The sequence below is a fragment of the Mesorhizobium sp. M6A.T.Ce.TU.002.03.1.1 genome, from assembly GCF_003997275.1.
GTDB classification, from domain to species: Bacteria; Pseudomonadota; Alphaproteobacteria; order Rhizobiales; family Rhizobiaceae; genus Mesorhizobium; species Mesorhizobium mediterraneum.
Genome location: NZ_RZTI01000045.1, coordinates 1 through 41,785, shown reverse-complemented (window position 1 = coordinate 41,785; position 41,785 = coordinate 1). Strand labels below are relative to the sequence as shown.

Below are 41,785 nucleotides of genomic sequence, written 5' to 3'. Positions count from 1 at the left end.
CATTACCGACCTGATCGGATTGCGGCTCGTTCTTTTCGAGAGCGCTCTGATATTTCCGCGTGAACTTCGTGATCGACTCCTCCCGGTCCTTGATGCGGCCGGTAGCGGCCGCCACCGCAAGATCGCCATGGGCGAGAAGTGAGCTGAGCAGGGTGAGGAAGGCGTCCTTCGCCTGCTCAAGGCGCTGTGCGTTGTCGTTGTAGTAGTTGCGGAATGCGGCCTTCTCGGCGTCAAAATCAAGTGACGGCATGCTGATTGTTCCCCCGGCTGCACTAAAGCCTGCCAGCAGCCGCCAGCAAAGCGATTTTTCGGAACCTTACCCCGGGATCGATTTAGCCGTTTGTCCGCTGCGGTGGGCTCGCGCTACGGCAGCTCTTGAGAAGGCGCTCCCAAAAGCCGCTGCTCCGCTTGCGTGAAAACGGGACGTCCGAGTAGTGGCTTGGCGATGCCCGTAGTTGGCACGACCTGTTCGTTCACGGCAGATGAGCCGAACGGCAACTTTCCACACCCCGAGCGGCTGTTGTTGTTGTTGTTGGGTATCAAGCGTCATGCGACTTGAGCCGCTTTAGCCGGATACGGACCGGCCTCCTCAGTCGTACCAAATACATGTGGCTACCCCGAGGCGATTCGCAGCGGCCTCGACGAGTTCGCGCGCTGACGGACGAACGTACCTAGGCGCAGCTCGAAATAGAAAGGCCGTTAGTGTCGTGCCGTTGGTTCCGTAAGATCGTTCGAACAGAGCACCAAGTAGCGACTTCCAGTCGTCAGCTCGCCCCCACGCCACAAATGCGCCGTCGGAGAAACGGAAGCCGTGAGGCTTTATGAAGCTCTCCGCGACGTCCTGGCGGTGTCGCTGTAGGATGCGCAATACCTGGCCTTCATGCAGGTTGAGCTTTTGGCGGCTGAAGCCTTTGAGGAGCGTGTCCTTGATATAGACCCTTACAGATCGAGCATCCATGTGGGCGGCGAGAGTTCGGCCGATATCGCTGTCGGTCCATTGCTGATAATGGCGCGCTTTCTCCGATTGGGTGAGAGAATCCCACTGGAGGCGGTCTGCCGTTTGCCAAAGGCGCTCCCTGATCGCGTCTCGGATCTCCCTCGGGACGGTCAATGCACGCCCCCTCGCGGAAGCGTGTTCGGATATTCGAAGCTGGGCAAATCTAACGTGGGATCCCCCTCTCGAAGCAAGAGTGACGCTTGGTCCTTGACCCATTCCATCAGGAAGGAGCCTGCGGACCGATCCGCGAATTCGATGAGATGGCCGCCCAATGGCAGCTTCTCGGTCGGCGCGTTTAGTCCCGCCATTCGTTCCAGTTCGGTGACTTCGGCAATGCGGCGCAGGTCTGTTACGAAATCAAGGATAACCACCTTGTCCTTGCCTGGCTTTATGCGAAGACCGCGGCCCAGTTGCTGCACGAAAATGCGACGGCTGTGGGTCGCGCGCATGAACGCGATCAGATCAACGTCGGGTACATCGACGCCCTCGTTGAATAGATCGACGGTACAGAGGACATCAATGGTACCCCTCTTAAATTGCGACATCAGCTTGTCTCGCTCGCGAGCTGGCGAGGCTCCGAACATCGCTTCAGCCCGGAAGCCGAACAGGCGGAGCATCGCAGTGAAGTGCTCCGCGTGATCGACGCTCGGCGAGAAGACTAGCGCGGACTTGCGGTTCTCCTGCTTGAAGACGTCGGCGAAGATGCGAGCCGCTTCTTCGTCGCGGGTGGGAATAATCAGCCGCCGGTTCAATTCAGTCAGCGTGTAGCCATAGGCCGAGGCGTTCTGAATAAATTCCCAGTCAATGTTATCAGCAAGCAGCCGATAATCGACCTCGCTCAAATAACCAAACTTCAAACCCTCAGCGATGCCAACGCGAGAGAGAGATTGGCCGACCACGCTATCAATGTCGAATTCGTCGCCGCGCCATGGGGTGGCAGTCACGCCAGCGAGCCGCTTAGGAGCGAGTTTATGCAACACCTCCTGATATGTCCGTGAACCGATGTGATGCGCCTCGTCCACGAAGACAGCGTCAAATTCCGGCAGCTTCTCAATCCGGCTGTGAACCGTCTGAACCGTCGCAAATGTGACTCCCTCCCAGTAGGCAGGTTCCTCTTCCGGCGCGAGAAGATGTGTGGCGACGTTCTTCGGCAGCTGCGCCCAGAACCCAATTTGGAGCTGGCGAACAAGTTCACGCTTGTCGGCGATAACTAGGATGCGTTTGTTTTCTAGGGTGCCGGCGTCAAAAAGGCGCGATGCGACCTCGGCCATCACGACCGTTTTTCCTAGCCCCGTCGCCAGGACAAGTTGGCCTCGACCTGTCTCCTCCAGCGCAGCAAAAAGACGATCACAAGCATAGTCCTGATAGGGTCGTAATTCCCTGCGAGTTGGCGGCAGATCGGGTACGCTCGCCATAATCTGCATAAGTTTGTTTGGGCTGAGCAGCTCGACCTTGAACCCAAGTTCCTTTACACGGGCCAACTCGTCGATAAGGGCTTTGCCTGGCGCGCGGCTGGTCGCCAGAGCCATGCGATGGGCCTCGTAAAATCGGCCAGCCGCGAGCACCTCCTCGACCGCCGCTTTCGGGGGTGATGAGGTGCTCGTGAACTTACACTGGACAACCCAAACTTGGCCGGCCTTCACGCCCACGACATCGGCGCCCATGTCGCCGGTGCCACCGACGATGCGGACATCGTCGAACCCCGCAAACATAAACGCTCTTGCGACGTCGCGCTCAAAAGCCTGCCATGGACCGTCAAGCAGGCGGCGCTCATCGAGGAACGGGTGGCTCACAGGATTTCCCGGTCAGGACGTAGGAGACTGACGGACATCAATCCTCGGACCAGTTCCTCCTTGCGAATGTCGCCTAGAATTGTGCTGTCAGCCTCCGCGAGCCAAGAGGCGTCCGAGACGAGCGACTTCGCTCGGTCGATGACTTGCTGTTTAGCGCGCTCGGTAAGCTGGGCGTCACCATAGTCAAGCGAGGAATAGGGTGTGTCCCAGAACGTTCCGTCGAAGACGAGCTTCGGGAACGCCTCGATAATCTGCCCGAGGATCGTCACAGGTGCGGCGGTGAGAAACGAGCCGTCCGCGATTGGAGCTGCGGGCGCGATACCTTTTCGAGCTAATGCTCGCATGACATCAGACCGTTGCTCAACAGTGAGGGCATCGAACAGCTTGCTGGTTTCAGTACCCGGCATGTTGTGGAGAATCGCTCTAGCCAATGTGGATAGCGCATCGCTCGCGTCCAACGCGATCATTCTAGCGTCCAAGCTTGCCGTCTGGGCGTAGTGCTCACGATAGTAACCTAGCAGCGCGGCATTGGAAGGCGCTACTTTCGCGGTCCGCAGATACTCGCCGGTGAGAAACGAGAGTTCGATGAGAAGCGCGTCTAGAGGTTCGAGCGTGATGGAACGAAACACATCGGCTCGCGGCTTGAACAAGAAATGATAGGTCCTGGTCACCACCTCGCCCATAACGAGACTCCAGGCGGCGTCAGTGCCGATGTCTGGATCATGCGCGACGCACTCAAACGCCCTAACGGTGAAGGTCTGACCAGCTGGGGCGTAGACGTAAGTTCTGGATAGGCTCGGAGCCTCGCGCCGTTGCGCGCGATAGTCTGGCGAGGGTGGTGGCGCGACCTGTGGCGCTTCCGCTTGTGGCTGCTCAGGCTCATCGAGCAAGCCTTCCGGCAGCTCATCGTCATCAATACTTTCGTCACCCGGGGTGCCGGATGTTGTAAGCAGCCGCCGCTCGGCCTCCTCGATGAGGCGCCACCAATGGGTATCCTCCTGATAATCGGGATGTCCGTCATAGAACTTTTGAGAGAGTTCCTTGGCGATCCCATTGTCGGGGACCGCCAGAAGGCGCCTCCAACCGCCAGCGACGCTGCTATGCGGCCTTATTCGGCGGAACGCTCGATAAAGCTTGAAGAGAGGACTGCTGTTGTTGGTGTGCCCGAGTTCTCGAGCCTTCTCTGGACGTAGCGGCCCTTCGCCCCGGATGAGCTTCACCATCTCATCCCAAGCCGGGTCAGTCCTGTCGAAGCGTTCCTTGGCGAAATTCACCCGGCAGTGATCAATGTGGATTTCGCCCACAAACCGACCGCGTCGGCTCGGGTCATCGATCGGGTATTCAGGCTCCTCACCGTTGTCGCCGCGCCAGATGAAGAGGTCTTTGCTGCTGAGTTCGATCTTCCGTCCGTTCCGGATGAAATCGAGGCCGAAGTCGACGGTATCCGCATAGCGTTGAAGGCCGATCCAACCATGTACACGCCGTGTTCGTCTCTGCAGAGTTCCCTCGCCTCCACACACTGGGCACACCTCGGGCGCGGTAGTCGGGATTGCGACCCAGTTCATGCAGGATATGCAATGGTGGCGGTCGCCGAGAGGATAGTTGAACGTTTGGACAGCGAGCACCTCGCCAAGGTCGGGCAACTCGGTTGATCGAGTTTCCCCCCAAAGACAAAACGGGCGGGATTGGACCACGCGGTTATTTAGATACAGCTTGAACTCAATTGGGTGGCCATTAGGTCGGAGCATCGCGGCATAAGCTTGCGACAGCCTCTTTCTGAGCTGTGATTGATTGCCGGACTTCGCAAGCCATTGGCGCTGCGTCGGCTTAAGCCGACGTATGATAATCTTCGTTCCGTGGACAGACGTGTCGGGCTTCGGCGTAGTCAGCAACGGGGTGCGAAAATTCCCCTGACGCTGCAGGCGATCGAAGTCGATCTCAAGACCATGCCACTCAGAATCGCCGGCCTGGGTCGTCCACACTTGAGTGGTTAGGCCTAAGCGCGCGGTTGCAATGTTGAACCCCATTCCGAAAAGACCGAGATTGTCGGTTGGATTGTTGCCCGACCAACCCGCCTTCACGGCTTTCTCGAGATTCTCGGTTGTCATTCCCGGGCCGTTGTCGACGATCTGAACGACGGCCTCCTCTCGGTCAGCTTCCGGAAGGGTGACCTGCACGACGGGATCACCTAAACCCTCGCCACGTCGCTTCGCGTGAAGAAAGCCGTCAATCGAATTATCCACCAACTCACCAATGCACCGCCACTGGTCGAGGTTGATCTCGCCGAGCATCGGGAGAACACGCGGCGAAGGGGCGAGATCAAACTCCCTCGTGCCGGCGGTCTGAGGTATTGCTTGCGTCATCGTCCCCCCCTCGATTCGATAGTGCGTGTCCACCGTAGATGATACAAGTTACCGGGGCGATGATGAAAGAGCGACAAACAGAAGATCTCGAGGCCTTCCTGGTGCGGATGCAGCCGACGCTAAGCGCGGCGTTGTCCAGACTGGCCGACACAAGCTTTCGATCCGATCCAATCGGAGGCACGAAGTATTCACGCGCGACCAGCATTATTAGTTCAGCCTATAAGCGACATGGCCAGATCCTGGGCCGCGCGCTGCTCGAGAGATTGAAGGATTGCGGACGTCTCCAAGTATGGACCGAGGACGAATTCAAACTCGGCCCAGCTTCCCGACTTGAACTGCAGAAAGCCAGACCGCCCGCCTCCTATAGGGAGATGTCGATGTCATATGGCGAGTACGATCAAACCATACCGGTTGATCTTCTCGTTTTCGACAACGCTAATGGCATCATCGGGTCGTACAATGTGAAACGTGGCAACGGCGCATATGATGCTGGGAAAAAGCGCCTGATCCTGAACGAGCTTCTGCGCACCCAGATGCATCTCAGAGATTATGCCCGTTCGATGGGGATCCCGGCGCGTGGTGCCGCCGCCTACATCGTGTTCTACTATGGGCTACGATCGATCCCCGAACCATTCTCGTTGGTAGGAGATGACCTCGATCAGCACTTCGATTTTCCTGTTCAGGCCGCGATTGAGGCGGTTAATGCTCGATTCCGCGATGAGCTCTACGCCTTGATCGAGCATGGAGCTGTCTGATCGAAGATGCAGCGCTTACAGGTCTGAGATTCCGGCCGACTCACGTGATATTTTCCCGGTCACGGAGGAATGGCTGAGAAACCCGGGCTCGTAATCCGTGCTTCGCTCCAGCACCTTGCGGCACCGCGGTATCCAGACAAGACGCGTGTCCTGAACCAGCGGCTTTCGCCAGATGATCCAGGCGTATCCGGTGGCGGTGGACGCCTTTGGGTCCAACCGCCCCTTTACCATCGGCACTCGCTCAGAGAATTGAGCGACCATTGTTGGAGAGAATTTGGAGAAGACCCGCTGGTGTCGACCAATGCTCTCGAGAAAGACGGTGCGCACGAGAAGGGCGACGCCGACGCGCGCGATTTGGTGAGCGTGCAGAAAGAAGTCCTCAGCTAAGCGAAAGGGCGGATTGGTGATTACCCAGTCGGTGATCGGGCGGCTTTCAATTGAAAGAAAATCGCGGCGATCGCCGTATCCGTAGCCGCCGATGTCGCTCACCTCCAGTGTACGAAAGTAGGGTCTCAGCGCTTCAGCCATGTGGCCGCGTCCGCACGCGGGTTCGAGACAACTCATCGACCCTACTTCATCAACTCCAAGCACATGCTCGATGAGCGCCCGAGTGGCCCACGGTGGGGTGGGAAAATCGTCTAGACTATCTGCGGCCTCGTACCTTTGGGCCATGACCGCATGGGATTTGTTTTGGGTAACGTTCATTAGATCGCTCTAGCGCCCGCCTGGTCCATGTTCACAAGTGATTCAGGCGAAATCGCAATACCGACCGGAGAACAACCCGGCGGCGACGCATTCCTGAAGATCATAGACGGGAGTGAATGGTAGTTAATGTAACTCATGCTCGGCCGGCATGGGCGTTCGCTCGATCCAAATGTTCGCGAACTGACGAAGCCACTACGTAGGCGAGGTCGACCGGAACAGCGTTGCCCAGTTGACGCATCGTCTCGCTCCAGGAGCCGTGAAACACGTAGTCGTCCGGGAATGTCTGCAGCCGCGCGCTCTCGCGCACCGTGAAATAGCGAACCGAGCCGTCGGGACGGCGCAGCATGTTCTCGCCGCCGGGTACCCCATGAACGCCTGCCTTCAAGGTCTTGGCGGGTTCGTCAAGCGGGCTTCCGGTATGCCCTTGGTACGAGCGGGCGCCGACTTGCAAGCGGTGGTCCTTGAACCCGTGCGCCGCCCGTGGCGACAGTTCGGGATCAGGCAGTCCGATCAGCGCGTCGCGGGTGGTTGTCCAGGGAAGCGTGGCGGGTCTAACGGCAATCGCCTCAGCAGCGCGTACTGCAGGCTCGTCGGCCAGGCGATGGCACTTAGCTATCTCATGCCGATCCCAATAGTCGCCGCCTCGATGCTGATCCCATAGAAGCGCGTCACGGGAATGCGTCTCGCGCGGGAACGACCATTCAACGCCCAGGTCCGAGCGAAACCCAACGAAGAAGACGCGCGCACGCTTTTGCGGCACACCGTAATTGGCCGCATTGAGCACTTTTGGCGGGAGCACTCGGTAGCTCAGCCCCGAGGACCGGCTCGAGGTGTGGTGCTGTTCTAATCGGGCGCGATGATCAAGCCATGTCTCATCGCCACGAAACACGATTTCGGGATACGTGAGTTGGAGGAAAATGTAGCTGAAATAAATCGCGAACGTCTCACGAGTGAGTCCCTTCACATTCTCAAAAATAAACGCTGACGGCTGGGTCTCGCGCACGACGCGCACCGCTTCTGGCCACATGTCGCGATGATCATGCTGCGCGCGATGCCTCCCTCCCAGTGAGAAGGGTTGGCAGGGCGGGCCACCCGTCACCAGATCGATGCCGGCGAGACCCTCGAACGAGAAACTGCGAACATCGCCCTCGCGCGGCTCCGGCCAGTGACGTACTCCATCGGAGCCCTGCGCGCGGTTCTCGCGAATGGTGTCGCAGCACCAGCGGTCCCATTCGACAACCTCGATCGGCTTGAACCCCGCGCGGCTAACGCCTAATCCAAGGCCTCCGGCGCCGGCGAAAAGCTCAATCGCCTTCATCAATCCCCTCGACAAACCAATAAAGTCGGTTTCCTAATTGTTCTCTATCCTTCATCCTGCATTCCCAGACAAGCAGGACATGCCACCCAAGCGTTTTAAGTTGCGAGATATTTTCTGCGTCGCGTGCGCGGTTACCCTCCAGCTTCGGCACCCAGAAGTCCAGCCGACTCTTCGGCAACCGCGCCAGCCGGCACGCTGGGTCGCTGTGGCGGTGCCAGAAACAGCCGTGTACGAATATCGCGCGTTTGCGACTTCGAAAGACAATGTCGGGATTGCCGGGTAGGTCACGTGCATGGAGGCGATATCTGTATCCCATGCGCCAGAGTAGCTGCCTGACAATCAGCTCGGGCTTAGTGTCCACGCCGGTGACTCTCGCCATGCGCTGACTTCGTTCGAGAACGGTAAGGGTGTCGGTCACTACACGAGCATAAAGAAAGTTGATCTCGCGTGTCTAGGGTTGGCTCGCCGCAGATGGCTGCAACTGTGAGCCGGAATCGATCAACGGGGCACCTGCAGAGCTTTGCGCTTAACAGGGATCGGCGGTTTTTGCGATTTCGTCGTTCTAAAGATGGGTGATAACCGGGGTCGTCCCAGTCGCAGGTATTGATGCCGGATCGATCGAGCCTTGCACCAAGTGGTTGAAGACGGTTGTGTCGAGCATCACTTTCAGGGGGGGCGGTTACCCTGGCGGTTACCCTAGAGCGTTTTCGGGGTTACACCTCCGAACCTGCTCTCCTTCTAACTACTTGTGACTGTTTGGTGGAGCCAATCGGAATCGAACCGACGACCTCTTGATTGCCATGCAACTGTACTGTTGACGATCCGTAGTTCCTGGCCCCGCGCCTTTTGCGAGGGCCCTTCCTGCACCGAGCAGGCTGGCTATTTGCTGGACCACGGCAATTGGGGCTTGCGCATGAAGTATTGCGATCTGGTCATGAAGGGCGGCATCACGAGTGGGCTCGTGTATCCAAACGCCGTTCTCGCCCTCACCCAGCAATTCCGCTTTAAGAATATTGGCGGCACTTCAGCTGGCGCCATCGCGGCGGCGATCACCGCTGCGGCTGCCTATGGCGATCGGCAAAAGCGGAGCTCAGAGTTGCCAGGAGTCGGCTCTCCCAAGATTGGCTTCGCCGGCCTTGAAGGCGTCGCCAAGAAGCTCACGGCGGAAGGGTTCATCTTTGGACTCTTCCAGCCAGCGGCCGGCGCACGCAACGCTTATCGCTTGCTTGTCACGCTGACCGGCGAAGGTTCGCAGCTGATGAAAGCCGCCACAATGCTTTTGGCGGTCTTGATAATAGCGCCAATTGAAGCCGTGCTCACACTCGCGATCTTTCTCGGCCTGGGCCTCTGGATCGACGGCCTCCCAGGGGTGTGGTCAGCGGCAGTGCCAGCGGCGCTCTGCGCTTACGCGGCTGCCGCGGCGTTTGCGGTTTTGCGCATTGCACGGGTCACGCGACGAAACCTTCTTGGCATATGCAACGGCATGCCCTCGAAACCGTGGCTCGGTAACTCGCATCCCGCGCTCACGGAGTGGTTGCACGAGGCCATTCAGGAGCTGTCCGGCAAACCCACGAATGAACCGCTGACCTTCGCCGAGCTTTGGGCCGCCCCCAGATATGACGACGAGCCGAAGTCGGAACAGGCGATCTCGCTACAGATGATATCGACCGACGTGTCGCACCATGAGCCCCGAAGCATCCCCTTCGAGAACGCCCGCTTCTGGTTCCGCCAAGACCAGTTTGAGATGCTGTTTCCAAAGTCGGTGATTGCAGCAATGATCCGCGGCAAAGCGCCGACGACCATTGGCGAAGACGAGTACTTTGAGCTGCCCCACGCAGGTGCTCTTCCAGTGGTCGTAGGCATGCGCATGAGTTTGAGCTTCCCGCTACTCATCAGCGCCGTCCCTCTTCACGAAGCGCAGTACCGACGGCATGAAAGTGCTGCCGACGACGTCGCGCCCAATCAGAATTCCCAAGACTCCGTTCTTTCGACTGCAGAGGCGCTCACAACGGGAGGGACGCCTGGAGGCGCAGGAGCCAGATCATTCCGTGTATGCTGGTTCTCCGACGGCGGCATCAGCAGCAACTTCCCCATACATCTGTTCGACGCAGCGCTGCCTCGCTGGCCGACCTTCGCTATTAACCTGGTCGGCACTAGGGAAAACGAGGGCCGCAGCAGTACTGAGGTCTTTCTGCCAAGCGAAAACAATCAGGGCTGGCAGCAAAGCTACAACTCGATAGCTGCTCCGTCTGCCGCGCGAGAGTTGTCGAACTTTCTCTTCGGCATCATCGCGACGATGCAAAACTGGCGCGACCTTCTTCAGTCCCGAGCTCCTGGTCACCGCGACCGGATCGCCCACGTGCCGCTGTCATCGGAAGAAGGGGGGCTGAACCTGAACATGCCACAGTCCGTGCTGGATTCGGTGGCCGCAAAGGGTACGGCTGCCGGCGGCGTCTTCTCACGCTTTTCGTTCGACAACCACTATTGGGTACGCTGGCGCAACGTAGCGGCAGCACTGCAGCGATACATCATACAAGTGGCAGAAAATGCCAAGTCTACGGTTCCCGACTATGCCGGCGCCCACTCGATGGCAGAGAGCGGCAACCCGGAGCCACCGTCCTACCAGTTTAGGTCGCAAGATCGTCAGGCGGCGGCCGAAGCTCTGTTGAAATCTCTGGAGGAAAATGGGGCTGAGTGGTCAGATCTTGGGCCAGACCTGACAATAGGAGCCCCTCGCCCGCTACCCCAGCTTCGGATCACCCCAACATACTGATGAATGGCGATCTACCGATGGGCCATCCCAATCTCCCAGTGGGCTTCAGGCTTGGGCCTGCAACTAGAGATCGACGGGAGAGCACAGCACATGGTGGATGAGTACCGCTTTTGGCGTCCCTGCGCTTTGACATGAAGGGCGGCAATGGTGCAGCCGAATGGCGGCTATCCGCTGGCAACGACCCAAGATCGGACCGTCTGGAATCGGCCCGATTGAGACGTTCACAAAGTCGTCCCAGAGCGTCCGCAGTTGGCGATTGTGCCGTTTCGGAACCGGGTGGACCTTGGGCAGGATCGCAATCAACCTAGGGTCAAAGTCGCATAAGATGCAGCTTGGAACTCAATTGTAGGACGGTGGCGATCAGTCAGCGCCAGAACCTTTTAGCTCGGACGACCGCCTGATACAAAAAGTCCGCTTCTACCAGCGATGCCCAACCTCTTCACAGAAGTCGTTGCCCCGATAAAGCCGACTTCATCGCGAGCGGCATTGTAGTCGTCATAGTGTTTGTTCGGTGGCAACATGTACATTGCGCGCCCAACAGGGTCGCTTGGGCACGGAACGAGGTCGCGGACCAGATTTCCGATACCCGACTACCCGTTCGAGGAACAAAGGGCATTCAATGAAACGCCGGACTGTCGTCGTCGAAGGCCCTCTTGCCTTCCGGATGCGCCGGATCGCGGCCGCGCGCCGCGGCGAAACCGGCGTGCAAATCCTCACTATGCCGCAACTGGCCGCCCGCTTGGCCGGCGGCTTTACGCAACCTGCCCGATCCGAAGACCTCGATCCAGCCATCCGGGCTGCACTCGAAGCCGGAGGGTTTGCCGAGTTAGAAAGTATCCGGCAGCTTCCAGGTATGATCCGTGCCGTCGCAAGGACGCTCGCCAAAACCTGGCAGGCCGACCTTTCGCTGCCGATAGGGGACGACCGCAGCGCCCGACTGGCGGATATTGCCGAGATCGAGCATCGCGTCCGCGCAAACCTACCCAGAGGCGTGCTGACGGCGCGTGACCTTCGCGACGCCGCGCTAAAGCGCCTCGGCCATGCGGCGGCCGTGCTAGGGTCAGTGGAGCTTGACCGCGTCGTCAGCGTCGCCCCGGTCTGGCACCCTCTGCTTCAGGCTCTAAATCAGACGGTGCCTCTCTCCTGGCGCAGCCCCGGCGCCACGGACATCAGCTGGTTCCCGGGCGAGATCACTTCTGACCGGCTCCCAACAACTGTCGCCATGGAGACGGTGTCCTGCGCCAATCCTGCTGCTGAAGTGGTGGAAGCGCTACGCTGGATGCGCGAGCTCATCGCATCCGGAAGAGCGAGACCCGAAGAAATTGCGATTTGCGCAACCTCGACCAGGGAATGGGACGAGCACTTTCTCATGCTGGCAGCGGACGCCGACCTGCCGCTGCATTTCTCGCACGGTGTGCTGGCACTCGCGTCGCGCGAAGGCCAGGCTTGTGGCGCACTTGCCGACGTTCTCTTGAATGGCCTCAGTCAGGATCGCCTGCGCCGGCTCTTTAGTCACGCCGCAGGCCGGAGCCGCGCCTTGCAAAACTTGCCGCTTAACTGGGCGCTTGGATTGCAACCTGGTGCCGCTCTCCTTGAACTCGATCAATGGCTTCGCGCGCTAGACGAAGCGCGCCGGCTTCGAACCGACGGCATCGATCCCAGGCCGATCCTGACGCCCGTCCTCGAAATGCTGGCCAACGGCCCGGCCGCGGCGGATCAGGCTGGCTTGATGCTGCTGGAAACCTCCGCTCGTGCGCTCTGGAGCGAAGCACTGCGGCGCGCGCCTGCCAAGGCGCTGGAGTTCTCGCTGCAGGAGCTTCGCTTGCCCGACGGCCGCGACCCGGGCGCCTGTGCCGTGTGGTGTCCGGCGAGTCATCTCGCCGCGGCACCTCGCCGGTGGGTACGGCTGCTCGGCATGACCACACGCTCATGGCCGCGCCGCGCTGCGGAAGATCCGCTGATCCCAAGCCATGTTTTGTCCCATGGTATACTTGATCCCGATCCTGTCACTGCGCAGGACCGACGTGCGTTCCAAGTAATCACTGCCCAAGCGTCTGGTGGCTGCATCCTATCGAGAAGCCGCCGGAATGCCCAAGGCGGCCTCCTCGCGGCCAGTCCGCTCGCACCGCAAGGGGCCGGTGTTCAAGGGCTCAAGCGGGCGCGAATCCCGACGCACGCGTTCAGCGAGGCCGATCGTCTGCTCGCCCGGCCGGACGAGGCCGTGGGCTCGCCGGCGCTGGCGGCGGCTAATGCGTGCTGGCGCGACTGGCGAAGTCCCGCGATCACCGCGCATGATGGTCGGACGAGGGCCGATCATCCAGTCATCGCACGCGCCATCGATGAGGTTCAGTCCGCGACGTCGCTGCGGCTGATGCTCCGCGACCCGCTCGCATTCCTGTGGCGCTATGCATTGGGCTGGCGGTCGGTCCTCGAAGACGATCAGCCGCTGACACTCGATGCGCGTGCCTATGGCGATCTCGTGCATGAGCTCCTCAAGCGGACCGTCGATACGCTCGAGCCCAGTCCAGGCTATTCCCGCGCCGCGCGGCACGAGATCGAGACCGCCTTGGCAGAGGCGGCGACGACGGTCAGTGCGGAGTGGCCGCTAAAGCGATCCGTGCCGCCGTTGCTGCTGTGGCGGCACACCCTCGACGCTGCTGCCCAACTGGCGCTCAAAGCCTTGACGCTTGACGAGACGTTCCAGCCGGGCACGCGCAGCTGGACCGAACTAGCGTTCGGCTATGCCGACGGGGCAGTTGCTGCGGCGAGCGATCTTCCTTGGGATCCGACCGCGCCGGTTGAAATCACCGGAACCACAGTTCGGGTCAAGGGCAGCATCGACCGGCTCGACATCACCGCCACAGGAAACGCCGTTCGCGTTTCGGATTACAAGACGGGTGCAGAGCCAAAGAAGGCCGACCAGATCGTGCTTGGGGGCGGCGCCGAGCTCCAGCGCGTCATCTATGCGCTGGCGGCGCGGCAACTCGTGCCGGACAACCCGCGCGTCGTCGCCCGCCTCATCTACCTCGGCGGCGGCGAGCCGCGGGTCTACAAACTGCCCGATATCGATCGCGCCATCGCCGAGATCGCAGACCATGTGAGGGCGGCCGGTGTCCTTTTGCGGCAGGGGTGGGCCTTGCCCGGTCCGGACGCGCGCGAGAACTGGAACGACTTCCGGCTGGCGCTTCCAGCATCGCCGACAACGTACTTTCAGACCAAACAGTCGGCGCTGAGCCGCGCGTTCGACGATTTTGCGCGCGTCTGGAGCTGCCGATGATCCAACTGGCGGACAGTTTCTCGCGCCGGCGGGCTCTGACTGAACTTGACTCGACTTTGCTGGTCGAGGCGGCAGCTGGCACCGGCAAGACCGCCCTGATGGCGGGGCGCGTGACGATGCTGCTTGCGCGCGGCGCCCAACCCAGTGAGATCGCGGCCATCACTTTTACTGAGCTGGCGGCCAGCAAGCTGTCGGTGCGCGTCCATCGCTACGTCAACGAACTTCTGGCCGAACGAGTGCCCGCTCCATTGCGGGAAGCTCTGCCCAATGGCCTCGACGCGGCTCAGCGGGATGCAATGTCCGCCGCCGCCGCCAACCTTGACGAACTTACGACCGCAACAATCCACGCCTTCTGTCAGACCATCATCTCAAGCTACGCGGTCGAGGCTGATATTGATCCAGGCGCGCAGATGCTCGATGCCGTCCAGGCCGCCGCTGCGTTTGACTCCGTATTCGAGCAATGGCTCAAACGGCGGCTCAACAGTCCGGAGCGGCCAAGCGATCCGATCGCAGTCTTGTCGCGCCAAGACCCCCGCCGCGTTGTCTCCACCCTTCAGGAACTGGCGCGCTTTCGTCTCAAGCATCGTGATGCGCGGGCGCTGCCGGCCGACCTCACCGGCCGCCCGGACATCGACCTGGCCGAAGCGGTCGCGGATTTCCGGCGCTGGATAGCCACTCAACCCGTCGAGCCCAAAACGCTCGAGCTGGTGGGCGAGCTCGAGACGCTGGCAAACTTTTACGCCGGCAGCTTTGAGACACCGCCCGATTTTCCCCGGCTCTGGGGGCTCGCCCATCCGATTCGACTTTCCTGCATGCGGAAGAACACGTTCGATCTAATCAGGCCAAGACGGAAATCGGCCTGGGAAAAGGTCGCCGGGAAGGATCTGGGTAGCCAGCTCAGTGGGGAGGCCGGCCAATACTTCGACCGGGTCGACTATTGCTACCGGGTGGTGCTCGGCCGGGTTGCAACTGCGCTTGTCGCTGGCTTATCCGATGAACTCGATGAGGTGCTTGACGACTACGCCGCCTTCAAACGCGCCGCGGCCGTCCTTGATTTCGACGATCTTCTGGAGCGGACTCGGGCCCTGGTCCGCGACTACGATGCCGTGCGCAGCGCTCTCGGGGCCCGCTACCGGCACATCTTCGTGGACGAGTTCCAAGACACCGACCCCATTCAGTCCGAAATCCTGTTTCTGATCACCGCTGAAGACCGCGCGCCGCGCTGGCAGGAGAACGTCTTGAGGCCTGGGGCGCTCTTCATGGTCGGCGACCCGAAACAGGCCATTTACCGGTTCCGCGGCGCCGATGTCGGATCTTATGCGCAGGCGCGTGCCGCAATCGAACGGCGCTGGTCGGACAACATCATCCAGATCACCGCTAACTTCCGCTCTCGGCCGGACATTCTTACTTATGTCAACCGCTGCTTCGAGACGCCACTTTCTGGTGTCGGGCAACCTGGCTATGTGGCGCTCACGGCGACCATCGATCCTCCCACCCACGACCTTCCGTGTGCAGCCAGGATCACCGTCGACGTCCCGCCCAATTCGCGGTCAGAGCACATCCGCGATGCCGAGGCAGAAGTCGTCGCTGAACTCTGCATGCGGCTCATCGGCAATCTGCACGTTCGCGACGACGACGGCTTGATGGTTCCGCTCACCGCCGGCGGAATAGCCCTGCTTGCGCCGACAGGCACTGAACTGTGGCGCTATGAACGCGCGCTGGAACAACGAGGCCTGCCGATCGCGTCCCAAGCGGGCAAGGGCCTGTTCCGACGTCAGGAGGTGCAGGATATGCTCGCCCTAGCTCGCGTGCTCGCCGACGCCGGCGACAGCCTGGCCTTCGGCGCGCTGATGCGAGGCCCCCTTGTCGGACTGACCGAGGAAGAGCTTCTCGATATCACCGCGGCTTTGCCCCAAAACCCCGATCGCCCGCGCGCGGTTCCGCGATTCTCGTTGTTGACCGACCTGAGCGACGTCACGCATCCGATTGCGCGTCGGACACTTTCGATCCTGCAAGACCTGAGATGGAAATCGAGAGCGACGACACCAGCGCTGCTGCTTGCCGCAGCAGCGGAGTGGCTGGCCGTTCGACCTATTCTTGCCGCGCGCGAAGGTGATCGCAGCGCCCGCGCGGCTGCGAACGTAGAAGCCTTTCTCGAACGTGCGCGGCCTTACGGAGTCACCGGTCTGAAGCGGTTCGTCCGTGACATCACCAGGGATTGGAGTCAGGGAGTTCCGTCCAACGAGGGCCGGGTTGATGCCGAAGGCGACGCCATCGAGATCATCACCATCCACAGCGCGAAGGGGCTGGAATGGCCGGTGGTGATTCCGGTCAACACAGCCACCTTGCTCCGCTCGCGCGAGCCGTTCGTGCATCGCGCGTCCGATAACACGCTGCACTGGCTCATAGGCGACGTCGTCCCGCCCGATCTTCTGCTGGCACTCGCGTCAGATGATGAATGCCTTGCCCGTGAACGCGAGCGCCTTTGGTATGTCGCATGCACTCGCGCTCGCGAGCTCCTCCTCGTCCCAGAGCTGCCGCAGGCGGAGCAAAGATCCTGGGCGCGGATCGTCGACTTGGCGCAACACGACCTCCCGCTGCTGGATCTCTCGCGTTTCGAACCGGCACCGCGCCCTGCCGCGGCCGATCTGCCAAACGGACAGACGCCGGACATCTTCGCGACAGAGCGTGCCGCCATTGCCGCTGCCGCCGTCCCGCTCACGTGGCTTCAGCCGAGCAACCAGGATCCCGATCGCGTTCCTATGACCGAAGCCATCTCGATCGGCTCCGGCGACACTCCGGAGACGGAGCTGCCGATTGGAGCAGGACGTGTCCGAGGCCTCGTCCTGCATAAGGTGATGGAGGAGGTCCTGACTGGCGAACTTGGTGAAGGCCTCGTCGGGTTCGCCGATCGCGCCCGGGAGCTTATCGCAGAGCTGGTGGTCGATCGCGAAGACGAGGCCGATCTTCCCGAAGCCGAGGAAATCGCCTCGACCGCCTGGAGAACCCTGCATCTCCCGGAGATCGCCGCCCTGCGGCCGGGCCTCGTTCCAGAGTGGCCGATCTACGCCTTGCTCGCCGATGCGAGCGAGCCCACAGCGCTTGCCGGCCGGATTGACGCCGTCGCATTGGACGAGGGTCGCGCCTCGGTCGTTCTCGATTGGAAAAGTGACATCGCGCCGACGGAAGAAGACATGCGAATTCACGCGGGCCAACTCGAGGACTACTTGCGAACAACCGGGGCTCGCCGCGGCGCGTTGGTCTATATGACCCCTGGCACTGTGCGGTGGGTGGAGCCAGGTGTCCGCGCTGATTGAACCCGTGACGTGTCAAATTCACGCCCTTCATCAAAGGCGACCTTTGTCTCCTGCACGGTGAATGGCCGCTTCGCGCCTAAAGTCGGCCATTGAGGTCAGCTTTGCCGTCGCCTGAAAGCAGACATCGCCTGCGACACGTGCCGGGGGTGGTGACTGCGCCGGTTGGCCCCTGCGAAGTCGAAAGGCGTCGGCAAAAACTTCTCCTAAGAAGGCGGCAAAACGGAAGTCCCAAAGCTGAGAGCTTGCGCATATCGGCTGGATAGCCCGCTTGTTGCTCGACCAGCGCTCGGCCGCCGGCCCGTGTGGGACTAGCGTTCAAGGTAACGACGGAGGCCGCAGATCTATCTGCCAAGCCGCGGCTTGGTCGGCCGTGACGCCGTTCCGTTCGAGCGCATCGAGCAGATCATCCGCCCGGGGCAGTCCCATGGCGAGGCGGTAGGTGCCCAACCTAGCGCGCAGGCGAGGCCACCCTTCCTCTTCGCGGCTGAAATTCAGAAACGGAATAATCCGCCTGACCCTGGTCGGACTGGGCCCCTTTTCGAACAACCAGCATGGTGACAGCTCGTTATCCTCGTCAAGCGTTGCTGCGATCTCGAACAGCGTGCGCCAAGGGTCGGAAACTGGGGAGGCCCCCCCTTCGGCCAAGCCAGAAAGCTTGATCGCGCCAGCGACGTTCAACCGGACGGCGTGGCCCTTATAGCGATGAACGCGTCCCTCGCGCTGCTCGAGTTCAACAGGTGTTCGGGGGAGATTCCAGTGCACGACGGCGTGGCACCAAGGATGAAAGTCCAGGCCCTCCTGTCCAACCGCGGTCGAGGCGAGGACGAATGGCCTGAACGGAGAATTGAATGCGGCGCGCACCGCATCGAGGCGGCTGACCGTGCCGTCAGCCTCTTTCACCTCCGCAAATCGCGCGCCATGCCGACAGCGCAAGCGCACGGCGTCCACCGGCGCATCGGTCGTCGGGTTGCGGCGTCGCTCGAGACCGCTCACGTCGATAGAGGCACGGCGAAGCGTCAGCGCAGCGTGAACCGCTATCGCGGCCATCTCTAGTTTCTTCGCGTCCGTGCCATCGAACATGGCAAGGCCGTCAGCCTCGAAGTGCAGATGCTCGTCGAGCAGGGACTGGAGATTGCCATCGATGCAATAGTCGAGTGCCTGATCCCAGAACACGCGCCTTCGTCCGGGATGCTCGAGTTGAATGGCCGCAGCCGCCTCGCTTTGGTTGAACAGGCTTTGGAAGCCACGTGCGATATGGAAAGCGCCGCGTCTAAGCTGCGAGGTTGGAACTTGCGCGAATGGGGTTCGCGAAAGCCCGCGATATGCGCAGTTGCCTGGACCAGCCACTGCGAGTTTCGCAAGTACCTGGACGAGATTTCGGGGGCGTCTTCCGAGTCGGTCAGGGTGGGCGAGAATGGCGTAGATCGCACCTTTCACCCGTTCGAGGTCGACTTGAATAGCCTCTTTGGAGGCGAGGAAAGGGTCATCCATGCGCCGCCAATCCCTGTTTGCTGCATCCCCTTCCAGGAGGAGTGGGGCGGCCCAGTACCAACGATCATCGACACGTCCCGCCTGACCGCCCGAAGGAAGCGATTTAAGCGCCGTCCTGATCCTGGCTTCAGCGAGCTTGAGAACGTCCTGCCGATCAATTGGTGCACCTGCTGCGACGGCAGCAGGCAAGGGATCGCCCCACTTTGCCATACACGGCCCGGACAACAGAAGCGCAAGAGGGACCATAGCCAGGGTTGGATCACCTGCGGCCTGATTGGCACGGCCAAGACGAAGCATGTTCCCCAACTCGCCGAAGCGCTTGTGGCGCTGACCAAGGCCGTGTTCGGCGCGCCGATTGCGTGTTATGCGCGAGGCCCGCAACCCTGCCGCAAGACGTCCCTCGATTTCGTATGACGTCAGTGCCGCTATGGCGTCGGGCGCAAGCCGCCATTCGGTGAAAACGAGCCGCTTCAGATCCGGCGCGGCCTCGGCGAATTGCCCCCCGGGTTTCAGATAAGGTAGCGATGGCGGGATCCACAGCAGTCGCTCGACGCCCGGAGGCATGGCATCCTTGACGAGATGGCGCAGTCGCGGCGAAGGAGACTCGATAAGATCGAGGCGTTTCAGCGCTTGGCGATCAAGTAGCAGTTGACCTGTTCTCGCCTGCTGCGAGACGAAATGACGATCCTTCTTGGTCGCCACGTTGATCGCAGCGTCCCGGAATTGATAGTCGCGCATGAAGTCAAGGAAGAAGGGGGCGGACTTCCAGTATTCGACCGGATCGCGGGTTTGCAGCCGCCTCGCAATTCGGCGCGCGGCCATAGCGCCGCTGAGATCGCTGGCGCTTGGAGAAACGCTTCGAGCCTCCTCTGAGACCATGGCGTTGGCGACCGCTCTGGTTCGTTCGGTGCGGCACATGATCTTGCCTAGGATCGCCCGCGCATCGTCACGCGCTGCCATGACTGTGCCGGGTTCCGGCGGATGCGCCCGGATCGCGCGCGCGTAGCGGTCGAGCGCCTCCGACAGTGCGGCCGCGACCTGTGCGTCGGCGAGGAAACGCACAAGTGCGACCAGGTCCGCATAGGGTTTTTCATCCGGCGCGATGAAACCGCCCGGCAGGCGGTAGGGCGTTGCCGAGAGGAGGAGGACGCGACGTTCCGGAATGTCTTGCGTCAGCAGGCGCTCTGCCAAACGCACGGCGAAATCGTGCTCGGCATTCGCAAAATCGAAAAGGGACGCGAACCGCTGGAACTCGTCGACGATTACCAGCCCGTTGCTGGCCATAGCCTCCGCGCTGCGCAAGGCGAGCTCCTTGCGCAATCTGCCGACAAGTGCATCGCGCTTTCTCTTGAACGCCTGCTTGGCCTTCGCCCCCTTCCCGACCGTCTTTGCCTCTTTGGCCAGTCGCCGCGTGTCTGACTGCAGGGCTTCATCCTGCTTCAACGCGGTTCGGAACGCTCGCAGCACAGCTTGGTCGAACTTCAACTTCTTCAGCCTATCGGTCTCGGTCTTCCACCTCGCGTCTGAAACCTGCTGCATGATCGTCCGAAAGCCATTGCCTCTGAACATCGAGCGCAGGCACCAGAAAATGAGCGCGCGTTCGCGAGCTGTGCCAGACCGGCCTGTCACCTTGAACGATGTGTCGGGCGTCAGCGCGAAGTAGCGAATGCCATTGGGCGCGGGCGGTTCGGCTGCAAGCAAAGTCAGGCGCGTTGCCTTGGTGTTGCCGCCGTGGCCGTGAACTTTCAGCCGCTTGAGATTCTGGCTCGCGACAGGCTGGCTTGAGCACAGATAGACGATGTCGGTGCTCTCGCCGGGTCTGCGTCGCAGCGCTTCGGCAAGAACTTCACGTGCGACCATGGTCTTCCCAAGGCCGACCTCGTCCGCGACCAGGAAACGGCGGGCGGGCTTAGCATCCTCCCAGAACCGCTTTATTACATAGGCGATGGTCCTCGCCTGGAAGCGCGTGGGCTCGCTTCTGCCGGTTGATGCGCTCATGATTGGCTGCTCGCCATATTAAGAACTTCTGACCAGAGTTGCAGGAATTCCGGCGGGGCCACGCTTGCCAGTTCGTCCGGGCTGAAGGCGTTGAGGGTTTCTTTGATCGACTGCAATCGGGCCGGTTCGTCGGCGGCGCAGCGGATAAGCATTTCGAGCAGCCCCGATTGGCCGGCTGGCCTCCAGCTTGCGGCCTGACCTTGGGCGTCGTCTGTGCCCGCAATGGTCTCCAGCATCTGAAAATCACCCAGTAGCGTCCGGAGGAAATCGGAGAAGCTGCGCTTTTCGGACAGCAAAGCCTTCAGCGCTGCGTGACGCCGCGCCATGTCCTCGACCCCGCGCACTTCGAGATTAAGAACGAAAGCGACAGGTCCCTCGGGTCCATCTGCTTCGAAGACGGTGAAGCCGGTGATCTCCGCCAGTTCGAGCGTGCCGGGAAGCCGGGCCGCCTCCCCGGCGGAAAGGGCGTCCCCGCATGCGCCCCCGCGGGCGCTGGCGAGCGTCGCCGGACGGAAGCGGAGGTGGGGCAACAGCGCTCCAACGTCAGGGTACGGCGCCTGCGGCACCAGGCTCAGCTCCCAGCCGGCCTCTCCAAGGCTGCAGGCGAGATGGAGTTGCGCGGCCAGCAGATAGGCCCGGGCGGGACGGTCGTCGAAGGGTTGGGGAGGAGGCGCGCTTGCCGGTTCCGGTTCGTAGTCATCCAACACTGACCCGAGGCTGCTGCGCTCAAGGAGCGTGTCGATACCGGCTGCGCCAACCGCCCTGGTACAATCGAAGCTCACCATGAACTCGACATTCTGGCCGGAGATGGCCGACGAGGTGGCATTCATCGATCCGACCGCCATCCGGACCTTCGAGCGATTTTCCCAGAGCAAGATCTTGGCGTGGATGCCGTTGGTGCTCGCCGCTTCAGTAAGCTCGCCCGGAGGGGCCAGCACCATAGGGCGATCGAACCGCCCGCTGATGACCGGCCAGCACCGATCCAGGGCAAGCGGGCGCGACACTAGGAGCGGACGAGCGTCCGCCGATCGTGCGAGGGTCTTGATGGCGCCTGGGGTCAAAAAGGGCGAAATGACCGCAAGCCGTTCGCTCTTAGGCTGGCTCCAGGGGCGACCGGGCTGGTTGCCCACGAGGTGGAATGTCGGCGCGCCGATCCCGGCGGGCATTTTCCATTTAGCTGTCTCGACCTCCTCGGCGAGTTTCAGCAGCATCGCGCGCCGTTCAGCATCGAGGGGGCGATGGCATCGACCCGGCAGCAGACGCAGAAGCGCGCCAAGATCATTCGCCTTCAGCTCTGCGGAAGCAACGTTGCTGTCCAGAACGATGCCGGCATCCCAGGAGGCGTCACCTGTCAGATTGCGGCTCATGATTGCCGCGCGCAGCAACGATCGGTTCGTCTCGCCATGTTTGAATCGCATGACCCAGACTTTGGGATGGAAGCTGCCGCCGTTTGGCGCCGACACCTCATGCACCATCTCCTCGGCTTCGATGATCGCGGGCGGCATGCGTTCGGCTGGGCGGATTGCCGCGCCCTGGCAAAAGATGGCCGTGCGGCCGCAGATGCGCTTGAGCCCGGCGAGGTCTGCAGCGGTGAAGATACCGGCCTCCCGCCTGAACCCGTCGGCGCCGTCGACCAGCATTGCCGCAGGCAACGAAAGAACCGTATCAAGCGAGGCCGAATAGGTGGTCGCAACGAGACAATCCAGCTGGAAGCCGCTTGGCGGACGCAGGACATCGTAGAACGACAATCGGCTTTGCGGCTCAAGCATCGGCAGGCTTTGCCAGATCGTTGAGGCAGCTGCGCGCGATGCGCCAGCGGAAATCCATCTGCTGGCTTCCAGACTCGCCTCTCCATCGCTCGCGCTGCTTGGCTGAGCGTATGCGCGACGTGCCACTACCCGCCTTGAGATAGACTTCCCGATCGCTTACGAGCCGGTTTGCGTCTTGGTCATTGAGCAGGCTCTGCGGCTTATCGCAGAGTTGCGTCCATCGCCGGACGAAACCTATCGCCTTTTCGTCGATCCGGTGACGGGTGATTGCTCCGATTGCCTGTAGGTCCGGGATGCGCCGGGCAAGCAGGATCACATCGGCGGGATTAAGCTCATCGACCCAGCTGAGGAAGGCGTCGTCATGGTGTGTGCGCAAGCGCTCAGTGCTTTCGCTCAACGGCAACAGGCGCGCGACGCAGACATTGTAGAGGATCGCCGCGCCGTACATGACCCGGGCAAAAGCGCCGCCCAGCATGACCATATCGCGCGCCTCGGTCTTGAGGCTGCTTATGCGCGGATGGTCCCAGAGCGCTTGCACGTTGGTCTTGCGGCGATAGCGAGCGAATGTGCCGAACAGGTTGTACTCATGTCCGCGTCTGTCCGAGTCAACGGAGGCGTCCACCAGTCGCCCGCGAAGGAAGTTTGCTTCCTCAGCATTCAGAGTGAAATCGAGTTCGACCTTTGGAAAGCCCTTCGGAGGGCCGGGGCGATCAGGATCGAAGCCTAGGTCGACCGATGACTTGGCGCCTTCCTCGTTGAAATTGTCTGCTCGGCCGGCGCTGCGGCTCGACGCCACCTGGCGAGCCCAGCGCCGGCGGTTGCCGCGCGCGCTGCGCATCCCGACGACGAACAGACCGTTCCAGTAGATTTCGCTCGCCGTGCGCTTGAGATTTTCCTTGCTCTCGATCCCAATAACGCCCTTGCCCTCGCCAAGGTGCTCGAGCGAATGGATCAGGGCGTCTTCATTTTCTCGCAACGTGCTCAGGATGCGACTGGCCTCACCCTGCGACGCCGCAATTTCGCAGCACCACTGGACGAAGAGAAAATAGCGCACACGCTGCTGGATCGTCGAAAGGCCGGGGAAGAAGAGGTCGGCGAAGCTGTCCCTTATGGAGGCAAGACCAAGCTCATCGCGCGCATCATGTCCCTTGGCAGCGCCTAGAGCGCGCAGGATTTCATCTTCCTGCCGCGGATCGTGATCCACCCACCCCAGAAAATTCATTCAAATCCCCCCAGCAAGCATTAGCTTGCCGAAGCTGACACATCAAGGCGTCGGCCGACTTTACATGTCGAGGCTTTATTTTGGGCCACGGCGCATGGAACTGTCCGGCATCCGCTTTGCTGCCCGTGACTGTCAATCTATTGGCACTGCCCTGAGCTCAATGGCTTCTGCTATTTGAAAATGCCTGTTCCGCCATCTGCCGGCGCACAGCTCCTCGAAGCGATTTCAGTCTCCGAACGGCGCGATCGCCGTTGACGTTTGACGGCGATGCGTGGAATAGCCGGCGGGGCGAGTAGCCACGTAAATCTCAAAGTACAGCGAGCCTGGTGCGCCATCCGCTACTCATCCTCAACCTCACCAACAGCGCCTTCAATGCGAACTGCTCGGGATCAAACGGAGGAACTGCTCATCGAGCGATGAACATGCCAAAGATCGGAATGCCGGGGAAGCGCCCGGCAAGCTTGGTCTGCATGGCGCGGTAATGCGTGGCGGCAGTCAGGACATCGTCGAAGATGGCAATTGAGGTGACCGGATTACTGTTCGCCACAGCTTCATCGATCTCGTAGATGGCGAGCAGGTCTTCAACGGTTAGACTGCTGTTCGTCTCGTGCGCTGCCGAGTGAGAATCGTTGTGCCTCACGATCTCCCGAACGTCGGGCGCAGGCGTGCTCAGCAGCCTAGCGACCTAGGTCAAGCGGTCGTCGTAGTCTGGATGACCCTGCGCTTTTGAAGATGGGACCGAGACGATAGTGCCCGTCGCCAACCAACTGGGATTGATTGCCTGGTACAACGCGGCAGCGCGCTGCTGAATGGCCGCAGACTTGTATCTCCAACCGCCCTTCAGATCGTGGACACCGCTCCAACGTAGCGATCTGTAGCCCTTTAGCGCGCTAAGTCCAAGATCAGACGGTCCGCTTCCGGCCCCAAACGCGACGTCTGGGTAGTGGTTCGGCGATGACCGCTCTTTGCGCGAAACGATCATTCAGCTGCGGTCGCGAAGAAGTTTTTATCATATATTGGAATTCAGCTGCATTCGGCTAGTGAGAGTTCACCCAACCTGCTGGCTGCTGGCGCACTGCAAGTAATTGAAATTGTTCAGATTGAAAGCTGAGAACCAAAAGTGCGAAGTTGAGAGCTTCGGAGAATGTTGAGCCAGAGCACGCCCATTCAGCCCGGGGGGCCGGCAGCGCGGTTGGCAGCTTAAATTGAAAAGCCCCGCGGTTCTGCGCGGTTCGTGCGCCGTCGAGCCGAGACAGAGAATGTTGGGGCAGGGACTGTTGGCGGAGGAGAGGTACTGGGATCCAACCTTCTCCACCTATGGCGCAGAGTATCCCTCTCTGAATAGGCAAGCGGTCGGCAACCGAGGATCCAACTGACGAGCTTGGTGTGTCCCGAAATGGGGTCCGTCGCGCTCCGACACTGCTTTCAGTTTCTAACCTTGCCTATTGCCGAGGTCGATCCAGGTTGGTGCGTGGTCGCTCGTCTTTTCCCAACCGCGGACGTGACGATCTACATTGGCGAGTGTCTTCGAGCCAGCGCTTCTCACCAGCTCGGCCGCGTCGCCAATATGCCAATGTGACGGTCTGGCTATCACTTCGATCTCATTCCAGTGATTGGAGCCGCGAGGGGTGCTCGGGACGGGCGCGAACGCGGTAGGGCAACACCGCAGTCGCTCCATTGGTTTTCGGCGATGTAAATCATGTAATTATGGATTGTAAATCCCGCAATTTCTTTTGAGTTTCTGAAAGTTGATTTTCGAGCGAACCAATCCAAAGGTATTGCCGATACCATAGTGCAATAGAGTTAATGTTGCCGACGGTCGATCCTTCTCTCACATCCGAATGATCGGATAGAGATAGGAGGACGTCATGTTAGCATCACTATCGCCCACGCGGTGCAAACTACATGCCACCACGGCTCACGCCGGGGTCGGCGACTCAATCCGCCCCTTCTGCGTCAACGTTCCCGAGTCGGAACTGACCGAATTGCGCCGGTTTCGGCACAATGCCATGACCCTACTCATCACGACGCTTGCCGCAGTCGCGACAGGAGCCGTGCTCGCTACGAGCGCCTTCGCCCAGAGCGCGAGGGACGTCCGCGGCGCTTCACCCTTCGAAACAATCGAGAACGAACCCGCACCAAAACTGATTGTGGATCCACCACTTCCGGGCCCACTGGCCCAGGGCCTCTTTCAGGCCCAGTACCGGACGGAGAACGTGCACATCGTGCCGGTGTTCGGGGAGGGCGCCCTCAAGGCATCTCCCCGCATCGGGCATCTGCATATAACCGTCGACGACCACGAATTCTTGTGGGCGGATTCGGGTAACACCAATACTGTCGACATTGCAGGGTTTTCGCCCGGCGATCACAAGGTGAAGATCGAGTTGGTCGACGCTAACCACAACGTCTTCGCCGGACAATCTGTGACGGTACCATTCACTGTGCCTCCTGCAAAATAGGGAGACCGGCTTTCCGCTAATGCCCCGGAAACGGTGCCGTCGCGGGAGTGGTTGCATTTGGGAGTTGGCGTAGTCTCCGGGTGTCAAACCTCGAATCATCCGGCGTTAGAGCGCCGGACAGGAGACTACGCCATGACAAGGACTCCCATGTATGCGGAGCCATTCATCCTGAGGAAGGCGACGAGCTATCTTCGACAGGGCAAGCCGACCGATACTGGCTGGGGCGCCGGGCCGCGCAGCACCATGTGCCGGGCAGCGGGTCCGTTAATCGGCATGCTGGAACGATAGGAGAAAGGATTTCGATATGACTGAGAAACTTCTCTTCACTGGCAAGACCCACAATACTAGCGGTCGCGATGGCGGAGCCCGCAGCAGCGACGGCCAGCTGGACATCAAGCTAAAGCAGCCGCACCCGGCCGCCGAAAACCTGTTCGGTGCCGCCTGGTCGGCCTGCTACATGGGAGCGCTCGAGGTCGCAGCCTCCCAGAGAAACATCAAGCTTCCGGCGGGTACCGCGGTCGATGCAGAGATCGATTTGAACTCAGACGCCGGCTCCTACTTCCTGCGGGCGCGCCTCAACGTCAGCGTGCCGGGCGTCGACCCTCAGGTTGCGCGCGAGCTGCTCGGTGCGGCACACAGCATTTGTCCGTACTCCAAGGCGACGCACGGCAACATCAACGTTGCGACCAAGCTCCTCTGAACCCGGTCAAGTCTGCCCGGCGGAGACCGCGAAAGCCGGAGCTGTTCACCAATGAACTCAGAATAGCGTCCGGTCGCTGCATTGAGATCCAGTAATTGCGCGGCGCCAAAGTGGCGCCGAACGCATTAGGGCAACACCGCAGTCGCAGGTTGCGCTTTCGGATGTCGACGCCGGATGCGTTGCCGGGCAGACCGTGCTGCAGACGGCGCGCGCTTCGGGGGTCAGGATTCCCGCGGCCTGCGAATTTGGCCTGTGCGGAACCTGCAAGGTGAAAAAGGTCTCCGGCACGTGGAGATGACCCACAATGGCGGCATCCTCGATCACGAGATCGATGACGGCTTTATCCTCGCCTGCTGCTCGAAGCCGCTGTCGGCGCTCGAGATCGAAGCCTGATAGACAAGCCGCTCACACCCCGTAGCGCTCGGTGCGGATGAGGCCGGCCGGGACATCCGCGTCGATCAGCGCCTGGGCGGCGGCCGAGACGAAGGCGTTCCAGCCGCAGACGATGGCGAGCTTCGGCGGCTCGGGCAGCCGCGACATGGATTGCATCATCATCTGGGCGTCGATCCGCCGCGAATAGTCATCGGGGCGCTGAGCCGGCTCGCGCGTCAGCGTCAGCACCAGGTCAAAGCCGTCGCGGCGGTCGTCGAGCTTGATCAGCTCGTCGCGAAAGATCACCTCGTCCCAGATCCGCGCCGAAAACACCAACGCGACCGGCACGGAGGATTTGCGCGCCGTGCGGTGGCGCACCATCGCCATCAGCGGCACCACGCCGGAACCGCCTCCGACCAGGATGATCGGCCCGCCATCGCTGTCGGACCAGACGAAGTGGCCGCCGAGCGGACCGCGCAGCTCGATTTCGTCGCCGACCGCTGCCACCTCGTGGAAGAAGGGCGAGACCTCGCCGTCTTCGAGCCGTTCGATCGCCAACTCGACCGTCCCGCCGCTCTCGGGTGCGGAGGCGATCGAATAGGAGCGGCGCGCCTGATAGCCGTCCGGCGCCGTCAGCCTGACATCGACATGTTGCCCGGCCTGATGGGCAAAGGGTCGCGACAGCTTGAAGAAGAAACTGGTGACGCGCGGCGTGCGCATTTCGATGCGAATGATCTTCGCCATCTGCCAGGGCGATTGCGTCGCCGCTGCCTCGCTCATGGATCGTCCGTGTAGCGCTGCTCGCGCCACGGGTCGCCATAGATGTGATAGCCGCGCAATTCCCAGAAGCCCGGCTGGTCGTGCTCGGTGAACTGCAGCCCGTTCAGCCATTTGGCCGACTTCCAGAAATAGAGATGCGGCACCAGCAGCCGCGCCGGTCCGCCATGGTCCGGCGTGATTGGTTTGCCTTCATAGAGCAGCGCCACCATCGCCTTGCCGGCGACAAGGTCCTTCGCCGGCACATTGGTGGCGTAGCCGTCGAACGAATGTGCCAGCGTGAAGGCGGTCGGCGGCGCGATGCCGGCATCGGCAAGGATATCGTCGATCAGCACGCCTTGCCATGACGTGTCGAACTTGGTCCATGCCGTCACGCAATGGATGTCACGCGTCATCCTGCTCAGCGGCAGCGCGTTGAACTCGGCCCAGGTCCATTTCTTGACCGGCCGCGGTCCGTGCTTGAGCGTGAACGACCAGTCCTCGGTGCGCACGCGCGGCGTCGGCCCGGCTGACAGCACGGGGAAGCCTTGCTCGAGATACTGTCCGGGCGGAATGCGCCCATCCGCATCCGTCGGAGGTTTTCGTCCTGAAAAGAAGCCGCGGGTTACCATCGACACGATCCGTTGCTGCGGGTCGAAATCGACCGCGGCCAGTGTTCTCGAAGATATCCCGGCGGGCGACAGGAATCTTGGGCGAGGGGACTTGCCGCCATTGCCTTCTGCCGAGGGAGTCTTCGCATCATCGCTGTTGCGTCCGACGGCGGCGGAAATCTGCATGGCCTTGCCGTTGCGCCAGACATTGAGCGTTTCCCTGACGCCCGGCGCGACGTCGGCGGCGGCACGCGACAGGTCCTTCGGATCAATTATAGCACGCAATTGGATCGGGATCCGTTGCGAAATCAGAATCCACGCGGCGGTACAAAAAGGCAGATGGTGTGCCCGTCATTCGCGCCGGCCATCGAACACCAATGAAATACGCCATCGGGACTGTCCTTGATGCGGCTGTCTGCGTAAGTGATCAGTTCGCCCGTCCCCTTGATGACGTAGCCTTCAGGCCGCTCTCCGATCGCATTATCAGCGACTTCTCGGCAATCGTAGCCGGAGCAACAGGAGAAGGGATAGGACCACCCCCGCGGCTGCGCAGCGGTTGGCAATGCGTCATGCGCCATCGCATCGGATGTCATGAGGAACACCCATACGACAACCAGTGCAGCGGTGACTAGTGCGGGGGCGACCACGGCCAGCAGCGTCATGCCTGCGAACACACGCCGCTGGGTGCGGGCTTGGTGCGGTCGTCAATGACGCAGCTGATATGACAACGACAGAGCGGCCAGAGGTGACAGTCGACTACACAGTTTCTCGCCCCGACCATGACCGCGCGGCGCGCGTAGGCTGGACCGGGGCCGCGCATGTAGTGGAGCTCGGGCCGGTAGCCAGGTGCTACGAATTCGCGAAAGGCTGACGCCGGCTGCGTGATGAGAGACCACAGTATCATGATGCGAACTCCTGTCCACAATCTGCTTAGTCGGGTGCAACAGACAGATAAGATCAATTTTGCAGTTCAATCTATTGTACGATGGTGTTGACAATACTTTGGCATCAGTGTGCCAGACGAGTGCTCCGTATTGGATCGCCAGCTCCATGACCTGCAGTGACTTTTGTGCCCTTTGCCGATGCCCGATGCCGCTTCAGAGCAAACGAGCGATAAATTCCACTGCCGGCCCTACCGAAGCGCCGGGATCCAACCTTTACTACGGGAGTAAACCGCCCTGGACAGGCAATACGCCCTCCTAGCTCACTGCTAATCTCAGGGTGGCGACGCGCGCACAATGTCACATCGCCGTTCTGGGACTGTGCAGCGCTCCCGTAGAAGGCTAATTCGCAGCAAGGAAATCCTGACTTCTGACCGAGCGGTTGCCGATCGTTGCCGCTGGCGACAATCGCCGGCTCGCTCAAATCAGCCCAATCGCCAGCTTCTTTCCTAGCGGCCTCCTGGCCGACGGCTCGTCAGTGCGCGAGGCCGAGCCTCGCGGCCATGTTCACTAGGTCGGGAAGAGATTTCGCTTCCATCTTGCGCATTACCCTGCCCCTGTGGGCCTTCACTGTGATCTCGCTGATGCCCAGCTCAAATGCGACCTGCTTGTTCAGCAACCCGGAGACGACCAGCGCCATGACCTCCTGCTCGCGGCAACTCAGCGATTCGTGGCGATCTTGCAGAGCACGCACCTCCAAATCGAACTCGAGCGCGGTTCTGCTGCGCTCCAGCGCCTCCTCGACGGCGGCCAACAGCACTTCGGTGTGGAATGGTTTCATAAGGAACTCAACAGCGCCGGCTTTCATCGCTTTAACAGTCATAGCCACATCGCCAAATGCCGTGACGAAGACTATTGGCGTTATCCGCTCGACAGAGACTAGACTTTGCAAATCAAGCCCGCTGACATCCGGAAGATTGACGTCCAGGATCAAGCAGTTCGGAACACTTGGTCGCGGGAGAGAGAAGAATGCCAGAGCGCACTCGAAAACTTTCGGGCACCAGCCCGCAGAGTGGATGAGCGATTCCAGGGATTCGCGGACGGATCGGTCGTCGTCGACCACGAACACGACCGGTTTGTCTTGCGACATAGATGGCCTAGCGTCAGCAGTTTTCGCCAACTGCATGCCTTGCGAAAAGTTGTTGACAGCCTCCCCCCGGGGCGAGCGGGTCGCCGCCAGGCGCCGACGCAAATTTACAAGGGTCCCTTCTGAAAGGTTGATGCGTAAGGGAGGAATCGCGTTGTTTCCCTGAGCCGCGCCTGACCGGGCGTGGGCGGTGCGTTTGGCTGCCTTGGGAGCAAGGCCGAGAGAGCTGGCCGCTGCCTTATTCGCGAGGACGTTACGCCGCGTAGGTTCGGAAAGGTTATCCACTGCGAGGCTCCTTAGTTCGGCGTTCGGCAATGTGGCGGGGGGATCAAAGGTTGACGAAGTTGCAGCCACTGGCCGCAGAGCTGCCGCAACGCCGAGTTGCAGTTCACTAGTGACTCATTAACCCTCTTCAAGAGCTGGTATCCTAGGTTTCTGCGCCGGATTGGCTATCCAACGCTCGGAAGGGCATGCTCATATCAAAGTATGAATTGGATAATACAGATCGCCGCTTTCTGTCGCGCCATGACGCAAACTCGCTGCGAGAGCATCATGCAAACCTTGAGTGTTCTTGAGGCTTTACGCGGGCGAAACTTGGGGCCTCAGGCAACTCAAGAATAGATCCCGCGCGGGTGGCGCAGATCGTTGCTGGCGCCGTCACCGCGGGCGGGAGCCCGGGGGCCGGGAGGCGGCGCTCCGCCTAAAAGAATGAATCGACTCCGTCACACTTTCGTTTGATGCACGCTCAGAGTTCTGGCATGCTTAGTAATGCCGCTCCCCTCGGACGAGAAATCCATTGTTCACGTGGTCGACGATGACGCGTCGATGCGAGGAGCGTTGCAAGACCTTTTCCTTTCGATAGGGCTCGAAACGCGGACTTATGCAACCGCACAGGATTTCCTCGACACGCCCGTTCCGGATTCTCCGGGCTGTCTTATCATCGATATCCGCTTGCCTGACATGAACGGGCTCGATTTTCAGGCGCAGCTGTCACGGACGGGTGTTCGTCTGCCGGTCGTGATGATGACCGGATATGGCGACATTCCCATGTCAGTTCGCGCCATGAAGCGCGGTGCAGTGGACTTTCTCCCAAAGCCATTCAAGGATCAGGACATGCTCGATGCCGTGTTCGCTGCCATAGAGCGCGGGCGGCAGCAGCGCGCCGTCGATGGTGATGTTTCGAAAGTGCGGGAGCGATTTGAAACATTGTCGGCACGGGAGAAGCAGGTAATGGTACTGGTCACAGACGGAAAGATGAACAAGCAGGTGGCCGGCGACCTCGGAATCAGCGAGATCACCGCCAAAATTCATCGTGGCGCGGCCATGCGGAAGATGGGCGCGAGGACCTTGGCGGACCTGGTCCGGATCGCGGACGTGATCAACCCCAAGCGCCGGCCGTAGGCGCGGAGTAACACTCCCGTATAGGTTGCTTATAGCGACATCACATGCCAGAAATGGCGATCCTGCTATTCGCCTTAGCTCAAATCCGTGGACAGGACGATGTGTCAAGAGAGTTCCTAATCGCGGTAGTCGATGATGACGAATCATTCCGCATGGCTCTCGTAGATAGCCTTAGTTCGCTCGGATATGGGGCGTGCGGATTTGCATCCGCGGAGGACTTTATCGCCTGGGAAGCGGGCGCGTCCTATAGCTGCGTCATTGCTGACATTCACATGCCTGGCATGAGCGGACTTGATCTTGCCCGGCTGCTTACAGGGCGGCGGCGCGGTGTGCCTGTGGTTATGGTCACCGCACGTTCAAACCTAGGCATCGTCGATCAGGCGGCAGCAAACGGCGCAACATGCCTGCTCCGAAAGCCGTTCAAAACAGAGGCGTTGATCGACTGTATCGAAAAGGCTCTCAAAGTCTGAGGAGTCCTGAGCGGCCGGCAAGCTCGCAAAAGGCCCGATCCCTATGGGCTGGCTTGTCAACCTTCGATACCTCCCATTCTCAATATCCCTATTCGCCTCCGCCCAAAGACGGCCGCGATGGCTCTAGCGCGTCCCTCGCGGTCCCGAGCCGGATTGCCTCGAAACTGGAACCAGCGATACACGCCGTCCAAGCGTCGAAGCCGCGTCTCAAAGGGGATTGGCTGACCAGTCTCGAGCGATCGCGTTAGCGCCTCGATGTGGCGATGGAGATCATCGGGATGGACCGTGCCATTCGTCGCCTAGCTATTACAGGAGACTACCACGCGCGGTCGCCCGGTCGCGTGGACGCCGACATGTCAACTCGTCGCATGAGCTTTGAGCCGCGTTGTGGTGCGGCGGTCGCGCATGGCGAACACGAGAAGCGAACCGGCGCACTGAGGGACGAGAACTGGCCCGGCTGGTACGCCGAATACATGGTGGCGGAACAGTCCGCCAAGCCGCTGCCGTTATGAATAGTAGCTATGGTGTTCCTTGCAATTGGGGCGCAGTGTGCAATGGCAAACGAGTGCGTTTGGGCAACAAAGACTCTGCCCTCGTGCGCCCCTGGACTGGGCGCGACCATGTGCGCGGCGGCAACGCCCCTAATGGGGTCATCCATGTCATTGTCTACGGCGATTGTCTGTGTCCGTCCCCCAACTCCCGGTCAGCGCCGCACGGCGCGCGCTTTCCTGCTGGCCCTGCTCGTCATCCTTCTCGGCACATTGCCGTTTGCGGCCATCAAGCTGCCGGAAATCAACGCGATTGTACCGACTCTTGCCGCCGCCCTGTTTGTCAGCGGCTGCGTCACCGCAGCTTTTCTGTTTGCTCAGTTCGCTATTTTGCGCCAGTGGGCACTTCTGGCGATTGCGAGCGGCTACCTGTTCAGTGCCCTGATCGTGGTTGCACATGCGCTGACTTTCCCGGGTGCGTTCACGCCCACCGGCGTCCTGGGCTCGGGAATGCAATCCGCCGTTTGGCTCTACTGGTTTTGGCATTCAGGGCTGCCCATTGCCATCATCGGCTATGCCCTGCTCAAAAACACGGATCGTGTGGCGGACGTTCGCTTCACACGACATGCCATCCGCTTGAGCATCGCGGGCGTTCTTGCCCTCGTCATTGGGTTGTTCTGGTTCGTTACGCAGCATAACGATCTGCTGCCACTAACCTATGTAGACGTTCATCCTGTCGGTCTGTTTCGTCGCATCATCGGCGGGATGGTGGTCCTGGCCCTGGGCGGCATTGCACTTTCGTTGCTATGGCTGCGCCAGCGGTCCTTGCTCGACCTGTGGCTCGCCGTCGCTTTGTGCGCGCTCCTGCTTGAAGTAAGCTTGGGCTCCGTCTTGAGCGCTCGCTACAATCTTACGTGGTATGCCGGCCATTTTTACCAGCTTGTGACAGCCACCATCGTAATGGTAGTATTGGTTGCAGAGATGGCACGACTGTATGACGGCCTCGCTCGTTCGAACACCATGCTGGATCAAGAGCGCATGAGGCTGCAGCGCGCTATTGATGCGCAAAGCCGCGAGCGCGATGCCCGACTGATGACCGGCGACGCCGTTGCCGCCACGATTGCACACGAGGTCAAGCAGCCCCTTGCTGCTATGATAACGAGATCCGACACCGGTTTACGCTGGCTCGATCGCGCGGTTCCCGATCTAGATAAGGCGAGAACGGAGTTTACGAAGATCGCAGCTGACGGGCATCGCGCGGCCGCCGTGATCGAGAGCATCCGGGCGACCTTCCGGAAGGATGACCGCGTCAGAGCTTCGTTCGACGTCGACAAACTCATTGATGAAGCCATCGCTTTGCTTCAGGACGATCTGAAAAGTCACCGGATATTGGTCAAGGTTGAGCGCAGCGCGCGGCCGCTGCGGGTGATGGGAGATCGAATTCAGGTGCAGCAGGTGCTCCTCAATCTGATCACGAATGCGATTGAGGCAATGACCACTGTGGATGGTCCACGCGATCTCGCCGTTAGTTCAAATCCTCACGACGATGGAGGTGTAGTGATTTCGGTGGCTGACACCGGCATGGGGATCGACCCGCAGGACCTGCAGAGGATATTCGATCCGCTCTTCACCACCAAATCTCGCGGGATGGGAATGGGCCTATCGATCTGTCGTTCAATCATCCAAGCGCACGACGGCATGCTCTGGGTATTGCCCAACGCACCGCGGGGCTCAAAGTTTCAATTCGTTTTGGGTGCCAATATCGCATCCTCCGTCGGCGGGGTGTGAGCCCTTGGAAGTGGAGACCACACACCGTTTGGTTCCGCCCTCCAATGTAGTCCGAGGCCCACGATCGGCTCGGCTCGGGGTTCGAACAGCTTAACACGGTCGGCCCACTCACGGATTCAACGGCGGACGGCGGAAACCCGGAGCATGCTTCGACCTGGTTCTGCCCTCAATGCAAAGTTCAACCTGTCGGAGCGCCAAACCGAGCGCTTCATGAAGAGCCTCGTCACCGAATGGTTTGACTCGTCTTGTGTGGGCAGCAAAATTGCCAGCATGCCTGGTACATGGTAGATATGCTCACCAGAGTTCACGCTGATGTTGCCTTTAATGTTGCAACCTGAGCCGAGAAGGCCGACGCCCGTCGATGGCTCGCGGACCGTCTCGACCTTGTCGGCGTTCGTCGCGCGCCAATCCCAGGGCTGAACGAAGCGGCCCTGCCAAACGCCGCGATGCGCAGCCTTGGCTGAAACTTGCTCGGCGGCAAATGCCCCGTTCGAATAGCGCGGCCAGTCTAAAGCGAGGCCCTGCTCGACAAGCCAGCGCTGAACGCTGCGACCATCTGCGCGATCGCAATTCCCTACAAGCCGGCCGTACCGATCCCGGTCAACAAAGCTGCAATGCAGTGGTCGCGAAGCTGCCAAGAACTCGTCCAAGGCTTGGGCAGCGCGGCGCCCGCATGGATAATCGAAGCCCTTCGCGTCGTCGCAGTACTGCCGGCTCTCTGGCGCATCGATGCCATTGAAACGAATCCTTTGGCCTGCAATCTCTACCGTGTCGCCATCGATCACGGAGGCGCGGCCTTCCATCGAACCAGGCAGCGGCTCTGTCCAGTTTGTTACCTTGGTCTGGAGGCTTGCGGTGCTCTGTATTACGAATTGGGTGACTGCGGCGGCAAGCGTGGCGACGCCGAGGGAGATCAGCCCTAAGAGCGGTCGCGGCAGCCGCCGTGACGGCATTCTACTGCCGGCGCGCCTTCGCCACCGGTTAGCCTGATCGGCACCCTGATATCGGTGGCCTTTGCCCACGCCCCTTCTCCCGAAATAGAGAATGCTTCCATTGCGGGCCAGAGTCCAGCTTGCTCGGGCTTTACACGGGCCTTACGCGATCCGATTTCTGTTCGACAGAACTCGCGCCTGGCATCGCTTGCCCGTGACCGCTGCAGCGACGCCGGCATGGCTTACCAATTGGTGAGTACCTAGTGAGTTGACTTCCCACTGTGCACCAGATGTGAGCAAATCAGCCGAATTTCAGGTCGTACTAGCTGCCTTCCTTCGGCAGATCCGCCGGCGCCAGATTGACGGTAACCTTCTTCGACGGCATCGACAGGCCCGATGCGTGCAATGCCGCCTGCACCCGCTCGCGGCTTTCGGCCACCGCCTTGTCGGCGAGGCCGACGATGTGCATGTTGACCTTGCCCGGCGCGATCATCACCTGCACGTCGACCGGCACGGCCTCGATGCCCTGGAAAGCGACCGTGCGGACCCGCGCAACCATTTTTTCACCCCGGATGCAGGCTTGCCCAAGCCTCTGCGATCATGCCGCGAACGGCTTCACCAGAGACAACCACAGATTTACGGCCAAGGCAAGAACATTAGGGGAACAGACAAATACCATTGCTGCCAGGAAGTTGCGTCAGAGTTGCGGGCTCGAAATGCGCCTGGGAAGGCTACTTGCGCTTGCCCTCGACCGCATCCCAGAACAGGCTCGCAATATCGGCGCCGCCGAAGCGTTTTACCTCGCGCACGCCGGTCGGCGACGTCACGTTGATCTCGGTCATGTAGTCGCCGATCACGTCGATGCCGACGAGGATAAAACCGCGCTCCTTCAGCGACGGGCCGATGCGGGCGCAGATCTCGCGCTCGCGCGCCGTCAGTTCGGTTTTTTCGGCGCGGCCGCCGACATGCATGTTGGAGCGTGAATCATGCTCGGCCGGCACCCGGTTGATGGCGCCGACCGGCTCGCCGTCGATCAGGATGATACGCTTGTCGCCCTTGCGCACGTCCTTCAGATAACGCTGCACGATGTAGGGCTCGCGGAACATCTGGCCGAACATCTCGAGCAGCGAGGCGAGATTGCGGTCGGCCTCGTGCAGATGGAAGATGCCCGCGCCGCCATTGCCGTAGAGCGGCTTGACGATGATGTCGCCGAACTCCTTGCGGAAGGCGGCGACCTCCAGCGGATCCTTGGTGATCAGCGTTTCCGGCATCAGGTCGGGAAACTCGGTGACGAAGATCTTTTCCGGGCTGTTGCGCACCCAGGCCGGGTCGTTGACCACCAGCGTCTTGGGATGGATACGCTCGAGTATGTGCGTCGAGGTGATGTAGTTCATGTCGAAGGGCGGATCCTGCCTGAGCAGGACGACGTCCATCTCCGACAGGTCGGTGCGCACTTCTTCGCCGAGCGAATAGTGATCGCCCTTCTCATCGCGGACCTGCATTGCCTCGATGCGGGCAAACACCTTGCCGCCGCGCAGCGACAGCCGGTCGGGCGTATAGTGGAACAGCTGGTGACCGCGGCGCTGCGCTTCCAGCGACAGCGCAAACGAAGTGTCGCCGGCAATCGAGACGGTGGAGATGTGGTCCATCTGGACGGCGATTTTCAATTTCATGGCGGCTCTCCGGCGCACTTGGAGCGACGTGCGTCCATTTGGACGCACAAAGTACGCTCCAACACTTTGAATCTATCCATCGTGCTTTCCGAAAATCGATTCCGCTTTTCGGGCCGATGCATCGACGACAGCGATATACGGAACTCGGCGCCTTCTGCCAATCGGCCCAAGACCTATATCGGCTAAGACCTATATGGGGCCGCGCTTCGCTTGGCGCAGCCCTTCACCGATCGAAGACCAGCCTGGAATAACCGAGGAAGGAGAGCGCCATCGCGACCAGCGAGGCGATGGCAAGTGCCGTCAGCGGCGGCATTGCCGGCAGCGCCATCAGGATGGCGCAATAGGCGAGGTAATTGAAGATGCTGGTGGCGATGCCGACGCCGCCATAGCGTGCGCCCTCTTGCGCGATGCCGCGGCTCGACGGCGAGAAGGTCAGGTGGCGGTTGATGGCCCAGGTGACGGACAGCGCAAAGCCGATCGAGACGACACGTGCGACGAAGGGTCCAAGCTGCGTGAAGGCCAGCAGAAGCCACAGCGCCGCCGCGTCGACGACGAAACCGACGCCGCCGGCGAAAACGAAACGCAGGACACGTTTCATCTCGGCTTAGAGCCTGTTCCATCCCGATGGGGTGGGGATGGGGCTCTTTCTTGTTTGACTATGATCTTATCCGAAAACCGGTTCCCACTTTTCGGGATCATGGTCTAGGCCGCCCGTGGGGTCTTGCCCGGTCCGGTCTTTAAGGTCGAGGGCGCGCCTGTGCGTTCGCGTTCGACCCGTCCGGAGGGCATCGACAGATAGAAGATGCGCTTCTGCTCGGCCCGGCCGCGCGATACCGAATCGAGGATCAGGCCGGTCACCGCCGCCAGCATCGACAGAAGCACAAGGCCGACCGACAGCACCCAGGTCGGCATGCGTGGGACAAGGCCGGTTTCGACGAACTCGATCAGCACCGGTGTCATCAGGAACAGGCTCGATGCCAGGAAGAGCACCGCGAAGGCGCCGAAAAAGCGCAGCGGCTGCGTCTCCTTCATCAGCATGGCGAACATCCACAGGATCTTCGCGCCGTCGCGATAGGTCGACAGTTTCGACGAGGAGCCCTCCGGCCGGCGGCCATAGTCGAGCCCGATCTCGCTGACCGGCAATTTGAGCTGCGAGGCGTGGACCGACATTTCGGTCTCGATCTCGAAGCCACCGGAGACGGCGGGAAAGCTCTTGACGAAGCGCCTGGTGAAGGCGCGGTAGCCGGAGAAGATGTCGGTGAACTCGCTGCCGAACAGCCATTTGTAGAGGCGATTGAAGACGCTGTTGCCGAAGGCATGGCCAGTCCTGCCGGCATCGTCGGTGACGCCTCGCCTTGTCCCGACCACCATGTCGGAGCGCTCGGTGAGCAGCGTGTTGATCAGTTGCGGCGCGTCCTCCGGCGCATAGGTGCCGTCGCCGTCGGCCATCAGATAGATGTCGGCTTCGATGTCGGCGAACATGCGGCGCACCACGTTGCCCTTGCCCTGGCGCGGCTCGCGGATGACGGTAGCGCCGGCCGCGCGGGCTCGGAGCGCCGTCAGATCGCGCGAATTGTTGTCATAGACATAGATCGCGGCCGTCGGCAGGGTTTCGCGAAAACGCCGCACCACTTCCGCGATCGTCAGCTCCTCGTTGTAGCAAGGCAGAAGCACGGCGATGGCGGGTTCGTAGCGAACTTCTTGCGGCATTTTCGTCTCCGGATGCCTTGGCCCGGGTCCTTGGCCGTGCTGAATGCCGGCCTGCTCGGGCGCCTTTACTATTTATTGAAGCCGTTAAGGCTAGGTTTAAGTTGCCCCATATTCCTTCCAAAGGTTATAGAATGAGCATAGCCAAGCATGGCGCCTCCATTTGGAGGTCCGAAATCGTGCTGGCGCTGCTTGCCACGCTGGTGGCGTTCGCCGTCAATGCCTGGGCCGGATTCCCCCAATTGACCAACGCCCACGGCGACAACGACAATTTGCTGCGTTTGGTCGAGGTTCGCGACTTTCTGGCCGGCCAGGGCTGGTTCGACCTGCACCAGTACAGGATGGGGCTCGAAGGCGGCTTCGTCATGCACTGGTCGCGGCTGGTCGATGCGCCGATCGCCGCCATCATTCTTGCAGCGACGGCCCTGACCGGCAGCATGGCTCTGGCCGAGAACGTCGCGCAAGTGCTGTGGCCGGCGCTGCTCTTCTGCCTCGCGGTCTTTTTCATCACCCGCGCGGCGCGCAATTTCGCCGGTGAGGCCGCCGTGCTGCCCGCTGTCATCGTCGGCGCGGCGGCGTTGCACTTCATAGGCATCTTCTCGCCGGGCGCGCTCGATCATCACAATGTTCAGCTCACGCTGACCATAGCCAGCCTCAGCCTGCTGCTTGAAGCCACCATGCGCGGGCCGGCTGCGCTGTTCTCCGGCGTGTGCGCCGCGCTGATGCTGGCTGTCGGCATGGAAACCGCCCCCTATGTCGCCGCCATCGGCGCCTGCGTCGCGCTCCTGTTCGCTTTTGACGCAGATGGCGAAAGACGGATCGCCAGGGACTTCGGCGTCGGTTTTGCCGGCGCTTCCGCTCTTGTCTTTGTCACCACTGTTCCCGTCTCCGCCTGGAGCCAGGCGCAATGCGACGCCTTCTCGACCGTGCAGTTCGTCGTCGCCGTGTTGGCCGGAACCGGCCTTGCGGCGATAGCCTCGATCGAGGCCGTCGGCCGCACGCGCCGGCTGGTGTCGCTTGGCATCCTTGCGCTCGCGCTGGGCACGGTCGTCATGGTGCTGTTCCCGCAATGCCTGGCGGCTCCCTACGCGAACCTCGATCCGCGCCTCAAGGAGCTGTGGCTCGATCACGTCGACGAAGCGCAGTCGCTGTTCAACCTTGTCGCCCAGGACCCGGCAAGGGTGGCGGCGCGCTATGTCACGCCGGCCGTCGCGCTCGTCCTGATGGCGCTTCGCCTTGGTCGTGGCGGTTGGCGGCGGCAGGACAGTCTTGTCGGCGCGCTGCTTGTCGTGGCGTTCGTCGTCAGTGCCTGGCAGGTGCGCGGCTCGACATTCTCGGTCGCGCTGGCGGTCATCCCGCTTTCCGCCTGGATCGCCAGTTGGCGTCAGCGGGCCGAGACAAGCGGCTCGAGCAGCGTGGCGCTGCGCATGGCCGCGGTCTGGCTCGTCTCGGTGAATGCCGTGTGGACGGGCGCCGCGGCAGCGGCCGCGGTGGCGTTCGAAGCCGATAAGACGGCGGCCAATGACAGCGGTGCCGACATGGCCTGCCAGCGCCAGGCCTCCTTTGCCGCGCTTGGCGGTGTGCCGGACACCACCGTGCTGGCGATTTCCAATCTCGGATCGCCGATCCTCGCCTATTCCGATCATCGCGTCTTCGCCGGGCCCTATCACCGCAACATCGCCGGAGATCTGCTTGCGCTCGACACCTTCCTGGGGTCATCCACCGCTGCCAGGGCGGTCGTGGCAACGCATCACGTCGGCCTCGTCGCGGTTTGTCGTGGCAATGCGGAAAGCGCGCTTCTCACCGCCAAGGCGCCTCAGGGCCTTCTTGCCGGGCTGATGCGCGGCAGCGTGCCGGAATGGCTCGAGCCGGTCACACCAATCAGCGGAGGTTCCCTCGAACTGTACCGGGTTCGGCTCGACCGCTGAAACGGTTCTTCACCTGTGAAAGAAATCGGTTTGGGATACGGTTCCTAAAGGGTTTGCTGCCAGCCTCGAAATATTCCGACCTAACAGGGTTACCGATGCAAACGACGTTTGGCACCGGGCAAGCAACCGGGGAAAGCACGGATCTGGCCTTTACCGATCCGTTGACCGGGCTTGGCAATCATCGCCGCTTCTTCGACAAGGTCGACCGCCTGATCAGCGACCGCGCCGACGATCCGGCGCCGTTCACCGTCGGCATCCTCGACCTCGATGGTTTCAAGCCGATCAACGACCTGTTCGGACACAAGGCCGGCGACGAGATCCTGATCCAGGTGGCGATGCGGCTGCGCGCTTCTATGGACAGCCATTCCACCGTCTGCCGCATCGGCGCCGACGAATATGCCTTCCTCTATCCGATGGTGTTCAGCGAGGAGGCGGCGGCCGAAAAGTCGCGAACGCTGATCGAGATCCTGTCGGCACCCTATGATGTCGGCGAACGCACTGCCAGGCTTTCGGCCTCGGTCGGCTGCTCGATGTTCTATTCGGGCGACGAGACCACCGAAATTCTGGTCAGCAAGGCCGAGACGGCGCTGTACCATGCCAAGCGTTCGGGTCGCGGACGGGTGGTCGTCTATAGCAGAGAGATGGAGGAAGCAGCCAAGCGCGTCACCCGCATCGAGCAGGCGCTGCGCCGGGC

Annotated in this window: 31 protein-coding genes and 4 pseudogenes; 14 read left to right on the top strand and 21 right to left on the bottom strand. The window is 61.1% G+C overall.

Annotated features, from left to right (window positions below; genetic code table 11):
* The 4 genes and pseudogenes from EOC93_RS15690 to EOC93_RS15675 form a co-directional block, all read right to left on the bottom strand.
* Positions 1-250: pseudogene (locus EOC93_RS15690) on the bottom strand ((p)ppGpp synthetase); the annotation flags it as partial.
* A 339-nt stretch (positions 251-589) separates the two neighbouring features.
* Positions 590-1,111: a hypothetical protein gene (locus tag EOC93_RS15685; protein ID WP_127205052.1), complete on the bottom strand. Its 522-nt coding sequence runs from the start codon at positions 1,109-1,111 to the stop codon at positions 590-592.
* Positions 1,108-2,790, bottom strand: a complete 1,683-nt coding sequence (locus tag EOC93_RS15680) for a DEAD/DEAH box helicase family protein (RefSeq protein ID WP_127205051.1) — start codon at positions 2,788-2,790, stop codon at positions 1,108-1,110. Before EOC93_RS15680 ends, EOC93_RS15685 begins: the two co-directional genes overlap by 4 nt.
* Complete coding sequence (locus tag EOC93_RS15675) at positions 2,787-5,153, bottom strand: ATP-binding protein (protein ID WP_127205050.1); 2,367 nt, start codon at positions 5,151-5,153, stop codon at positions 2,787-2,789. Before EOC93_RS15675 ends, EOC93_RS15680 begins: the two co-directional genes overlap by 4 nt.
* A 59-nt stretch (positions 5,154-5,212) precedes the next feature.
* Between EOC93_RS15675 and EOC93_RS15670 the strand changes: the two genes are divergently transcribed.
* Positions 5,213-5,908 (top strand): hypothetical protein, encoded by a 696-nt coding sequence (locus tag EOC93_RS15670; protein WP_206532244.1) that lies wholly within the window; start codon positions 5,213-5,215, stop codon positions 5,906-5,908.
* A 15-nt stretch (positions 5,909-5,923) separates the two neighbouring features.
* Here the strand turns inward: EOC93_RS15670 and EOC93_RS15665 are convergent, their stop codons facing one another.
* The 3 genes from EOC93_RS15665 to EOC93_RS15655 all read right to left on the bottom strand — a co-directional run bounded on the left by EOC93_RS15665 (position 5,924) and on the right by EOC93_RS15655 (position 8,349).
* Positions 5,924-6,436, bottom strand: a complete 513-nt coding sequence (locus EOC93_RS15665) for a methyltransferase (RefSeq protein ID WP_245461470.1) — start codon at positions 6,434-6,436, stop codon at positions 5,924-5,926.
* Between the two features lie 310 nt (positions 6,437-6,746).
* Positions 6,747-7,931, bottom strand: coding sequence for a DNA cytosine methyltransferase (locus tag EOC93_RS15660; RefSeq protein ID WP_127205048.1), 1,185 nt, complete (start codon positions 7,929-7,931; stop codon positions 6,747-6,749).
* Positions 7,918-8,349 carry a very short patch repair endonuclease gene (locus tag EOC93_RS15655; RefSeq protein ID WP_127205047.1) on the bottom strand — a complete coding sequence of 144 codons (432 nt, stop codon included), beginning with the start codon at positions 8,347-8,349 and terminating at the stop codon, positions 7,918-7,920. The genes EOC93_RS15660 and EOC93_RS15655 overlap by 14 nt, the downstream gene beginning before the upstream one ends.
* A gap of 465 nt (positions 8,350-8,814) precedes the next feature.
* Between EOC93_RS15655 and EOC93_RS15645 the strand changes: the two genes are divergently transcribed.
* The 3 genes from EOC93_RS15645 (at position 8,815) to EOC93_RS15635 (ending at position 17,298) form a co-directional block, all read left to right on the top strand.
* Complete coding sequence (locus EOC93_RS15645) at positions 8,815-10,704, top strand: patatin-like phospholipase family protein (protein WP_281033144.1); 1,890 nt, start codon at positions 8,815-8,817, stop codon at positions 10,702-10,704.
* A 619-nt stretch (positions 10,705-11,323) separates the two neighbouring features.
* The gene (locus EOC93_RS15640; RefSeq protein WP_127205046.1) at positions 11,324-13,981 is read left to right on the top strand and encodes a PD-(D/E)XK nuclease family protein; all 2,658 of its coding nucleotides are present in this window, start codon (positions 11,324-11,326) and stop codon (positions 13,979-13,981) included.
* Positions 13,978-17,298, top strand: a complete 3,321-nt coding sequence (locus EOC93_RS15635; RefSeq protein ID WP_127205045.1) for a UvrD-helicase domain-containing protein — start codon at positions 13,978-13,980, stop codon at positions 17,296-17,298. Before EOC93_RS15640 ends, EOC93_RS15635 begins: the two co-directional genes overlap by 4 nt.
* Positions 17,299-17,613: 315 nt before the next feature.
* Here the strand turns inward: EOC93_RS15635 and EOC93_RS15630 are convergent, their stop codons facing one another.
* The 4 genes from EOC93_RS15630 to EOC93_RS15615 form a co-directional block, all read right to left on the bottom strand.
* Positions 17,614-20,328 carry a helicase-related protein gene (locus EOC93_RS15630; RefSeq protein WP_164759152.1) on the bottom strand — a complete coding sequence of 905 codons (2,715 nt, stop codon included), beginning with the start codon at positions 20,326-20,328 and terminating at the stop codon, positions 17,614-17,616.
* Between the two features lie 455 nt (positions 20,329-20,783).
* On the bottom strand, positions 20,784-22,556 hold the full coding sequence (locus EOC93_RS15625; protein ID WP_127205043.1) for a phospholipase D family protein: 1,773 nt from the start codon (positions 22,554-22,556) through the stop codon (positions 20,784-20,786).
* The gene (locus EOC93_RS15620; protein WP_127205042.1) at positions 22,549-23,778 is read right to left on the bottom strand and encodes a DUF6361 family protein; all 1,230 of its coding nucleotides are present in this window, start codon (positions 23,776-23,778) and stop codon (positions 22,549-22,551) included. Before EOC93_RS15620 ends, EOC93_RS15625 begins: the two co-directional genes overlap by 8 nt.
* A 406-nt stretch (positions 23,779-24,184) precedes the next feature.
* Entirely contained in the window at positions 24,185-24,418 is a 234-nt protein-coding gene (locus EOC93_RS15615; protein WP_127205041.1) for a hypothetical protein, read from the bottom strand.
* Positions 24,419-25,646: 1,228 nt separating this feature from the next.
* On the opposite strand from EOC93_RS15615, the gene EOC93_RS15610 reads away from it, so the two are divergent.
* From EOC93_RS15610 to EOC93_RS15600, 4 genes and pseudogenes are all read left to right on the top strand, one after another.
* The gene (locus EOC93_RS15610) at positions 25,647-26,237 is read left to right on the top strand and encodes a DUF6130 family protein (RefSeq protein WP_348627602.1); all 591 of its coding nucleotides are present in this window, start codon (positions 25,647-25,649) and stop codon (positions 26,235-26,237) included.
* A 132-nt stretch (positions 26,238-26,369) separates the two neighbouring features.
* Positions 26,370-26,525 carry a hypothetical protein gene (locus EOC93_RS34110; protein ID WP_164759151.1) on the top strand — a complete coding sequence of 52 codons (156 nt, stop codon included), beginning with the start codon at positions 26,370-26,372 and terminating at the stop codon, positions 26,523-26,525.
* A gap of 16 nt (positions 26,526-26,541) precedes the next feature.
* Positions 26,542-26,937, top strand: a complete 396-nt coding sequence (locus EOC93_RS15605) for an Ohr family peroxiredoxin (RefSeq protein ID WP_127205040.1) — start codon at positions 26,542-26,544, stop codon at positions 26,935-26,937.
* 175 nt (positions 26,938-27,112) lie between these two features.
* Positions 27,113-27,330 (top strand): annotated as a pseudogene (locus EOC93_RS15600) (2Fe-2S iron-sulfur cluster-binding protein); the annotation flags it as partial.
* Between the two features lie 12 nt (positions 27,331-27,342).
* On the opposite strand, the gene EOC93_RS15595 reads toward EOC93_RS15600, so the two are convergent.
* The 4 genes from EOC93_RS15595 to EOC93_RS15575 form a co-directional block, all read right to left on the bottom strand.
* Positions 27,343-28,089: a ferredoxin reductase gene (locus tag EOC93_RS15595; protein WP_127205039.1), complete on the bottom strand. Its 747-nt coding sequence runs from the start codon at positions 28,087-28,089 to the stop codon at positions 27,343-27,345.
* Positions 28,086-28,697: a sulfite oxidase-like oxidoreductase gene (locus EOC93_RS15590; RefSeq protein WP_127205057.1), complete on the bottom strand. Its 612-nt coding sequence runs from the start codon at positions 28,695-28,697 to the stop codon at positions 28,086-28,088. The genes EOC93_RS15595 and EOC93_RS15590 overlap by 4 nt, the downstream gene beginning before the upstream one ends.
* A 287-nt stretch (positions 28,698-28,984) precedes the next feature.
* Complete coding sequence (locus EOC93_RS15585) at positions 28,985-29,338, bottom strand: hypothetical protein (RefSeq protein ID WP_127205038.1); 354 nt, start codon at positions 29,336-29,338, stop codon at positions 28,985-28,987.
* A 754-nt stretch (positions 29,339-30,092) separates the two neighbouring features.
* Positions 30,093-30,707: a response regulator gene (locus EOC93_RS15575; RefSeq protein WP_127205056.1), complete on the bottom strand. Its 615-nt coding sequence runs from the start codon at positions 30,705-30,707 to the stop codon at positions 30,093-30,095.
* A gap of 765 nt (positions 30,708-31,472) precedes the next feature.
* Here EOC93_RS15575 and EOC93_RS15570 point away from each other — a divergent pair.
* Positions 31,473-32,105, top strand: coding sequence for a response regulator transcription factor (locus tag EOC93_RS15570; RefSeq protein ID WP_127205036.1), 633 nt, complete (start codon positions 31,473-31,475; stop codon positions 32,103-32,105).
* A gap of 44 nt (positions 32,106-32,149) precedes the next feature.
* Positions 32,150-32,575, top strand: coding sequence for a response regulator (locus EOC93_RS15565; RefSeq protein WP_245461469.1), 426 nt, complete (start codon positions 32,150-32,152; stop codon positions 32,573-32,575).
* A gap of 56 nt (positions 32,576-32,631) precedes the next feature.
* Here the strand turns inward: EOC93_RS15565 and EOC93_RS15560 are convergent.
* Positions 32,632-32,850, bottom strand: a pseudogene (locus EOC93_RS15560) (PAS domain-containing protein); the annotation flags it as partial.
* A 78-nt stretch (positions 32,851-32,928) separates the two neighbouring features.
* On the opposite strand from EOC93_RS15560, the gene EOC93_RS15555 reads away from it, so the two are divergent.
* Positions 32,929-33,087, top strand: coding sequence for a hypothetical protein (locus tag EOC93_RS15555; protein WP_245461468.1), 159 nt, complete (start codon positions 32,929-32,931; stop codon positions 33,085-33,087).
* A 144-nt stretch (positions 33,088-33,231) separates the two neighbouring features.
* A complete protein-coding gene (locus EOC93_RS15550; RefSeq protein WP_164759150.1) occupies positions 33,232-34,851 on the top strand; it encodes an MASE4 domain-containing protein in 1,620 nt (539 codons plus the stop codon).
* A 116-nt stretch (positions 34,852-34,967) separates the two neighbouring features.
* Here EOC93_RS15550 and EOC93_RS15545 read toward each other — a convergent pair whose 3' ends face one another.
* The 5 genes and pseudogenes from EOC93_RS15545 to EOC93_RS15525 form a co-directional block, all read right to left on the bottom strand.
* Entirely contained in the window at positions 34,968-35,873 is a 906-nt protein-coding gene (locus tag EOC93_RS15545; protein ID WP_245461467.1) for a thermonuclease family protein, read from the bottom strand.
* 235 nt (positions 35,874-36,108) lie between these two features.
* Positions 36,109-36,342 (bottom strand): annotated as a pseudogene (locus EOC93_RS15540) (magnesium chelatase domain-containing protein); the annotation flags it as partial.
* Positions 36,343-36,514: 172 nt separating this feature from the next.
* On the bottom strand, positions 36,515-37,456 hold the full coding sequence (gshB, locus tag EOC93_RS15535; RefSeq protein ID WP_095484675.1) for a glutathione synthase: 942 nt from the start codon (positions 37,454-37,456) through the stop codon (positions 36,515-36,517).
* Between the two features lie 223 nt (positions 37,457-37,679).
* Positions 37,680-38,054: a GtrA family protein gene (locus tag EOC93_RS15530; protein ID WP_095484674.1), complete on the bottom strand. Its 375-nt coding sequence runs from the start codon at positions 38,052-38,054 to the stop codon at positions 37,680-37,682.
* 104 nt (positions 38,055-38,158) lie between these two features.
* Positions 38,159-39,166, bottom strand: coding sequence for a glycosyltransferase (locus tag EOC93_RS15525; RefSeq protein ID WP_127205034.1), 1,008 nt, complete (start codon positions 39,164-39,166; stop codon positions 38,159-38,161).
* 131 nt (positions 39,167-39,297) lie between these two features.
* Here EOC93_RS15525 and EOC93_RS15520 point away from each other — a divergent pair, with 131 nt between their 5' ends.
* Together EOC93_RS15520 and EOC93_RS15515 are read left to right on the top strand one after the other, a co-directional pair.
* On the top strand, positions 39,298-41,091 hold the full coding sequence (locus EOC93_RS15520; protein ID WP_127205033.1) for a GtrA family protein: 1,794 nt from the start codon (positions 39,298-39,300) through the stop codon (positions 41,089-41,091).
* Positions 41,092-41,186: 95 nt separating this feature from the next.
* On the top strand, positions 41,187-41,785 hold a 599-nt coding region (locus tag EOC93_RS15515; protein ID WP_164759149.1), incomplete at its 3' end, for a GGDEF domain-containing protein.

Excerpts from the sequence above, each read along its gene's own strand:
- EOC93_RS15620 (WP_127205042.1), bottom strand. The coding sequence starts at position 23,778 with ATGAATTTTCTGGGGTGGGTGGATCACGATCCGCGGCAGGAAGATGAA.
- EOC93_RS15585 (WP_127205038.1), bottom strand. The coding sequence starts at position 29,338 with ATGACGCTGCTGGCCGTGGTCGCCCCCGCACTAGTCACCGCTGCACTG.
- EOC93_RS15665 (WP_245461470.1), bottom strand. The coding sequence starts at position 6,436 with ATGGCTGAAGCGCTGAGACCCTACTTTCGTACACTGGAGGTGAGCGAC.
- EOC93_RS15635 (WP_127205045.1), top strand. The coding sequence starts at position 13,978 with ATGATCCAACTGGCGGACAGTTTCTCGCGCCGGCGGGCTCTGACTGAA.
- EOC93_RS15595 (WP_127205039.1), bottom strand. The coding sequence starts at position 28,089 with ATGAGCGAGGCAGCGGCGACGCAATCGCCCTGGCAGATGGCGAAGATC.
- EOC93_RS15530 (WP_095484674.1), bottom strand. The coding sequence starts at position 38,054 with ATGAAACGTGTCCTGCGTTTCGTTTTCGCCGGCGGCGTCGGTTTCGTC.
- gshB (WP_095484675.1), bottom strand. The coding sequence starts at position 37,456 with ATGAAATTGAAAATCGCCGTCCAGATGGACCACATCTCCACCGTCTCG.
- EOC93_RS15520 (WP_127205033.1), top strand. The coding sequence starts at position 39,298 with ATGAGCATAGCCAAGCATGGCGCCTCCATTTGGAGGTCCGAAATCGTG.
- EOC93_RS15555 (WP_245461468.1), top strand. The coding sequence starts at position 32,929 with ATGTCAACTCGTCGCATGAGCTTTGAGCCGCGTTGTGGTGCGGCGGTC.
- EOC93_RS15550 (WP_164759150.1), top strand. The coding sequence starts at position 33,232 with ATGTCATTGTCTACGGCGATTGTCTGTGTCCGTCCCCCAACTCCCGGT.
- EOC93_RS15640 (WP_127205046.1), top strand. The coding sequence starts at position 11,324 with ATGAAACGCCGGACTGTCGTCGTCGAAGGCCCTCTTGCCTTCCGGATG.
- EOC93_RS15630 (WP_164759152.1), bottom strand. The coding sequence starts at position 20,328 with ATGCAGCAGGTTTCAGACGCGAGGTGGAAGACCGAGACCGATAGGCTG.
- EOC93_RS15590 (WP_127205057.1), bottom strand. The coding sequence starts at position 28,697 with ATGGTAACCCGCGGCTTCTTTTCAGGACGAAAACCTCCGACGGATGCG.
- EOC93_RS15525 (WP_127205034.1), bottom strand. The coding sequence starts at position 39,166 with ATGCCGCAAGAAGTTCGCTACGAACCCGCCATCGCCGTGCTTCTGCCT.
- EOC93_RS15660 (WP_127205048.1), bottom strand. The coding sequence starts at position 7,931 with ATGAAGGCGATTGAGCTTTTCGCCGGCGCCGGAGGCCTTGGATTAGGC.
- EOC93_RS15675 (WP_127205050.1), bottom strand. The coding sequence starts at position 5,153 with ATGACGCAAGCAATACCTCAGACCGCCGGCACGAGGGAGTTTGATCTC.
- EOC93_RS15565 (WP_245461469.1), top strand. The coding sequence starts at position 32,150 with ATGCCAGAAATGGCGATCCTGCTATTCGCCTTAGCTCAAATCCGTGGA.
- EOC93_RS15570 (WP_127205036.1), top strand. The coding sequence starts at position 31,473 with ATGCCGCTCCCCTCGGACGAGAAATCCATTGTTCACGTGGTCGACGAT.
- EOC93_RS15670 (WP_206532244.1), top strand. The coding sequence starts at position 5,213 with ATGATGAAAGAGCGACAAACAGAAGATCTCGAGGCCTTCCTGGTGCGG.
- EOC93_RS34110 (WP_164759151.1), top strand. The coding sequence starts at position 26,370 with ATGACAAGGACTCCCATGTATGCGGAGCCATTCATCCTGAGGAAGGCG.
- EOC93_RS15575 (WP_127205056.1), bottom strand. The coding sequence starts at position 30,707 with ATGTCGCAAGACAAACCGGTCGTGTTCGTGGTCGACGACGACCGATCC.
- EOC93_RS15610 (WP_348627602.1), top strand. The coding sequence starts at position 25,647 with ATGTTAGCATCACTATCGCCCACGCGGTGCAAACTACATGCCACCACG.
- EOC93_RS15625 (WP_127205043.1), bottom strand. The coding sequence starts at position 22,556 with ATGCTTGAGCCGCAAAGCCGATTGTCGTTCTACGATGTCCTGCGTCCG.
- EOC93_RS15605 (WP_127205040.1), top strand. The coding sequence starts at position 26,542 with ATGACTGAGAAACTTCTCTTCACTGGCAAGACCCACAATACTAGCGGT.